49 protein-coding genes (2 of these 49 only partly in view) are annotated in these 57,108 nt (G+C 61.9%); 17 read left to right on the forward strand and 32 right to left on the reverse strand.

Going from position 1 to position 57,108, the window contains the following annotated elements; all coding sequences use genetic code 11:
• Positions 1–336, forward strand: the 3' portion of a protein-coding gene (locus ACTJKS_RS08700; RefSeq protein WP_108181528.1) for an AsmA family protein. It extends 1,740 nt beyond the left edge of the window; 336 of the gene's 2,076 nt are visible here — the last part of the coding sequence; its start codon lies off the left edge, out of view; its stop codon occupies positions 334–336.
• Positions 337–510: 174 nt separating this feature from the next.
• Here ACTJKS_RS08700 and ACTJKS_RS08705 read toward each other — a convergent pair whose 3' ends face one another.
• Together ACTJKS_RS08705 and ACTJKS_RS08710 are read right to left on the reverse strand one after the other, a co-directional pair.
• Positions 511–1,044 (reverse strand): ferritin-like domain-containing protein, encoded by a 534-nt coding sequence (locus tag ACTJKS_RS08705; RefSeq protein ID WP_003221186.1) that lies wholly within the window; start codon positions 1,042–1,044, stop codon positions 511–513.
• 91 nt (positions 1,045–1,135) lie between these two features.
• Entirely contained in the window at positions 1,136–2,095 is a 960-nt protein-coding gene (locus tag ACTJKS_RS08710) for a LysR substrate-binding domain-containing protein (RefSeq protein ID WP_262947766.1), read from the reverse strand.
• 109 nt (positions 2,096–2,204) lie between these two features.
• Between ACTJKS_RS08710 and ACTJKS_RS08715 the strand changes: the two genes are divergently transcribed.
• The 3 genes from ACTJKS_RS08715 to ACTJKS_RS08725 all read left to right on the forward strand — a co-directional run bounded on the left by ACTJKS_RS08715 (position 2,205) and on the right by ACTJKS_RS08725 (position 4,130).
• Complete coding sequence (locus ACTJKS_RS08715) at positions 2,205–2,843, forward strand: FMN-dependent NADH-azoreductase (RefSeq protein ID WP_108181530.1); 639 nt, start codon at positions 2,205–2,207, stop codon at positions 2,841–2,843.
• Positions 2,844–3,149: a DMT family transporter gene (locus tag ACTJKS_RS08720; RefSeq protein ID WP_108181531.1), complete on the forward strand. Its 306-nt coding sequence runs from the start codon at positions 2,844–2,846 to the stop codon at positions 3,147–3,149.
• 90 nt (positions 3,150–3,239) lie between these two features.
• On the forward strand, positions 3,240–4,130 hold the full coding sequence (locus tag ACTJKS_RS08725; protein ID WP_108181532.1) for an esterase/lipase family protein: 891 nt from the start codon (positions 3,240–3,242) through the stop codon (positions 4,128–4,130).
• 108 nt (positions 4,131–4,238) lie between these two features.
• Here the strand turns inward: ACTJKS_RS08725 and ACTJKS_RS08730 are convergent, their stop codons facing one another.
• Complete coding sequence (locus ACTJKS_RS08730) at positions 4,239–5,126, reverse strand: DMT family transporter (protein ID WP_108181533.1); 888 nt, start codon at positions 5,124–5,126, stop codon at positions 4,239–4,241.
• A 96-nt stretch (positions 5,127–5,222) separates the two neighbouring features.
• Between ACTJKS_RS08730 and ACTJKS_RS08735 the strand changes: the two genes are divergently transcribed.
• From ACTJKS_RS08735 to ACTJKS_RS08745, 3 genes are all read left to right on the forward strand, one after another.
• Entirely contained in the window at positions 5,223–6,017 is a 795-nt protein-coding gene (locus ACTJKS_RS08735) for an AraC family transcriptional regulator (protein ID WP_108184359.1), read from the forward strand.
• Between the two features lie 63 nt (positions 6,018–6,080).
• Positions 6,081–6,386: a PsiF family protein gene (locus tag ACTJKS_RS08740; protein WP_003221193.1), complete on the forward strand. Its 306-nt coding sequence runs from the start codon at positions 6,081–6,083 to the stop codon at positions 6,384–6,386.
• A gap of 165 nt (positions 6,387–6,551) precedes the next feature.
• Positions 6,552–7,565, forward strand: a complete 1,014-nt coding sequence (locus tag ACTJKS_RS08745; RefSeq protein WP_108181534.1) for an AI-2E family transporter — start codon at positions 6,552–6,554, stop codon at positions 7,563–7,565.
• 135 nt (positions 7,566–7,700) lie between these two features.
• On the opposite strand, the gene ACTJKS_RS08750 is transcribed toward ACTJKS_RS08745, so the two are convergent.
• Complete coding sequence (locus ACTJKS_RS08750) at positions 7,701–8,975, reverse strand: Hsp70 family protein (RefSeq protein ID WP_027613552.1); 1,275 nt, start codon at positions 8,973–8,975, stop codon at positions 7,701–7,703.
• Positions 8,976–9,266: 291 nt separating this feature from the next.
• Here ACTJKS_RS08750 and ACTJKS_RS08755 point away from each other — a divergent pair, with 291 nt between their 5' ends.
• Together ACTJKS_RS08755 and ACTJKS_RS08760 are read left to right on the forward strand one after the other, a co-directional pair.
• Positions 9,267–10,217, forward strand: a complete 951-nt coding sequence (locus ACTJKS_RS08755) for a DnaJ C-terminal domain-containing protein (protein WP_041065895.1) — start codon at positions 9,267–9,269, stop codon at positions 10,215–10,217.
• Positions 10,218–10,240: 23 nt separating this feature from the next.
• A complete protein-coding gene (locus ACTJKS_RS08760; RefSeq protein ID WP_003221201.1) occupies positions 10,241–10,546 on the forward strand; it encodes a chaperone modulator CbpM in 306 nt (101 codons plus the stop codon).
• Between the two features lie 138 nt (positions 10,547–10,684).
• Here ACTJKS_RS08760 and ACTJKS_RS08765 read toward each other — a convergent pair whose 3' ends face one another.
• The 24 genes from ACTJKS_RS08765 to cbiE all read right to left on the reverse strand — a co-directional run bounded on the left by ACTJKS_RS08765 (position 10,685) and on the right by cbiE (position 36,211).
• Complete coding sequence (locus ACTJKS_RS08765; RefSeq protein WP_262947767.1) at positions 10,685–11,812, reverse strand: sensor histidine kinase; 1,128 nt, start codon at positions 11,810–11,812, stop codon at positions 10,685–10,687.
• Positions 11,813–11,959: 147 nt separating this feature from the next.
• Positions 11,960–13,660: an urease subunit alpha gene (gene ureC / locus ACTJKS_RS08770; RefSeq protein WP_222016818.1), complete on the reverse strand. Its 1,701-nt coding sequence runs from the start codon at positions 13,658–13,660 to the stop codon at positions 11,960–11,962.
• Positions 13,661–13,841: 181 nt separating this feature from the next.
• Positions 13,842–14,150 (reverse strand): urease subunit beta, encoded by a 309-nt coding sequence (locus ACTJKS_RS08775; protein WP_198759478.1) that lies wholly within the window; start codon positions 14,148–14,150, stop codon positions 13,842–13,844.
• A complete protein-coding gene (locus ACTJKS_RS08780) occupies positions 14,147–14,683 on the reverse strand; it encodes a GNAT family N-acetyltransferase (protein ID WP_440828818.1) in 537 nt (178 codons plus the stop codon). Before ACTJKS_RS08780 ends, ACTJKS_RS08775 begins: the two co-directional genes overlap by 4 nt.
• A 6-nt stretch (positions 14,684–14,689) precedes the next feature.
• Entirely contained in the window at positions 14,690–15,223 is a 534-nt protein-coding gene (locus ACTJKS_RS08785; RefSeq protein ID WP_108181539.1) for a GNAT family N-acetyltransferase, read from the reverse strand.
• Between the two features lie 9 nt (positions 15,224–15,232).
• Positions 15,233–15,535 (reverse strand): urease subunit gamma, encoded by a 303-nt coding sequence (locus tag ACTJKS_RS08790; protein ID WP_222016817.1) that lies wholly within the window; start codon positions 15,533–15,535, stop codon positions 15,233–15,235.
• A gap of 149 nt (positions 15,536–15,684) precedes the next feature.
• Entirely contained in the window at positions 15,685–16,524 is an 840-nt protein-coding gene (locus tag ACTJKS_RS08795) for an urease accessory protein UreD (RefSeq protein WP_262947769.1), read from the reverse strand.
• Between the two features lie 30 nt (positions 16,525–16,554).
• Positions 16,555–17,253 (reverse strand): urea ABC transporter ATP-binding subunit UrtE, encoded by a 699-nt coding sequence (gene urtE, locus ACTJKS_RS08800; RefSeq protein WP_239778634.1) that lies wholly within the window; start codon positions 17,251–17,253, stop codon positions 16,555–16,557.
• A 112-nt stretch (positions 17,254–17,365) separates the two neighbouring features.
• A complete protein-coding gene (gene urtD, locus ACTJKS_RS08805; protein WP_103368047.1) occupies positions 17,366–18,235 on the reverse strand; it encodes an urea ABC transporter ATP-binding protein UrtD in 870 nt (289 codons plus the stop codon).
• On the reverse strand, positions 18,232–19,311 hold the full coding sequence (urtC, locus tag ACTJKS_RS08810) for an urea ABC transporter permease subunit UrtC (RefSeq protein ID WP_262947770.1): 1,080 nt from the start codon (positions 19,309–19,311) through the stop codon (positions 18,232–18,234). Before urtC ends, urtD begins: the two co-directional genes overlap by 4 nt.
• Positions 19,311–20,813, reverse strand: a complete 1,503-nt coding sequence (gene urtB / locus ACTJKS_RS08815; RefSeq protein ID WP_198758556.1) for an urea ABC transporter permease subunit UrtB — start codon at positions 20,811–20,813, stop codon at positions 19,311–19,313. The genes urtC and urtB overlap by 1 nt, the downstream gene beginning before the upstream one ends.
• A gap of 238 nt (positions 20,814–21,051) precedes the next feature.
• Entirely contained in the window at positions 21,052–22,317 is a 1,266-nt protein-coding gene (gene urtA / locus ACTJKS_RS08820; RefSeq protein WP_198758555.1) for an urea ABC transporter substrate-binding protein, read from the reverse strand.
• Between the two features lie 315 nt (positions 22,318–22,632).
• Positions 22,633–23,643 (reverse strand): FecCD family ABC transporter permease, encoded by a 1,011-nt coding sequence (locus tag ACTJKS_RS08825; RefSeq protein WP_108181543.1) that lies wholly within the window; start codon positions 23,641–23,643, stop codon positions 22,633–22,635.
• Complete coding sequence (locus ACTJKS_RS08830; protein WP_041068194.1) at positions 23,640–24,587, reverse strand: ABC transporter substrate-binding protein; 948 nt, start codon at positions 24,585–24,587, stop codon at positions 23,640–23,642. The genes ACTJKS_RS08825 and ACTJKS_RS08830 overlap by 4 nt, the downstream gene beginning before the upstream one ends.
• Positions 24,584–25,372 (reverse strand): ABC transporter ATP-binding protein, encoded by a 789-nt coding sequence (locus tag ACTJKS_RS08835; RefSeq protein ID WP_095667662.1) that lies wholly within the window; start codon positions 25,370–25,372, stop codon positions 24,584–24,586. Before ACTJKS_RS08835 ends, ACTJKS_RS08830 begins: the two co-directional genes overlap by 4 nt.
• A 172-nt stretch (positions 25,373–25,544) precedes the next feature.
• Entirely contained in the window at positions 25,545–27,668 is a 2,124-nt protein-coding gene (locus ACTJKS_RS08840; protein ID WP_198758554.1) for a TonB-dependent receptor, read from the reverse strand.
• 150 nt (positions 27,669–27,818) lie between these two features.
• On the reverse strand, positions 27,819–29,198 hold the full coding sequence (locus tag ACTJKS_RS08845) for a PepSY-associated TM helix domain-containing protein (RefSeq protein WP_108181546.1): 1,380 nt from the start codon (positions 29,196–29,198) through the stop codon (positions 27,819–27,821).
• Between the two features lie 115 nt (positions 29,199–29,313).
• Positions 29,314–31,434: a TonB-dependent copper receptor gene (locus ACTJKS_RS08850; RefSeq protein WP_262947772.1), complete on the reverse strand. Its 2,121-nt coding sequence runs from the start codon at positions 31,432–31,434 to the stop codon at positions 29,314–29,316.
• Between the two features lie 85 nt (positions 31,435–31,519).
• Entirely contained in the window at positions 31,520–31,960 is a 441-nt protein-coding gene (locus ACTJKS_RS08855) for a DUF2946 domain-containing protein (protein ID WP_108181548.1), read from the reverse strand.
• 21 nt (positions 31,961–31,981) lie between these two features.
• Positions 31,982–32,458, reverse strand: coding sequence for a copper chaperone PCu(A)C (locus ACTJKS_RS08860; protein WP_108181549.1), 477 nt, complete (start codon positions 32,456–32,458; stop codon positions 31,982–31,984).
• Positions 32,459–32,506: 48 nt separating this feature from the next.
• Positions 32,507–32,905: a DUF2946 domain-containing protein gene (locus tag ACTJKS_RS08865; protein ID WP_108181550.1), complete on the reverse strand. Its 399-nt coding sequence runs from the start codon at positions 32,903–32,905 to the stop codon at positions 32,507–32,509.
• Positions 32,906–33,184: 279 nt separating this feature from the next.
• Complete coding sequence (locus ACTJKS_RS08870; protein WP_108181551.1) at positions 33,185–33,913, reverse strand: cobalt-precorrin-6A reductase; 729 nt, start codon at positions 33,911–33,913, stop codon at positions 33,185–33,187.
• Entirely contained in the window at positions 33,910–35,007 is a 1,098-nt protein-coding gene (locus ACTJKS_RS08875) for a cobalt-precorrin-5B (C(1))-methyltransferase (protein WP_108181552.1), read from the reverse strand. Before ACTJKS_RS08875 ends, ACTJKS_RS08870 begins: the two co-directional genes overlap by 4 nt.
• Positions 35,000–36,211, reverse strand: coding sequence for a precorrin-6y C5,15-methyltransferase (decarboxylating) subunit CbiE (gene cbiE, locus ACTJKS_RS08880; RefSeq protein WP_198758548.1), 1,212 nt, complete (start codon positions 36,209–36,211; stop codon positions 35,000–35,002). Before cbiE ends, ACTJKS_RS08875 begins: the two co-directional genes overlap by 8 nt.
• Before the next feature lie 228 nt (positions 36,212–36,439).
• Here cbiE and ACTJKS_RS08885 point away from each other — a divergent pair, with 228 nt between their 5' ends.
• From ACTJKS_RS08885 to ACTJKS_RS08910, 6 genes are all read left to right on the forward strand, one after another.
• Complete coding sequence (locus tag ACTJKS_RS08885; protein ID WP_198758547.1) at positions 36,440–37,096, forward strand: hypothetical protein; 657 nt, start codon at positions 36,440–36,442, stop codon at positions 37,094–37,096.
• A 147-nt stretch (positions 37,097–37,243) separates the two neighbouring features.
• On the forward strand, positions 37,244–38,542 hold the full coding sequence (gene cobG, locus ACTJKS_RS08890) for a precorrin-3B synthase (protein WP_317453237.1): 1,299 nt from the start codon (positions 37,244–37,246) through the stop codon (positions 38,540–38,542).
• The gene (locus tag ACTJKS_RS08895) at positions 38,535–39,161 is read left to right on the forward strand and encodes a precorrin-8X methylmutase (RefSeq protein ID WP_041068168.1); all 627 of its coding nucleotides are present in this window, start codon (positions 38,535–38,537) and stop codon (positions 39,159–39,161) included. Before cobG ends, ACTJKS_RS08895 begins: the two co-directional genes overlap by 8 nt.
• Positions 39,158–39,892 carry a precorrin-2 C(20)-methyltransferase gene (locus tag ACTJKS_RS08900; RefSeq protein ID WP_371260372.1) on the forward strand — a complete coding sequence of 245 codons (735 nt, stop codon included), beginning with the start codon at positions 39,158–39,160 and terminating at the stop codon, positions 39,890–39,892. The genes ACTJKS_RS08895 and ACTJKS_RS08900 overlap by 4 nt, the downstream gene beginning before the upstream one ends.
• The gene (cobJ, locus tag ACTJKS_RS08905) at positions 39,892–41,592 is read left to right on the forward strand and encodes a precorrin-3B C(17)-methyltransferase (protein WP_262947773.1); all 1,701 of its coding nucleotides are present in this window, start codon (positions 39,892–39,894) and stop codon (positions 41,590–41,592) included. The genes ACTJKS_RS08900 and cobJ overlap by 1 nt, the downstream gene beginning before the upstream one ends.
• A gap of 410 nt (positions 41,593–42,002) precedes the next feature.
• Positions 42,003–49,070 carry a TcdA/TcdB pore-forming domain-containing protein gene (locus ACTJKS_RS08910; RefSeq protein ID WP_262947774.1) on the forward strand — a complete coding sequence of 2,356 codons (7,068 nt, stop codon included), beginning with the start codon at positions 42,003–42,005 and terminating at the stop codon, positions 49,068–49,070.
• A 99-nt stretch (positions 49,071–49,169) separates the two neighbouring features.
• Here the strand turns inward: ACTJKS_RS08910 and ACTJKS_RS08915 are convergent, their stop codons facing one another.
• Positions 49,170–49,766: a MarC family protein gene (locus ACTJKS_RS08915; RefSeq protein WP_003221263.1), complete on the reverse strand. Its 597-nt coding sequence runs from the start codon at positions 49,764–49,766 to the stop codon at positions 49,170–49,172.
• A gap of 239 nt (positions 49,767–50,005) precedes the next feature.
• Between ACTJKS_RS08915 and ACTJKS_RS08920 the strand changes: the two genes are divergently transcribed.
• The gene (locus ACTJKS_RS08920) at positions 50,006–50,788 is read left to right on the forward strand and encodes a hypothetical protein (protein WP_108181559.1); all 783 of its coding nucleotides are present in this window, start codon (positions 50,006–50,008) and stop codon (positions 50,786–50,788) included.
• Between the two features lie 69 nt (positions 50,789–50,857).
• On the forward strand, positions 50,858–51,538 hold the full coding sequence (locus tag ACTJKS_RS08925; RefSeq protein ID WP_142579689.1) for a hypothetical protein: 681 nt from the start codon (positions 50,858–50,860) through the stop codon (positions 51,536–51,538).
• 50 nt (positions 51,539–51,588) lie between these two features.
• Here ACTJKS_RS08925 and ACTJKS_RS08930 read toward each other — a convergent pair whose 3' ends face one another.
• From ACTJKS_RS08930 to purH, 3 genes are all read right to left on the reverse strand, one after another.
• Positions 51,589–54,363 (reverse strand): hybrid sensor histidine kinase/response regulator, encoded by a 2,775-nt coding sequence (locus tag ACTJKS_RS08930; RefSeq protein ID WP_108181561.1) that lies wholly within the window; start codon positions 54,361–54,363, stop codon positions 51,589–51,591.
• Positions 54,364–54,462: 99 nt separating this feature from the next.
• On the reverse strand, positions 54,463–55,758 hold the full coding sequence (gene purD, locus ACTJKS_RS08935; RefSeq protein ID WP_108181562.1) for a phosphoribosylamine--glycine ligase: 1,296 nt from the start codon (positions 55,756–55,758) through the stop codon (positions 54,463–54,465).
• Positions 55,759–55,911: 153 nt separating this feature from the next.
• Positions 55,912–57,108, reverse strand: partial view of a bifunctional phosphoribosylaminoimidazolecarboxamide formyltransferase/IMP cyclohydrolase gene (gene purH / locus ACTJKS_RS08940; protein WP_108181563.1) — the 3' portion only. Its footprint extends 411 nt past the window's final position; only the last 1,197 of its 1,608 coding nucleotides appear in the window; the start codon falls outside the window, past its right edge; the stop codon is at positions 55,912–55,914.

Below are 57,108 nucleotides of genomic sequence, written 5' to 3' on the forward strand. Positions count from 1 at the left end.
ACCGAGAACGCGATCATCTACATCGACGGCACGGCGAACATGGCCACCGAGCAACTGGACCTGACCGTGACCCCGGAATCCAAGGGCTGGCGTCTGATTTCGCTGCGTTCACCGCTGTACGTGCGCGGCAAGTTCATCAAGCCGGACGCCGGGGTCAAGGCTGTACCGTTGATGCTGCGCGGGGCGGGAATGGTTGCACTGGGCGTGATCGCTGCACCAGCGGCGGGGCTGCTGGCGCTGGTGGCGCCGAGTGGCGGGGAGCCGAATCAGTGTGCGCCTCTGCTTGAGCAGATGAAGGCGGGCAAGGCGCCCGTGACCGTCAAGCCAACCAAGTAAGGCAAGAGCAAAAGATCGCAGCCTGCGGCAGCTCCTACAGTGGAATGTAGGAGCTGCCGCAGTCTGCGATCTTTTTGTTTCTGTAGCGTCCCCTTCGCGAGCAGGCTCGCTCCCACATTTGAAATGGATTCCAGTGTGGGAGCGAGCTTGCTCGCGAAGGTGGTTTTGAAAGGCTTACAGGTCTTTCAGAATGTCGGCCATGTCATCGGCGTGCTCTTCTTCCTGCGCGAGGATGTCTTCGAAGATGCGCCGAGTCGTCGGGTCTTTTTCGCCGATGTACTGAATGATCTCGCGGTAGCTGTCGATGGCGATCCGCTCGGCCACCAGGTCCTCATAGACCATTTCCTTCAAGGTGTTCCCGGCCACGTATTGGGCGTGGGACATTTTCGACAGCAGGTCCGGATTGAACTCCGGCTCGCCGCCCAGTTGCACGATGCGCTCGGCCAGACGGTCGGCGTGTTGTGCTTCCTGGGTGGCGTGTTCGAGAAATTCGTCAGCGGCCACATTGGCTTTCAGACCGTTGGCCATGAAGTAGTGGCGCTTGTAGCGCAGCACGCAGACCAGTTCGGTGGCCAGCGATTCGTTGAGCAGGCGCAGCACCTCTTCACGGTTGGCACTGTAGCTTTCGGTTACCGCGCCGTTCTCGACGTGTTGCCGCGCACGTTCGCGCAGGGTTTTGACATCCGACAAGTGCAGGTCATCGCTCATTTCGATCTCCAGGAGGCTAATCCAATGGGCGCCACGCTCTACAGGCGTGATCGCTTACCCTGGTTGTGAGTCCTGCGCGATGCAAAAAGTTTTACGAGATTTGCGCCGTCCCCCCTGTAGGCGCTGCCGAAGGCTGCGATCTTGGCGTCAGTCCGGACAACGCGGCCTCCTCCTGCAACCAGGCAAAAAACGCCCGCACCGGCGGATGGCGCTCCCGTCCCGGCACACACAGCGCGCTGTAGCCGGCACCCTCAACCTGCACCTGCCCCTTGTACGGCACCAGTAAACCGCTGGCGACGCTCTGCGAGACCAGAATATTGCTCGCAAGGACCAAGCCTTGCCCGGCAATTGCCGCTTGCAAGGCGTAGTGCTCTTCGTCGTATTCGCGCATTGCGGGATGCTGGTTCAGCCAGTTCTCACCTGCGCGGGCGCACCACGCTTCCCAGCCGTGGGCATACAGCTTCGAGTTGTGCCAGCGCACGCTGATCAGCGCCGGCGTGCGCCGGGCGGCCAGCGCCACCTGCTCCGGTGAGCCGTACACGCCGAACGCCTCATCGAACAGGCACAAGCCGTAAAGATTGGGGTAGTCGTCAAGGCTGTAGCGCAGCACCAGATCGACGCTGGCGTCCTGATGCAAGTCGATGACTTCGCAGTGGGTATCGAGGCGCACGTTGATGTTCGGGTGCTGCGCATAAAAGCGCCCGAGGCGCGGTACCAGCCATAGCGCGGCGAAGGCGGCCGTGGTCGACAGCGTCAGGCTGCTGCCGCTGCGTTGCGGGCGCAGGGTATCGACGCTTTGCGCCACTTCCAGCAGCGCGCCGTGCAGGCTGCGAAACAGCCGCTCGCCACCTTCGGTCAGGCGCACCTGACGCGGCAAACGTTCGAACAGGGCGACGCCGAGCCAGTCTTCCAGCGTACGGATCTGATGAGAGATTGCCGTGGGCGTGACCGACAGCTCTTCGGCGGCGGCCTTGAAACTCAGCAGGCGCGAAGCGGATTCGAAGGCGCGCAGAGCGGTCAGCGGCAACGAGGCGAACATTGAAAACTCCATGGATGAAATGAATTCATCCCGACTGATTTTTGCTCATTTGAACGGACGCGGTCACGCCCTTCAAGCTGCAAGCCACAAGCCGTTTGATTCTAGTCCGGAGCAAATACAGATGAGCAAAATTCTTGCAATACATGCCAGCCCACGGGGTGACCGTTCGCATTCACGGCGCCTCGCGGAAAGCTTTCTCAGCGCCTGGCGATTGCGCCATCCGCAGGCGCAGATCACCCGCCGTGAAGTCGGGCGCGCGCTGATCCCGCCAGTCAACGAAGCGTTTGTCGCTGCCGCGTTTCATCCTGAGCCCGAGGCGCGTCCACTGTCGATGCAGGCCGATCTGGCGCTCAGCGATCAATTGGTCAGCGAGTTGTTCGAGCATGACCTGCTGCTGATTTCCACGCCGATGTACAACTTCAGCGTGCCCAGCGGCCTCAAGGCCTGGGTCGATCAGATCGTGCGCCTGGGCCTGACGTTCGACCACACCCTCGACAACGGCGTGGCCCAGTACACCCCGCTGCTGCTGGGCAAGAAAGCGTTGATTGTCACCAGTCGCGGCGGATTCGGTTTCGGCCCCGGCGGTGAACTGGAAGCACTGAACCACGCCGATCCGTGGTTGCGCACCGCGCTGGGCTTTATCGGTATCAACGACGTCACGGTGGTCGCGGCCGAGGGCGAGGAGTCGGCCGAGCGCACCTTCGCCGTGTCAGTGGCCGAGGCCGAGCAGCGTTTGCTCGACCTCGCCCGGACGTTCTAAGTGGCCTGGCTGTTCCTGCTGATCGCCGCCGGGTTCGAAGTCACGTTTGCCATGGGCATGAAGTACGCCGAAGGCTTCACCCGGTTGTGGCCGTCGCTGATCACGGTGCTCGCGGCGATTGGCGGGGTTTACTTCCTGACGCTGGCCCTGCGCGAGTTGCCGGTGAGCATTGCCTACCCGATCTGGACGGCGATCGGCTCGCTGGGCACGGTGTTTCTCGGCTTTGCCCTGCTCGGCGAGAGCCTGACTCTGGTCAAACTGCTGTCGGTGGGGCTGATTGTGGCGGGGGTGGTGGGCCTGAAGTAGGCTGAGGGTGCCGTTGTCATCATCAAGGAGGAGGCTTGGCGGATGTTTTGCACGTCAGGCCTCCACTCACGACCACAAGGATGTTTGCCCATGTCACAAAGTACGGCGACACGTTATCCACTGGTGCTGGTGCCGGGCATGCTCGGGTTTATCCGGCTGCTGCTGTATCCGTACTGGTACGGGATCATCAAGGCGTTGCGCCGTGGCGGGGCGACGGTGATTGCGGTACAGGTGTCGCCGCTCAACTCCACCGAGGTGCGCGGCGAGCAACTGCTGGCGCGGATTGACGAGATTCTGCGCGAGACCGGCGCCGCCAGGGTCAATCTGTTCGGTCACAGCCAGGGTTCGTTGACCGCCCGTTATGCCGCCGCCAAACGGCCGGATCTGGTCGCCTCGGTAACGTCGGTGGCCGGGCCCAATCACGGTTCGGAACTGGCCGACTATCTGCAGCAACACTACCCGGCGAACACCGCCAAGGGCCGTCTGCTCGAAGCGCTGCTGCGTGTTGTCGGCTGGCTGATGGCATTGCTGGAAACCGGTTATCACGGGCCGAAACTGCCGGTGGATATCCACGCCTCGCACCAATCGCTGACCCGCGAGGGCGTGGCGCTGTTCAATCAGCGTTATCCACAGGGCCTGCCCGAGACCTGGGGCGGTCACGGGCCGGAAGAGGTCAACGGCGTGCGCTATTACTCGTGGTCGGGCACATTGCAGCCGGGCAAGACTGACCGCGGTGGCAACCTGTTCGACGGCACCAACCGCAGCTGCCGGTTGTTCGCGAAAACCTTCGTGCGTGAGCCGGGGCAGTGTGACGGGATGGTCGGGCGCTACAGCTCGCACCTCGGCACGGTGATTGGCGACGACTATCCGCTGGATCACTTCGATATCGTCAACCAGTCGCTGGGGCTGGTGGGCAAGGGCGCAGATCCGGTGCGGTTGTTTGTCGAGCATGCGGCGCGGTTGAAGGCTGCCGGCTTGTAAAAGCCAAGACAAGATCAAAAGATCGCAGCCTGCGGCAGCTCCTACAAGGTTTCAGCGTTCATCCACGCGATCACCTGTAGGAGCTGCCGCAGGCTGCGATCTTTTCCATCAGGCAACGCTGAGTTTGCGGCCTAGAACGGTGGTCCAGCGCTCCGACAGAATCACCCCACCCAACGTCAACACCCCACCCACCAGGTGATACATCGCCAACTGCTCCTTCAACACCACCGCCGCAATCAGCGCGGTAATCAACGGCAACAAGTTAAAGAACAAGGTCGTGCGGCTCGGCCCAAGACGCTGCACCGCCTGCATCCACGCCAGCGGCGCGAGCATCGAGGCCAGCAGGCACGCGTACAGCACCAGCGGAATGTTCTGCGCGGTGAAGCCGGTTTTCGGCGAGGCGGCGTACAGCGGAAACAGCACCACAATCGCCACCAGAACCTGCAGGTACAGCAATACCAGCGGCGGCAGGCGCAGCTGCCATTTTTTTAGCAGGGTGCTGTAGATCGCGTAGGCCAGGGTGGCGATCAGCATCATCGCGTCACCCAGGTTCACTCCATGTTGCAGCAGCGCGCCGAGGCTGCCGGACGATACCACCACCAGCACGCCGGCGAACGACAGCACCGCGCCGAACAATGCCCCAGCGGTCAGGCGCTGGCCGAGGCTGATGATGGCCATGGCCAGCGACATCAGCGGCATCAGCGACAAAATGATGCCCATGTTGGTCGCCGTGGTCAGGGTCGCGGCGAAGTAGGCCAGGCTTTGATAGACCGCCATCCCGAGCACGCCGAGGATGAAGATCTTGCCCAGATTCGGGCGGATCTGCGGCCAGTGTGCGATCACCGCTTTGAGCATGAACGGGGTGAACAGCAGGCCGGCGAGCAGCCAGCGGTAGAAACCGATCTCGGCGGGGAAGATCGCCCCGACCGCCAGTTTGTTGATCACGGTATTGCCGGCCCAGATGAAAATCGCCAGCAGGGGAAACGCGTATTGCATGAGTTAAAACCAGAACGTTGATGAACCGTGATTATCCCCTGTCTGGATGCAGCCCTATACTGCGAACCGGACAACCTGCCTCTGCAACCGGACAGCATGAACAGTAAACACATCGATCTGCTGGATTTCAGCGAACTGCCGTCAGCGGTGTACTTCCGCTACGCCGACTTCAACACCCATGAATACGCCGCGCCGCACCGCCATCCGTGGGGCACGCTGGAGTACGCGGCCCACGGCGTGCTGCACATGGACGTCGACGGCAGCCGCTTCATGTCGCCGCCGCAGTACGCGGTGTGGGTGCCGCCGCAGGTCGAGCACAGTTTTTACAGCCATCAACCGGTCAACTACCGCGCGGTGTGCCTCGATCCGAAGGTTTGCGCCGATCTGCCGCCGCGCGCCTGCACGCTGGCAATCAGCGACATCCTCAAGGCGATTCTCAAGGACTTCGCCGCCCGCGACGTGAAGATCCCCGAACTCGACGCCGACCAGCGTCTGGCCCAGGTGCTGGTCGATCAACTGCAACAGGCGCCGGTACATGAGTGCTATCTGCCGTACGCGAGCCATCCCGGGTTGCTGGCGATTCTCGATGCATTACAGGCCGATCCCGGCAATAACCAGCCGCTGGCGCACTGGGCGGCGCAGGTACACGTCAGCGAGCGCACGTTGGCCCGGCAGTTCGTGCGCGAGTTGGGCATGAGTTTCGGCGAATGGCGTCAGCGCCTGCGTTACCTGGCTGCCATCGAGGCACTGGAAAGCACGAAGAGCGTGCAGGAGATCGCCTTCGATCTGGGTTACAGCAGTGGCTCGGCCTTCATCGCCATGTTTGCCCGTCAGGCCGGCTGTACCCCGGAACAGTATCGGCGCAGCCACCTGGAAGGCAGGAAGGTGTAACAAGATTTGGCTACACTTCAGCGGAGGCCGCATCCATCGATGCGGCGACAAGGAGAAAACTCCATGAAGATGTTGCGTGTGCCTTTGTTGATGATCGGTCTGCTCCTGTGTTCCCAGGGTTTCGCCGCCACGGCGCAACAGAACAAAATGACCACCTGCAATGCCGACGCTACCGCCAAGAGCCTCAAGGGCGACGAGCGCAAGACTTTCATGAGCACCTGCCTCAAGGCTGCACCGGCCGCCAATGACGCCAAAGTGCTGACCCCGCAGCAGGAAAAAATGAAGACCTGCAACGCCGACGCGAAAACCAAGGCCCTGACCGGTGATGCGCGCAAGACCTTCATGAGTGATTGCCTGAAGAAAAAATAAGATCAAAAGATCGCAGCCTGCGGCAGCTCCTACATGAGACCGCGANTAGGAGCTGCCGCAGGCTGCGATCTTTTCGGCGCGACCAGGATGCGGGGCATCTACTCGCTTCGGCGCCGGATCGCTGGCAGACTGCCAATCCTTTTACGCCGTTCGTTTTGAGGCTGTATGCCAACGTTTTCTGAGCGTCATGTTGTGTTTTGGGTCAGTTGCATCATTATTTTTGGCGGTTTGCTGCTGGCATTGCCGCTGCGCTTGTTGCCCAGCCTGCTGGCCGGTTTGCTGGTGTTCGAGTTGGTCAACATGCTCACCCCGCAACTGCAACGATTGATCGAAGGCCGGCGCGCGCGCTGGCTGGCGGTGGCGCTGCTGGGCACCCTGGTGGTCAGCGTGCTGGCGCTGATCTTTGCCGGTGCTATCAGTTTCCTGCTGCACGAAGCGGAAAACCCGGGCGCCTCGCTCGACAAATTCATGGGCGTGGTTGATCGCGCGCGCGGGCAACTGCCGCCGTTTCTCGATGCCTATCTGCCGGCCAGTGCTGCGGAGTTCCGCGTGGCGATTGGTGAGTGGGCGAGCAAACACCTGGCTGACCTGCAACTGGTGGGCAAGGACGCGGCGCACATGTTTGTCACCCTGTTGATCGGCATGGTCCTCGGCGCAATCATTGCCCTGCAGCGGATACCGGATGTGACCAAGCGCAAGCCGCTGGCCGCCGCCCTGTTTGATCGCCTGCACCTGCTGGTGCAAGCCTTCCGCAACATTGTCTTCGCGCAGATCAAGATTTCCCTGCTGAACACCTTCTTCACCGCGATCTTCCTCGCGGTGATCCTGCCGCTGTTCGGCATCAAGCTGCCACTGACCAAGACCCTGATCGTCCTGACCTTCCTGCTCGGCCTGCTGCCGGTGATCGGCAACCTGATGTCGAACACGCTGATCACCATCGTCGGCCTGTCGCTGTCGATCTGGGTGGCGGTGGCGGCGCTGGGTTACCTGATTTTTATCCACAAGCTCGAATACTTCCTCAACGCGCGCATTGTCGGCGGGCAGATCAGTGCCAAGTCGTGGGAGTTGCTGCTGGCGATGCTGGTGTTCGAAGCCGCGTTCGGCCTGCCGGGGGTGGTGGCGGGTCCGATTTATTACGCGTATCTGAAGAGTGAGTTGAAGCTGGGCGGGATGGTTTGATTCAGAATTTGTAGTGTTTGAGCTGGCCTCTTCGCGAGCAGGCTCGCTCCCACATTTTGAGCGCATTCCTTCAGTTGAAATGCGATCCACTGTGGGAGCGAGCCTGCTCGCGAATGGCGCACTGCCGATTCCGGATCAGGCCGTCGCGCCGTAACGCTTCATCGCCTCGATCGCCAGACCGCTGCCAATGCTGCCAAAGATATTGCCTTCCACATGTCGCGCGTTCGGCAGCATCGCCGAGACGCTGTTGCGCAGCGCCGGAATGCCGCTTGAACCGCCGGTGAAGAACACCGTATCGACCTGCGCCACCGAGACGTTGGCATCGTTCAACAGCTGCGTAACGCTGCCGCGCACGCGTTCAAGCAAGGCGTCGATCGACGATTCGAACAGGGCGCGGCTCAGTTCCACGCTCAGGCCCGGCTCGATGCGGTCCAGCGGCACGTGGCGGCTGTCGGCGTGGGTCAGCTGGATCTTGGTTTCTTCGACTTCCATCGCCAGCCAGTGCCCGGCGCGCTGTTCGATCAGCTTGAACAGGCGATCAATGCCGCCAGTGTCCTCGATGTCGTAGCGCATGCTGCCCAGCGCCAGGGTGGACTTTTGCGAGTACACCGAGTTGATGGTGTGCCAGGTCGCCAGGTTCATGTGGTGGCTGGTCGGCATGTAGGCGCCGCTCTTCATCCGGCTGCCGTAGCCGAACAGCGGCATCAGGCCTTGCAGGCTCAGTTGTTTGTCGAAATCGGTCCCGCCGATGTGCACGCCGCCGGTGGCGAGGATGTCGTCGTGACGGTTGTCCATGCCACGACGCTCGGGCGACAGGCGCACCAGCGAGAAGTCGGAGGTACCCCCGCCGATGTCGACGATCAGCACCAGCTCTTCTTTTTCGATGGTCGACTCGTAGTCGAAGGCGGCGGCAATCGGTTCGTACTGGAACGACACGTCCTTGAAACCAAGCTTGCGTGCCACTTCGACCAAGGTGTCTTCGGCTTCCTGGTCAGCCAGCGGGTCGTCATCGACGAAAAACACCGGGCGGCCCAGCACCACTTGTTCGAACTCGCGACCGGCGGCCGTTTCGGCACGGCTCTTGAGCTGGCCGATGAACAGCCCCAGCAGATCCTTGAACGGCATCGCCGTGCCGAGCACGCTGGTGTCGTGCTTGATCAGCTTGGAACCCAGCAGGCTCTTGAGCGAGCGCATCAGCCGGCCTTCGTAGCCTTCCAGGTATTCGTGCAGGGCCAGGCGACCGTACACCGGGCGGCGCTCTTCGATGTTGAAGAAGACCACCGACGGCAGGGTGATCTTGTCGTCTTCCAGCGCGATCATCGTTTCCATGCCGGGGCGCAGCCAGCCGACGGTGGAGTTGGAGGTGCCGAAGTCGATACCGCAGGCACGGGCTGGAGAGGCGTTGTTCATGTCTTTCGGGTTCCGGTCAAAAAACGGCCGCGCAGTGTATGTCAGTGCGCGGCAGATTCGAAGGCCGGTCATCTGCTATTTCACGACTAAGCTTCTTGAAAGTCGCAGCTTCGCCCCAAACTTGCTGGCATTGGCCGGCAGACATACCGGCGGTCGCAAGAACCGTCGTCCACTGCCGATAAACTTCTGCTGCGCCACCCGGTCACAAAGTTGAGATCGGTCAACCCGGCACGTGCGAATGAGCGCATGCTGGTCTCGGCGCGAAATCGATAACGGATGGTGATTCCTTCGATGGACTTCAAAGACTATTACAAGATACTCGGCGTGGAGCCGACAGCGGACGACAAGGCAATCAAGGCTGCCTATCGCAAGCTGGCGCGCAAATACCACCCCGATGTCAGCAAGGAAAAAGACGCCGAGGCCAAGTTCAAGGACGCCTCGGAAGCCTATGAAGCGCTGAAGAGCGCCGACAAGCGCGCCGAGTACGACGACCTGCGCCGTTATGGCCAGCATGGTCAGCCGTTCCAGGGCCCGCCGGGCTGGCAGAGCCGTGGTGGCTTTGGCGGCGGCGGTGGTGACACCGGCGACTTCTCGGACTTCTTCAGTTCGATCTTCGGCAATCGCGGCGCCGGTTTCGGTGGCGGCGAAGGTCGGCAGCAACGCAGTGCAGGGCGGCGGGGACAAGACGTGGAAATGGAACTGCCGATCTTCCTTGAGGAGACGCTGTCGAACGAGTCGAAGAAGGTCAGCTTTCAGGTCCCGCAGTACAACGCCAACGGTCAGCACGTCAGCAACACCAGCAAAAGCCTGAACGTGAAGATCCCGGCGGGCGTGACCGACGGCGAGCGCATCCGCCTCAAGGGGCAGGGCGCGCCGGGCATCGGTGGCGGCGCCAATGGCGATCTGTACCTGACCATTCGCTTTGCGCCGCACCCGAAATTCGATGTCGAAGGCGAAAACCTGATCATCACCTTGCCATTGGCACCGTGGGAGCTGGCGTTGGGCACCGAGGTGGCCGTGCCGACCCTGACCGGCAAGATCAACCTCAAGGTTCCGGCCGGCAGCCAGAACGGCCAGCGCATGCGCGCCAAGGGCCATGGTCTGAAAAACAAGGCCGGTGAGCGCGGTTATCTGTTCGTGCAGCTCAAGGCCGTGATGCCGAAAACCTCCGACGACGAGGTCAAGGCACTGTGGCAGGAACTGGCGAAGAAAGCCGCGTTCAACCCACGCGAGAACTTCTGAACCCGACGACGGAGTAGCCCATCATGAGCAGCCCCCTGATCGTTCAACTGGACATGGCAGAATTCTGTGAGGCGGCCGATCTGTCGGACGTCTACGTGATCGAAATCGTCGAGCACGGCATCCTCGAACCTCAGGGCGCGCAGCCCCGGGAATGGCGGTTCACCGACTACGAGCTGAGCCTGGCCAAACGCGCCGCGAAGTTGCGGCGCGAGCTGGAGCTGGAGTGGGAGGGCGTCGCCCTGGCCCTGAATCTGCTGGAGGAGGTGCATGAGTTGCGGGCGGAGAACCGGATGCTCAGGCAGCGCTTGGGGCGGCTGGTGGTCGAATAGGTTTTCGGTAGTATTGGCCGGCCTCATCGCTGGCAAGCCAGCTCCCACAAGGAACTATGTCGTACACAAAGTTTGTATTCGACGCCGGATCTGTGGGAGCTGGCTTGCCAGCGATGAATTCACCGCAGATTTCCCTGCTTAAACCTTTCTTGGCAACACCACACTGAACAGCGTCCCGTCAGCCTCGCTCGAGCTGACGTCGATTGTCCCGCCATGGGCGCTCACCACTTCCTTGACGATGAACAAGCCCAACCCGAGGCTGGTCGACGGCTGCCCGAGTTCTTCGTCGGCGCTGCGCACCAGCGGGTCGAAAATCGTGCCGATCGCCTCTTCGGAAATCGGTGTGCCGTAGTTGTGCACCGTCAGGCACACGTTGTCGCCCTCGCCACGCAGATCAAGGGTCACGTCGCGCTGGCTGGTGCCGTGCTGCAAGGCGTTGCCGATCAGGTTTTGCAGGAGTTGGTCGATTCGCCCGGCGTCCCACACCCCACGGGTGTCGCCGTGCACCGTGAGCTTCGGATCGGATAGCGGATTACCGGCGCAGGCTTCGGCAATCGCCGCCCGCGCCGCAACGGCCAGGTCCATCGCTGCCGGTTCGATCGGCAGGCTACGGCCGAGGCGACTGCGCACCAGCTCCAGCAGGTCGCTGACCATCGCCGCCATGTGCCGCGCACCGCGCTTGATGTGCAAGGCACAGGCCAGCGCATCGCCCTCGAGGCTGGATTTGCGCAGCAGCAGTTCGGTGGACATGCTCACCGCCTGCAGCGGCGCGCGCAGGTCATGGCCGAGGATGGCGAGGAAAATATCGCGCGAGCGGTTGACCTGCTCGGCGTAGGCAGCGGTGGATTCGGCGAGGGCTTCGTCGATGGCTTCGTTGAAACGGATCATGTCCTGGAAATAGGTCATGTCCGGCGATTCAAGGCTGTTGACCCACAAGCGGATCACGCAGGCACGCAAATGGCGGAATTCACTGGTCATCTGCACCAGGTCAAAACCGACGGTGTGGCGCAGTTCGCCATGGCTGGCGCCGGCCTCGTCCAGGCTCGGGGTCTTTTCCGGGCCCTCGCCCTTGGCTTTGGCAGCCTGTTCGGCGGGGCTCTGTGGCTTGCTCATGTCACGGGCGGCGGCCCGCAGAATCTCGCTGGCGTGATCGCGCAGCGCAGTGGAATCCAGATGGTCGGCCGCCGGCGTGATGGTCGCGGCGAACTGCTCCCATTCATCGACGATAGGCTCGATGTTGGCCAAGATGAACTCGGAAAGACGCATGGGCAGTTCCTGAAAAAAGGCGGAGCGCATCGAATATTAGCCCCTTTGGCGGGAAATACACGACCGTTTGCACATAGGTTTTCCTGCCCCATGAAAAAGGCCCCCGGCCGGTGCGCAAGATGCGGGTCGGGGGCCTTTTGCCGTGTGTCAGAACAGGAAGTAACGCTGAGCCATCGGCAAGGTTTCCGCCGGTTCACACCACAGCAGCACACCGTCGGCCTTGACCTGATAGGTCTGCGGATCGACGTCGATGTTCGGCAGGTAATCGTTGTGGATCAGGTCGGTTTTCTGCACATCGCGGCAGCCTTTGACCACGGCGATTTTCTTCTTCAGGCCCAATGCCTCGGGCAGCCCGGCCTCCTGTGCGGCCTGGCTGATGAAGGTCAGGCTGGTGGCGTGCAGCGAGCCGCCGTAGCTGGCGAACATCGGGCGGTAGTGCACCGGTTGCGGGGTTGGGATCGACGCGTTGGCGTCGCCCATCAGGCTCGCAGCGATGGCGCCGCCCTTGAGGATCAGCGTCGGTTTTACGCCGAAGAACGCCGGGCGCCAGAGCACCAGATCGGCCCATTTGCCGACCTCCACCGAGCCCACCTCATGGCTGATACCGTGGGTGATCGCCGGGTTGATCGTGTATTTGGCGATGTAGCGCTTGGCGCGGAAGTTGTCGTTGCCTTCGCCGTCCTGGGGCAGCGGGCCGCGCTGCTTTTTCATCTTGTCGGCGGTCTGCCAGGTGCGCGTGATGACTTCGCCGACACGGCCCATGGCCTGGCTGTCGGAGCTGATCATCGAGAACGCACCGAGGTCGTGGAGGATGTCTTCGGCGGCAATCGTCTCGCGGCGGATACGGCTTTCGGCGAACGCCACGTCCTCGGCAATGCTCGGGTCGAGGTGGTGGCAGACCATCAGCATGTCGAGGTGTTCGTCGATGGTGTTGCGGGTGAACGGCCGGGTCGGGTTGGTCGAGCTCGGTAGCACGTTAGGGAAACCGCAGGCCTTGATGATGTCCGGCGCGTGGCCGCCACCGGCACCTTCGGTGTGATAGGTGTGGATGGTGCGGCCCTTGAACGCGCCCAAGGTGGTTTCGACGAAGCCGGACTCGTTGAGGGTGTCGGTGTGGATCGCCACTTGTACGTCGTACTGGTCGGCGACGCTCAAGCAATTGTCGATGCTCGCCGGGGTGGTGCCCCAGTCTTCGTGCAGTTTGAGGCCGATGGCCCCGGCCTTGACCTGCTCGATCAACGGCTCCGGCAGGCTGGCGTTGCCCTTGCCGGTGAGGCCGATGTTCATCGGGAACGCGTCGGCGGCCTGGAGCATCCGCGCCAGGTGCCACGGGCCGGAGGTGCAGGTGGTGGCGTTGGTACCGGTCGCCGGCCCCGTGCCGCCGCCGATCATGGTGGTGACGCCGCTCATCAGCGCTTCTTCGATCTGCTGCGGGCAGATGAAGTGGATGTGCGTGTCGATGCCGCCGGCAGTGAGGATCATGCCTTCACCGGCGATCACCTCGGTGCTGGCGCCGATGGCGATGGTCACGTTCGGTTGTACGTCCGGGTTACCGGCCTTGCCGATAGCAGCGATGCGCCCGTCCTTGAGGCCGACGTCGGCTTTGACGATGCCCCAGTGGTCGATGATCAACGCATTGGTGATCAGCGTGTCGACCACTTCGGCAGCGAGCAACTGGCTCTGGCCCTGGCCGTCACGGATGACTTTGCCGCCGCCGAACTTCACTTCTTCGCCGTAGGTGGTGAAGTCTTTTTCGACTTCGATCCACAACTCGGTGTCCGCCAGGCGCACCTTGTCGCCGACGGTGGGACCGAACATGTCGGCGTAGGCTTGCCGGGAAATCTTCATTTCAATTCCTTGCAAAAATTTATTGTGGCGAGGGGATTCATCCCCGATCGGGTGCGAAGCACCCGCCATTCAGCAAAAGTGATTTTGTGGTGGGGCCGGTGGCGGTTGGCGACCGCTGCGCGGTCGATCGGGGATGAATCCCCTCACCACAGATAAACCCCTCACCACAGGTGAATCTGCTTCAGTCGAGATCACCCATGACCCGCCCGGCAAAGCCGAACACCCGCCGGTGCCCGGTGTACTCCACCAGCTCGACCTCGCGGCTTTGCCCCGGCTCGAAGCGCACGGCGGTGCCGGCGGGGATGTTCAGGCGCATGCCACGGCTGGCGGCGCGGTCGAAGGTCAGCGCGTCATTGGTTTCGAAAAAGTGATAGTGCGAACCGACCTGAATCGGCCGGTCACCGCTGTTGGCGACTTTCAGGCTGAGCGTGCGGCGGCCGACATTCAGTTCGATGTCGCCGGGCTGGATCTGGTACTGGCCGGGAATCATGGCCGGGCTCCTTGCAGAATCTTGTAGTAGAGGGCAGTCGGGCGATAGGTACCGTGCGGGTCGCAGGCGTAATCGGGAATTTCACCGGCACGGGTGTAACCCAGGGCCTTGTAGAACTCTTCGGCGGGCGAGCCGGCCTCGGTGTCGAGGTAGAGCATGCCGCGCTTGTGCTTGGCCGCTTCGAGTTCCAGCGCGTTCATCAATTGCTGACCGAGGCCACGCCGCCGCGCCTGTTCGCGCACCAGCAGTTTTTGCACTTCAGCGCGATTGAGGCTGTTGGCTTTCTGGCACAGACCCAACTGCACGCTGGCCTGCACCTCTTCATCCTTGACCACCACCCAGAGCAACACGCTGCCCTTGTTCACGTGTTGCTGCACTTCATCGAAGTAGGCGCGAGCCTGCGCGGCATCAAGGTCGGCCATGAAGCCGACGCTGGCGCCATAACCCACGGCGTCGAGCAGCAGATCAATCAGGCCCTGACGATAGTGCGCAAAACTTTCCGCATTGACGCGTCGCAGTTGGGCGGGGTTCATCGCGTGTCACTCCTTGTTGGCGAGCGGCGGCTGCGCGCCAGGGTTGAGGATCAGTTGCATGAAGGTCAGGTCGAGCCAGCGGCCGAACTTGGTGCCGACTTGCGGCATCTGTCCGGTGATGCTGAAACCGGCGCGTTCATGCAGACGAATGGAAGCGGCATTGCCACTTTCGATGGCGGCGACCATCACATGCTTGTCGCAGGCTTTGGCCCGCTCGATCAGCACGCTCATCAATTGCGGGCCAAGGCCATTGCCGCGCTGGTCGCTGCGCACGTAGACCGAGTGCTCGACGGTGTGACGGAAACCGTCGAACGGCCGCCAGTCGCCAAAGGAAGCGTAGCCGAGCACCACGTTGTCGGCGTCGACGATCACCAGAATCGGGTAGGCCTGGGCCTGACGGGCGCTGAACCACGCCTGGCGGTTGCCGAGGTCGACCGCCGATTCGTTCCAGATCGCCGTGGTGTTGAGCACCGCGTCGTTGTAGATGTCACGGATCGCCGGCAGGTCGGCGTGCAGGGCATCGCGAATGGTGTAGGTCATGGCGAGTCCTCAAACGATCGGTTGGTGGACGGTGACCAGTTTGGTGCCGTCGGGGAACGTCGCTTCGACCTGGATCTCCGGGATCATTTCCGGAATACCTTCCATCACTTGCTCGCGGCCCAACAGGGTGGTGCCGTAGTGCATCAGCTCGGCCACGGTCTGGCCGTCTCGGGCGCCTTCGAGCAGCGCGGCGGAGATGTAGGCCATGGCTTCCGGGTAGTTGAGCTTCAAACCACGGGCCAGTCGGCGCTCGGCGACGAGGCCGGCGGTGAAGATCAGCAACTTGTCTTTTTCGCGTGGGGTCAGGTCCATTTGTTTTTCAAATCTCGGCAGAAGAAAGTTAAGTCGTACGCTCTGTAGGAGCTGCCGAAGGCTGCGATCTTTTGATCTTGATTTTTTACAGCAAGATCAAAAGATCGCAGCCTTCGGCAGCTCCTACAGAGGAATACGGGGAGTGCATTTCAGGTGTTCCAGATTCGTGGTGGCTGGGCCTCGCGGCCGAGCAGGGCCGGGCGCAGCAGGCGCCACAGGTCGATCAGCCAGGCGCGGGCCAGCAGTGCCTCGCTCGCCAGGCAGCGGGCAACCAACAGCCCCGGCAACTGGGTCAAATCCCCGCGCACGGCATGCGTCAGCGAACGACAGCGCTCCAGCAGCTCGGCGTCGATTTCACCGGTGACCAACAGCGTGGCGAACACCGGATGGCCATCCAGGCCGATCGGCGAATCCAGCAAACCGTCACCGCCAGTAATCCTCTGACGTTCGTGCCAGAGCAATCGCCCGTCACGACGGATATCCAGATGCGCTTGAAAGTGTCCGAGGTCGAAGCGCTCGCGACTGGCCGGTCGGCCCAGCGCCACCACGTCCCAGTAGAACAGCCGCGCATCGCCTTCAAGTTCGATCGAGGTGGTGAGTTCGGCCTGGGCGGCGCTGTAGACGATGGTTTCCTGCGGCAGCCACTCCAGCGTCGCACCTGCGGCCACTTTCAAATCGAGTTGCTGATACGCCGGCCCTGCCGCGCGATACCACTTGGCGGCGCCGGGGCTGGTGATCTGCGCCCAGGCGTCTGCTTCGACGCGGGCGCTGATGTTCAGCCGGTCACCGCCGGCGATCCCGCCCGGCGGGTGGACGATGATGTGCTGGCAGACCTCGGGGCCTTCGGCATACAGGTGCTTTTGCACGCGCAGCGGGCCGAGATGCCGGCGCTGAACCGGGCGTGTGCAGTCGCCGAAGCGGGCGTAGGCCAGTTCCAGCTCGGCGTGCCAGCTCGGGGTAAACAGGGCAGTGGAAAGCGGTAAGTTCATGGTTTGTGATTATCGTTAGGAAGCTACAGATTAAATTGTTACCAGACCTCGTACACCCTCGGCCTCCATATTTTCGCCGCGACCCTGTTGCACGATCTCGCCCCGGGACATCACCAGGTACTGATCGGCCAGCTCCGCAGCGAAATCGTAGAACTGCTCCACCAGCAAAATGGCCATGTCGCCTCGGGCCGCGAGCTTTTTGATCACCGCGCCGATCTCCTTGATCACCGAGGGCTGGATGCCTTCGGTGGGTTCGTCGAGGATCAGCAAACGCGGACGACTGGCCAGGGCGCGACCGATAGCGAGCTGCTGTTGCTGGCCGCCGGACAGGTCGCCGCCTCGGCGCTGCTTCATTTGTAGCAGCACCGGGAACAATTCGTAGATGAAACTTGGGACTTCCTTCGCTTCACTGCCGGGAAACCGCGACAAACCCATCAGCAGATTCTCTTCCACCGTGAGCCGGCCGAAGATTTCCCGGCCCTGTGGCACATAGGCGATCCCGGCGTGCACGCGCTGGTGCGGCTTGAGCGTGGTGATCGGTTTGCCCTCCCAATTCACCACGCCTTCCTTGGCCGGCAACAGGCCCATCAGGCATTTGAGCAGGGTGGTCTTGCCCACGCCGTTGCGCCCGAGCAGGCAGGTGACTTCGCCGACGTTCACGTCAAAGCTCAGGCCGCGCAGGATGTGGCTACCGCCGTAGTACTGATGCAGCTTGTCGACTTGCAGCATTCTCAAAATCTCCTCAAATCCCTGTGTAGGAGCTGCCGAAGGCTGCGATCTTTTGATCTTGTTTTTAAGATCAAGATNGCAGCCTTCGGCAGCTCCTACAGGGGATGGATCATCAGCGGCCGAGATAGACCTCGATCACCCGCTCGTTTTCCTGCACCTGTTCCAGCGACCCTTCCGCCAGCACGCTGCCCTGATGCAGCACCGTCACATGGTCGGCAATCGAGCCGACGAAGCCCATGTCATGCTCCACCACCATCAGCGAATGCTTGCCGGCCAGCGACTTGAACAGCTCGGCGGTGAATTCGGTTTCGGCATCGGTCATGCCCGCCACCGGCTCGTCGAGCAGCAGCAGTTGCGGGTCCTGCATCAGCAACATGCCGATTTCCAGAAACTGTTTCTGCCCGTGGGACAGCAAGCCCGCCGGGCGATTGACCGAGGTGGTCAGGCGAATGGTTTCCAGCACTTCGCTGATGCGCTCGCGCTGCTCGCCACTCAGGCGCGCGCGCAAACTGGCCCACACCGACTTGTCGGTTTTCTGCGCCAGTTCCAAGTTTTCGAATACGCTCAGCGCTTCGAACACCGTCGGTTTCTGGAACTTGCGCCCGATCCCGGCCTGGGCGATCTGCACTTCGCTCATTTGCGTCAGATCCAGGGTTTCGCCGAACCAGGCCTTGCCGTGGCTGGGGCGGGTCTTGCCGGTGATTACGTCCATCAGCGTGGTCTTGCCCGCGCCGTTGGGGCCGATGATGCAGCGCAACTCGCCGACGCCGATGTACAGGTTCAGATTGTTCAGGGCGCGAAAACCGTCGAAGCTGACGCTGATGTCTTCCAGGGTCAGGATCGTGCCGTGGCGGGTGTCGAGGCCCGGGCCGACGCGTTGGCCGAGGCCGATCGAGTCGCGGCTGGTGCCCTCATCCTTGTTCGGTTCTACGGGGAAAAACGCCGGTTCGAGCATGAATTCAGCACTCGCAGTGACTCTCATTGTTCACCTCGTTTCTTCAGCAGGCCGATCACGCCTTTGGGCAAATACAACGTCACGACGATGAACAGCGCGCCGAGGAAGAACAGCCAGTATTCAGGGAAAGCCACGGTGAACCAACTCTTCATGCCGTTGACCACCCCGGCGCCGAGCAGCGGTCCGATCAAGGTTCCGCGTCCGCCGAGGGCGACCCACACCGCCGCTTCGATCGAATTGGTCGGCGACATTTCGCTGGGGTTGATGATCCCCACTTGCGGTACGTACAACGCCCCGGCCAGACCGCACAGCACCGCGCTCAAGACCCAGACAAACAGCTTGAAACCGCGCGGGTCGTAGCCGCAGAACATCAGGCGGTTTTCTGCATCGCGCAGCGCGGTCAGCACCCGGCCGAACTTGCTCTGCGCCAGACGCCAGCCGATGAACAGACTCGCCACCAGCAACAGTACGGTCGCCAGAAACAGCACCGCGCGGGTACCCGGTTCAGTGATGCCGAAGCCGAGAATCGTGCGGAAGTTGGTGAAGCCGTTGTTACCGCCGAAGCCGGTCTCGTTGCGGAAAAACAGGAGCATCCCGGCGAAGGTCAGGGCCTGGGTCATGATCGAGAAATACACGCCCTTGATCCGCGAGCGGAAGGCAAAGAAACCGAACACCAGCGCCAGCAGACCTGGCGCCAGCACCACCAGACACATCGACCAGATAAAACTGCTGGTGCCGCTCCAGTACCACGGCAATTCGGTCCACGACAGAAAGGTCATGAACGCCGGCAAGCCGTCACCGGCGGCCTGGCGCATCAGGTACATGCCCATCGCATAACCGCCGAGGGCGAAGAACAGCCCGTGGCCCAGCGACAGCAGCCCGGCGTAACCCCAGACCAGATCCAGCGCCAGAGCAACGATGGCGTAGCAGAGGATTTTGCCGACCAGCGTCAGGGTGTAGGCCGAGACGTGCAGCGCGCTGTCCGCCGGCAACAGCGAGAGCAACGGCAGGGCGATCAACAGCGCGAGGATCACCGCGCCGATGGCAAGCGTGAGTTTCGAGCCGGCCTTTTGCGTGGCCGTGACAAGTAGAGGCTGGTTCATCAGTCGATCACCCGTCCTTTCAGTGCGAAGAGGCCTTGCGGACGTTTCTGGATGAACAGAATGATCAGCGCGAGGATCAGGATCTTGCCGAGTACCGCACCGATCTGCGGTTCGAGAATCTTGTTGGCGATGCCCAGCCCGAACGCCGCCAGTACGCTGCCGGCGAGTTGGCCGACACCGCCCAGCACCACCACCAGGAACGAGTCGATGATGTAGCTCTGGCCGAGGTCCGGGCCGACGTTGCCGATCTGGCTCAGCGCCACGCCACCGAGGCCGGCGATGCCCGAACCGAGGCCGAAGGCGAGCATGTCGACGCGCCCGGTGGGCACGCCGCAGCAGGCGGCCATGTTGCGGTTCTGCGTGACCGCGCGGACATTGAGGCCGAGGCGGGTCTTGTTCAGCAGCAGCCAGGTCAGCGCCACCACGAACAAGGCGAAGGCGATGATCACGATGCGGTTGTACGGCAGGACAAGATTCGGCAGCACCTGAATGCCGCCGGACAGCCACGCCGGATTCGCCACCTCAACGTTCTGTGCACCGAACAGCAGGCGCACCAACTGGATCAGCATCAGGCTGATGCCCCAAGTGGCGAGCAGGGTTTCCAGCGGTCGGCCATAGAGGTGTCGAATCACCGTGCGCTCCAGCGCCATGCCGATTGCTGCGGTGACGAAGAACGCCACCGGCAACGCAATCAGCGGATAGAACTCGATCGCCTGTGGCGCGTAGCGCTGGAACAGCAACTGCACCACGTAGGTCGAGTAGGCGCCGAGCATCAGCATCTCGCCGTGGGCCATGTTGATCACCCCGAGCAGGCCGAAGGTGATCGCGAGGCCGAGGGCCGCGAGCAGCAGAATCGAGCCGAGGGACATGCCGCTGAACGCCTGACCCAATACTTCACCGATCAGCAGTTTGCGCTTGACCTGCGCCAGGCTGGTTTCGGCGGCGGTACGCACACCGGCATCGCTTTCGACGCCAGGTTCGAGCAGTCCTTCGAGGCGGGTGCGGGCCAGCGGATCGCCGGTTTCGCCGAGCAGGCGTACGGCGGCCAGACGCACCGCCGGGTCGCTGTCCACCAGTTGCAGGTTGGCCAGCGCCAGGCTCAGGGCGGCGTGGACGTTCTCTTCTTTTTCGCCAGCCAGTTGCTGGTCGAGGAATTTCAGCTGCGCGGGTTTCGCGCTTTTCTGCAATTGCTGCGCGGCAGACAGACGGGTTTTGGCGTCGGCGGCGAGCAATTGGTGGCTGGCCAAAGCGGTGTCGATCAGACCCCGCAGGCGGTTGTTCAGGCGCAGGGTTTTGGTTTGGCCGTCGAGGGTCAATTCGCCTTGCTGCAGGGCGTTGATCAGCTCGACACGCGCCGGCTCGGGCTGCGCGGCCCAGGCTTCCAGCAGTTTGGCTTGCTGCACGGGATTGGCGGCGACGAAGTCTTCGGCGTCGTTGGCGTGGCCGGCCATCGGCACCAACAGTGCGAGGGCGAGGATGAAGCGGTAAAGGGTAGTCGGCATAAAGAGTCGCCTTGCGCGGACTAATTGTGGGCGCAGTCTTTGTGGCGAGGGGATTCATCCCCGATGGGTTGCGAAGCAGCCCCAAATCCAGCGGTCGCGGTGTATCAGATTGATCGCGTCGACTGATTTCGCGACTGCTTCGCAGCCGGTCGGGGATGAATCCCCTCACCACAAAATATTGTTCCCACAGAGGGATTGTGTCGGGCCGAAAATGCTCATCAGCCCGACACCCAATGGCTCAGTTGCTCTTCACCGCATAGTCCGGTTTCTTGTCGTTGCCATCGATAAACGGACTCCACGGCTGCGCACGGATCGGGCCTTCGGTCTGCCACACGACGTTGAACTGACCATCGTTCTGGATCTCGCCGATCATCACCGGCTTATGCAGGTGGTGGTTGGTCTTGTCCATGGTCAGGGTGTAACCGGACGGCGCGGCGAAGGTCTGGCCGGCCAGTGCTTCGCGGACTTTGTCGACGTCGGTGGACTTGGCTTTCTCCGCCGCCTGCGCCCACATGTGGATGCCGACGTAAGTGGCTTCCATCGGGTCGTTGGTCACCGCTTTGTCGGCGCCCGGCAGGTTGTGTTTCTTGGCGTAGGCCTTCCAGTCAGCGACGAACTTCTTGTTCACCGGGTTCTCCACGGACTCGAAGTAGTTCCACGCCGCGAGGTTGCCCACCAGCGGTTTGGTGTCGATGCCGCGCAGTTCTTCTTCACCCACGGAGAACGCCACCACCGGTACGTCGGTCGCCTTCAGGCCCTGGTTGGCCAGCTCTTTGTAGAACGGCACGTTGGAGTCGCCGTTGACCGTGGAAATCACCGCAGTCTTGCCGCCGGCGGAGAATTTCTTGATGTTGGCGACGATGGTTTGATAGTCGCTGTGACCGAACGGGGTGTAGACCTCTTCGATGTCCTTGTCGGCCACGCCTTTGGAGTGCAGGAACGAGCGCAAAATCTTGTTGGTGGTGCGCGGGTAGACGTAGTCGGTGCCGAGCAGGAAGAAGCGCTTGGCGCTGCCGCCTTCTTCGCTCATCAGGTATTCCACTGCCGGGATCGCTTGCTGGTTCGGCGCGGCGCCGGTGTAGAACACGTTCGGCGACATCTCTTCACCTTCGTATTGCACTGGGTAGAACAGCAGGCCGTTGAGTTCTTCGAACACCGGTAACACCGATTTGCGCGACACCGAGGTCCAGCAACCGAATACCACCGCGACCTTGTCCTGGGTCAGCAACTGCCGGCCCTTTTCGGCGAACAGCGGCCAGTTCGACGCCGGGTCGACCACCACCGGTTCGAGCAACTTGCCGTTGACTCCGCCCTTGGCGTTGATCTCGTCGATGGTCATCAGCGCCATGTCTTTGAGCGATGTTTCGGAGATCGCCATGGTCCCGGACAACGAATGCAGAATCCCGACCTTGATGGTCTCGGCAGCCTGGACAGTCCAGGTCATGCCCATCGCGGCAATGGATGCCGTGAGAGTGAAAGCCTTGATCAAACTGCGACGCTTCATTGTGCGATCTCCATGAACGTTAAAGTTTTTTATGGTTGGCAGATGCAGACGACTGAAGGGTGTTTTGCAAGGGCTGTGCCCGGTCGGGATCGGGCAGGAAAATGTCGGTTTAGAGCGGTCGCGCGTGGGTGGGGTGCACCATGAAGGGACGCGGAGAGAGCGTTGGTGCAGGCGGCCGCGCCAGATTGGGGCGCCCACAATTCCTGTAGGAGCTGCCGAAGGCTGCGATCTTTTGACTTTGTTTTTTTAAAATCAAAAGCAAGATCAGAAGATCGCAGCCTGCGGCAGCTCCTACAGTTTTTGATCGGGCTTGTGTCAGCGGCGGCGCATCAGGCCGATGAAGAACAGGCCGCCGATGGCCGCGGTGGCAACGCCGATGGGCAGGTCTTCCGGCGCGATCAGGGTTCGCGCGGCCACATCGACCCACACCAGAAACAGGCTGCCGAGCAGTACGCAGGCCGGCAGCAGACGGCGATGTTCGGCACCCACCAGACGCCGGGCAATGTGCGGCACCATCAGCCCGACAAAGCCGATCGAGCCACTGATCGACACCAGCACTCCGGTCATCAACGAGGCGATCACAAACACCCGCAAACGCACCGCCCGGGCATTCAGGCCGAGGGTCACGGCGGTCTGCTCGCCAGCCATCAGTGCATTCAACGGGCGGGCCATGCCCAGCAGCAGACCGAGGCCGAGCAACACGCTCAGCGCGGGTATCGCCAGCAGCTCCCAACGCGCTAGGCCAAGGCCGCCGAGCATCCAGAACATCACCGCCGAGCTGGCGCGATGGTCGCCCATGAACAACAGCAGGTTGGCGATCGCCATCATCACGAACGACACCGCCACGCCGCACAGCAGCAAGCGGTCGCTGTCGAGTCGACCCTGCCGATTGGCGATGCCCAATACCAGAAACATGCTCAGCAATGCACCCATGAAGGCGGCAATCGGCAAGGTCAGCAGGCCAACGATTTCACCAATGTGCAGCACCACGATCACTGCGCCGAGGGTCGCGCCAGAGGTGACGCCGAGCAGGTGCGGATCGGCCAGTGGATTACGCGTCACCGCCTGCAGCACCGCGCCGATCAACGCGAGCCCGGCACCGACCAACGCCCCGAGCAGCATGCGCGGCACGCGGATCAGCCAGACGATGTGCTCCTGCCCGGCGCTCCAGCTCATCTCGCCGAAACCGAAGGCCTTGTGCAGCAGAATCCGCCACACCACCTCCACCGGCACCCGCGCCGGGCCAAAGCCGAGCGAGACCACGCACGACACCAGCAACACGGCGCCGAGGGCGATCAGCAACAAGGCGTAGCGACGGTCGATCATTCGCCGTGGAACCCCTTGGCCAGGGTTTCCACCGCCAGCACGTTATCGATCCCCGGCGTGGCCTGCACGTAAGGGATGACAATGAAGCGCTGGTTCTTGATCGCATCGACCGATTGCAGCGCCGGGTTCTTCAGCAGAAATTCGATCTTCTGCTCGGCAGTGATTTCGCTGTAGTCGACGATCACGATCACCTGCGGATTGCGTTCGACCACGGTCTCCCAGTTGACCCGGGTCCAGCTCGCGTCGACGTCATCGAGAATGTTGCGCCCACCCGCCGCATCGATCAGCGCCTGCGGCATGCCGAGTCGGCCGGAGGTCATGGCGCGGTCTTCGCCACTGTCGTAGAGGAACACACGCGGCTTGTCGGCGGGCAGGTCTTTACGGATCTCGGCGACCTGATTCTGCATGTCGGCGATCAGTGCGTTGGCGCGATCCTGTACGTCGAAAATCTTCCCGAGGTTGCGCAGGTCGTTGTAGGTGTCATCCAGCGTCGCCGCCGGACGCTTCATCACGAAGGCGCAGGACTCGGTCAGCTCATACACGTTGATGCCCAGTGGTTGCAGGGTCTGCGGGGTGAGATCACCGCCGACGCGCATGCCGTAATCCCAGCCGGCGAAGAAAAAGTCGACGTTGGCGTTGAGCAGGGTTTCCACCGACGGATATTTCGCGGCCAGCTCCGGCAAGCCGTCGAGCAGCGACTGCATCTGGGGCGTCACCGACTTCCAGCCGCTGACGCCGCTGTAGCCGGCCATGCGCGGTTTGAGGCCGAGGGCGAGCATCATCTGAGTCATGTTGATGTCGTGGCTGACCGCGTGCTTCGGCGCCTCGTTGAAGGTCACTTCGCGGTTGCAGCTATGGACGGTCAGCGGGTATTTGGTGGCTTCGGCCAAGGCCTGGGCACTGCACAATAGAAGAGCGACGCAAAGCAGGGAACGCACAGTCATGGTCGGGTTATCCAGGTGATTCGCGGGTAGCCGTGGAGGGGGTGGGAGTCGATCAACGCCTCGACGCCGAACACGTCGCGCAGCAACTCGGTGGTCAGTACTTCTGGCGGCGTGCCGCTGGCGACGATCCGGCCGTGATTGATCACGTACAGCCGGTCGCAGAACGCGGCGGCCAGGTTCAGGTCGTGGATGCTGGCGAGGGTGCCGATCTGCAGACGTTTGACCAGTTGCAGCAGTTCGAGCTGATAACGCGGGTCGAGGTGGTTGGTCGGCTCGTCGAGGATCAACAGTTGCGGTTGCTGGGTCAGGGCGCGGGCAAGGATCACCCGCTGCTTCTCACCGCCGGACAGGGTGGCGAACGCGTGGTCTTCGAAGCCGTCGAGGCCGACGGATTTGAGCGCTTGCGTCGCCAGATTGCGATCTTCCAGCGTGTCGCCATCGAACAGGCCTTTGTGCGGCGTGCGGCCCATGGCGACCACTTCTTCGACGGTCAGGCCAAAGGCATCGGGGAATTCCTGCAGAACCACGGCGATGCGTTTCGCGCACCAGCGCGAGGATTGCTTCCATACGTTGTGATGATCGAGTCTGACCTCACCGCTTTCCGGCTGACTGAAGCGATAAGCGCAGCGCAGCAGGCTGGTCTTGCCGCTGCCGTTGGGGCCGATCAGCCCGACAAACTCACCGGCGGCCACCTGCAACGAGGCATCACGCAGCTGGAACTGGTGATGGCAGTGGCCGTGGCCCAGGGGTGTCCAGGCAAGGTTGGCGAGATTTAGCGAGGTCATCAAATTCCTGAATTCATTACATCATTTGTGGTGAGGGGATTTATCCCCGATGGACCGCGCAGCGGTCCCAAAACCTGTAATCACGATTTGTCAGAAGACTGTATTCATCGGATTGCGACGGCTTCGCCGCCGATCGGGGATAAATCCCCTCACCACAGGAATGTTTGAGCTTTTAAAAGGTGTAATCAGCGGTGACGAAGAACGACCTCGGCTCGCCGAGGATCCATTGCTGGCCGTCATTGTATTGGCTTTGTGCGTACCGGCGGTCAAACAGATTGTTCAGCTGCAGGCCGAGCGTGGTGTTGCGCAAGGCTTGCCACGAAAGCGTCGCATCGACCACGGTGTAACTGGGCAGCTCGTTGCGGTTGGCCATGTCGGCGTAGCGCGCGTCGACATAACGCACGCCGGCGCCAGCCTTCAGATCATCGCTGAGGTTTTTATTGAGCCACAGATTGGCGGTTCGACGCGGTACATCCACCGGGCGATTGCCGTTGTACGACAGCGTCTGTCCGTTGAGCACTTCGGAGAAGTCATCGTACTTGGCCTTGACGATGGCGGCGTTGGCCTGCAGTTGCCAGGCGTGCGGCAGTTGCAGGTCGAGGCTGGCTTCAAGACCGTTGGACGATTGCTGACCGACTTGCTGCTTGAGCGTCGGGTTGCCCGGATCGTCGGTCAGCAGCTTCTTTTTGACGATGCGATAGGCCGCCAGGGTGAACTCGCCGCGTTGATCCCAGAACAACTGCTTCATGCCGACCTCGGTCTGGCGTGCCGTGGACAGGTCGTATTGCTGCTGACTCGGGCTCAGGGATATCAGGCCGCCAATGCCGTCGGTGCTGGTCGCGACCTGAGCGTAAAACGAAGTCTCGGGCGTCAGGGCAAACACCAGTCCAGCCTTCCAGTTATTGCCGGTCAGGGTCTTGTCGCTCTGGCTGTCGTCGACCAGGTTGTTGCGATCCACCTGTACATAGTCACGGCGCACGCCGGTCACCAGCGACCAGCGCTCGCTGAGTTGCGTGCGGTTTTCCGCAAACACTGACATCTGTCTGGTGGTGCTGTCGAACTGGTCGCGGTACGGGTTGGCGCTTTCGAAATAGCCCGGTTGCGGGTGATACAGATCCAGCGCCTGACCGTTCGGCAGCACATCGTTGAACGGCGAGTTGCTGTTGAGCTGGAAACGGATGCGGTTGTAATCGACGCCAGTCACGGTCTGGCTGTCGAGGCCGAACAGCGAGTGTTTGAAGGTGAAGGTCTGGCGGTCACCGACCTGTTCCTGTTGGTGGCCGATGCCGAAGTAGCCGCTGCGGCTGAGCTGTTGCGTGGCGGTGTCGAAGTTGTAGTTCTCGGCGTTCTGCCAGCGGCGCCGGGCCTTGAGGTAGTACAGCTCGTTGCTGGCACTGACCGCGTCGTTGATCTGCCAATCGGTGGTCAGGCGCGTCCACTGATCGTTGTAGTGCTGCTGGTCGTCGCGCACGTTGTAGTTCTTGTAGCGCAGACTGTCGCGCAATTGGCCGTTGATCAACGGCGTGCCGAAGTCGTTCTGCGGGCGCTGATCGCCGTAGTCGTGGGCGAGGGTGAAGGCCAGGTCGTCGGTGGCCTGCCAGCGCAGCGCGGCACTGATGAAGTCGCCGGAGGAATCACCGCGATCGACCCAGCCGTTGCTGCGCAGACGATTGAGATTGAGGCGATAGCTCAGGGTGTCGCTCAGCGAGCCGCCGCTGTCGAACGCCTGCTGTTGGCTGTCGTAGGAGCCGTAGCCGAGGCGCAAGTGGTTTTCGATGTCGCCCTCGAACGGTTTCTTCGGAATCACGTTGACCACCGCCCCGGTCGCGCCCTCGCCGTACAGCACCGAGGCCGGGCCGCGCAGCACGTCGACGCGCTGCACCGACCAGGTGTCGACCGGAAAGGTCACGGTGCCCATGCCGGTGTACATACGGTTGCCGTCATACAACTGCATCACTGAACTCTGTCCGGTAAAACCGCGTGCCTGCAACGAGGTGCCGCCATCGCCCGGGGTGCCGGTGCGGCTGATGCCGGTGCTGCGCGACACGGCGTCCTGCACGCTGCGATCGCCACGGGCGCGAACCTGCTCGCCGCTGAGGCTTTCGACGCTGGCCGGGGTTTCCAGGGCCGTCAGGTTCAGGCGCGAACCGGCGGAGGTCGGCGTGGTCAGGCTGACATTTTCTTCGTCAAGCGCAGGCGCGGTGATGGTGCCCGCGGGCAGCGTCAACGGCTGGCTGTCGGCGTTGGCGTTGTTCAGGGCGAACAGGCAGAGGCTGGACAAGAGGTACTTGTTCATCGGGGCGGTGAATCACTTCTTCAAAAGAAAGCCCGCAACTTTTGATCGCGGGCAGAGCGGCACACTTGCGTTATACAGTAACACTAAAATCTGCCGGAGTTTAAACCCCGGCAGTTTAAAGATCTGTCTGAAACGCGCATCTCGCCTGCTTCACGTTGAAGTTGAGGCAGATTCAGCTTGGCGGCCCAGACGCGACAACAGCAGGCGATCCAGCAGCCAGACCAGCACCAGCGAAGCGCCCACCAGCGGAAAGATCACGGCCAGAGCGAGCATGATCGCCACGCCGGTTTTCCATTTCGGCAGGTCATGGCGCAGCGGCGGCACGCCGAACTTGCCCTGCGGACGGCGCTTCCACCAGATCACCACACCGCTGACGGCGCTGAGCAGAATCATCAGGCAGATCAGCAGCACGACGATCTGGTTGAAGGTGCCGAACATCTTGCCCTCATGCAGCATCACACCGATTTCCGTGGCCCGTGCCACCGCGCCGTACTGCTCGAAACGCACATCGGCGAGGACCTTGCCGGTGTACTGATCGACATGCAGGGTCGCATCGTTACGCGGGTCGTCGGCGAACACGGCAATGGTGAATACCCCGGTCGCGGTGGTCGGCAGAGTGATGCTGTAGCCGGGTTCGACCTTGCGCTCAATGGCGATGTTCTGCACGTCTTGCAGGGTGATCGCGGGTGCGGCGGGACCGTGTTGCATGCCGCCGTGGGCCATGTGCTCGGCATGGTCACCGGACATCGGCATCGGCGTGTTTTCCATTGCCCATGGCACGGTCTGGCGCGCGGCGTTGTTGAGGCTGCCGGCCTCGACATCGGAGGTCGGCACGTTGTTCCACATCGCGGCCGGGAACACGTTCCAGACTTGGGCGTATTGCTTGCCCCAGAAGCCGGTCCAGGTCATGCCGCTGAGCAGCATCACCAGCAACAGTGCGGCGCCCCAGAATCCGGTGACGGCGTGCAGATCACGCCACAACACCCGACCGCGACTGTTCAGGCGTGGCCACAGAATTCCGGCGGCCTGCCCGCGCGGCCACCACAGGAACACTCCGGACACCACCAACACCACACCCCAACCGGCGGCGAGTTCGATCAAGCGGTCACCGAGCGTGCCGATCATCAATTCGCCGTGAATGGCGCGGGCGACGGCTTGCAGATTTTTCTTTGCATCCTGCTCGCCGAGGATGTCGCCGTGATACGGATCGATGAATACGTTGAGTTCATGACCTTCGTTCTTCACGACAAATTGCGCACTGCGTTCGGCGTTGGCCGGCGGTAGATATTGGGTGATTTGGCCCTGTGGATAAGCGCTCTTGACCCGTTGCAGCAGGTCATCGGCCGGCACCGTGTGATGCCCGGCCGGAACCTTGAGCAGGCTGCTGTACATCAGTGAGTCGAGTTGCGGTTTGAACAGGTAAACGATGCCCGTCAGGGCCAGCATCACCATGAACGGCGCGACGAATAATCCGGCATAGAAATGCCAGCGCCAGGCCAGGTTGTAGAAATTCGGTTTGGGCTTTTGCATCACGTTTGCTCCGCTTGGCGAATCGTTTTTAGATCAAAAGATCGCAGCCTTCGGCAGCTCCTACAGGATCTACGCGCTCCCATGCAGGAGGCTGCGATCTTTTGATTTTTTCTTGTCAGAAACTCATGTCGACCTTGGTCCAGAGCGTGCGCCCCGGCTCGTTAATCGCTTGCGGGTCGTTGGCCGGGTAGCCGAAACCGGCGTTGCCCGCCAGGTTCAGGTGCTCGGCGTAAGCCTTGCCGAACAGGTTGTCGACGCCGGTGCTGACCTTCCAGTTCTTGTTGATCCGGTAGGCGCCGTTGAGCGAGAACACGCCAAAGCCGCCGCTCTTGTCGTAGTCCTTGCCGACCACGTTGCCTTTGTTCTGGTCGATGCGGTTTTGCGCCGCGACCACGCGCCACAGCGCCCCGGCGCTCCAGTGGTCTTCGCTGTAGGTCAGGCCGAAGCGGGCATCCAGTGGCGGCATTTGCGGCAGGGCCTTGCCATCGCTGCTGTTCTTGCCCCAGGCGTACGCCAGGGTCGCGTCGGCTTTCCAGTTATCGGTGAGTTTGTAGGCGGCGCCGAGTTCGCCACCCATGATCCGTGCGTCGATGTTTTCCGCGCGCGAAGTGCTCATGCCCATCATCGTTGGCGTGTAGTCGAACAAGATGTAGTCGCGCACCACACCGACGTAGCCCGAGGCCCAGGCTTCGAGTTCGGCGGTCTTGTAGTTCACGCCAAAGTCGAACTGGGTGGTCTTCTCCGGCTTGATCGAGTCGAACGCATTCAGCGAACCGGCCGGGCCGGACTTCGGTGAAAACAGCTCCCAGTAATCCGGAAAGCGCTGCGCGTGACCGAGGCCGGCGTACAGCGTGGCCGGTGTGTCGGCCAGGTCATGCTCGTAGCGCACGAAACCGCTGGGCAGGGTGTCGGCGCGGGTCTCGTCGGCGGTCGGGTTTGGCCGGCTCATCATTCCCGAACCAATGCGCTGCCGGTAATCCTTGGCCGAAGCACGGTCAACCCGGGCGCCGGTAATCAGCCGATCGCGGTCGGCGGCGTACCAGGTCATTTCGCTGAACACGCCGTAGTTATGGAAATCGGCGTCCTTGGTGTAGGGCTGATCCTTGTAGGTGTCGATGCCCATGCCGCTGCGCTGGCGGTGTTCGTTGGTCTGCGCATCGAGGCCGGTGATCAGCTGGATGTCGGCCCAGCGCCAGGTCGCCTTGATCCGCGCGCCGAGGGTCCGACGGTCGACGTTGGAGGCCATGGGCCCGGCCATCATCCCGGTGCCGGACGGTGTGCGCAGGGTGTAGTTGTCCATCACGTGGTCGGCGTAGTTGTAGTAGACCTGTGCTTCGAGTTTCTCCAGCACGTCGGTGATGTTGGATTTTTCGAAGCGCAGGCCGAGGCTTTCGCGCAGGAACTGCGAACCGTCCATGCCGCGTCCGGCGTAGCGCGCTTCGCCATCGCCCTTGCCGGCGGTCAGCTCGATCAGGGTGTCGGCGTCCGGGGTCCAGCCGACGGCGATGTCACCGTTCCACTTGTCGTAGCGCGAGGCAACGATGTCGTTGTTGCCGTCGCGGTAGTCGTCGGAGTGCGCGGTGTTGCCGATCACCCGCACGTAGCCCAATGGCCCGCCGGCAGCAGCATCGACGACCTTGTCGAAGCGTCCGTTGGAGCCGGCCAGCACGCTGGCATTCACCCGCGTGCCGAGTTCGCCGAAGCTCTCCGGCTCACGGTCGAAGAGGATCGTGCCCGCCGATGCGCCCGGGCCCCAGAGTACGGTTTGCGGGCCTTTGATCACCGTGAGCTTGTCGTAGGTTTCCGGCGAGATGTAGGAGGTCGGTGCGTCCATGCGCCCCGGGCAGGCGCCGAGCAGCATGCTGCCGTTGGTGAGAATGTTCAGCCGCGAACCGAACATGCCGCGCAGCACCGGGTCGCCATTGGTGCCGCCGTTGCGCACCAGGGCGAAGCCGGGAATGGTCTTCAGGTAATCGCCGCCGTCGCTGGCCGGCACCGGTTGGCGCGGGTCCTTGGGGTTGGTGACGATGGTCAGCGGCGAGTTCGGGGCGATGGCCGTGATCACCGTCGGGCTCAATTCTTCGTTGTGCCCGGCGTGGTCATCGGCCAGCACCAGCGGCGACAGCAGGACGCCGCAAAGGACGGCGGTAGCGTGCGAGAAACGAATCCGCGATTCGTTCAAGGCGAAAGACGCTTGAGCAGTGCTCAAACGTGGAACAGCAGAAAACCTGGACATGACAATTTCCATCAAACAGTCGTAAACGACACGGCCGGCAGCCTGAAGCTGTCTTCTCAACCGTGTGCAATCAAAGGTGCGGTGTTTACGCTGTGACGGGCGGGGCGCGGGTGCGGGCGCCAGGGAAGAAGGTCTGCCGGGCATGGCCCAGACGCGGGGAGGATGGGACGAAGGTGTTGACGTGGGCGATGCTGAACGTGGCGAACGTGCCGCCACCGGTCAGCGCCGGGCAATTGAACAGCAGGCTGCAATAACCACACTTTTCCCACAGGGCGTGGTGCGAGGATTGCGGCGGACAGTGTTCGGCAGCCGGTTGTGCGCCGTGCGCGGCGTGATCCATACCCGGCATGGCCATGTCCATGCTCATCGGCATGGAACTCGAGGCGTGCTGATCCATCGGCATCGACTGAGAAATCAGCGGGCCGATGAAGATCATCAACATGGCGAACAGGGCGATCCAGCTACCGCGGGTCAGAGCCTGACTCTGGCGATGCTTGCTGGACGCCCCGGCGCGTTGCGGGCGCACGGGCGTGGTCAGCCGGATCGGTTACTGGGCGTGATCGTGTGCCTTGGTTTCCGGTGGTTTCTTCTGCACCGCGACTTCGACGGTCACGTTGCCGGCCTTCTCGAAATGCAGGGTCAGCGGGAAGCGTTTGCCGTCGCTGAGCAGGCTGCGGTCTTTCGGGTTGAGCAGCATCACGTGATAGGCCATCGGCGCGAACGTCACTTTGCCGCCGGCCGGGATCACCACGTTGGGCACTTGCTGCATTTTCATCAGATCGCCCTGCATCACGTGCTCGTGCAACTGAGCCTCGTCAGTGATCGGCGAGTCGACGCTGAGCAGACGGTCGTCGGTCTTGCCGGGATTACTGATCACAAAATAAGCGGCGACGGTTGGCGCGTTGGGCGGCAACTCCTGCGACCACGGGTGAGCGATTTCCAGCTCGCCGGCCTTGTATTCGTGGGCATGGGCGAAGCACGCCGGCAGCAACAGCGCAGCGATGACGAAGAGTTTGTTCAACATGGCAGTTCTCCAGAACGATTTGATACGCAGGTCAATTGCGAGAACAAATCAAACCAGAGGCGAGGCGCGGGGATTAAGGCTCGGCCATTGCTGGCGCGGTGTCGGTGTTTGCAACGAGGGCGGCGCCACGCTGCGATTGCTTTCGAAGCGGGCAAAATACAGCTGCGGCGCATGCCCCGGCAACGCCACCAGCGGCGCTGAACCCGAGCAGCACCAGCAATGCTGCATGTTGGAATGGCTGTCGTTGGACGGGGCTTTCTGCTCTGGGGCGCCGATGTTGATCGCCACCATCTTCGTCCCGCTGCCGGTGCAGAAACTGCTCCACAGCAATTGTTCGGCCGGTGAATTGGCCGCCTGCGCCAGCGCCCCGGTCATCGGCATGGCGAGCATGTTGAACAGCACTGCAAAGCAGGCGATCCAGGCAAATGCGAGCCGGTGTCGGTTCATGGGACAGATCCGTTGGGTGGGCGATCAGGCGCGGGCTATTTAGCCTGATCAGGGCCGATAAGTAAAAAAGCGTCGTGCGGTTTGGTGTCGCAGATCAATGGAAATGAGTGTAGCGGTGGAAATGTGCAACGCCAGACTCATCCGCCGATCCTGTAGGAGCTGACGAGTGGAACGAGGCTGCGAACTTTTGATCTGCTTTTTAACGTTCAGGATACGAGCTGTCAGGTCGCACGCCTTCGCGAGCAAGCCCGCGAAGGCGTATTCGGGATCTGCAACTGGCTAAAGCCGGGTGAAGGCGGCAAGGGCAGCGAGGACTTCTTCCGTCGTCAGAAACTCCCGATCAACCCCCGGCAACATCGGCCGCTTCAACACCAGCACCGGCACGCGCAACTCCCGCGCCACTTCCAGTTTCGGCTCGGTCGCGGTGCTGCCGCTGTTCTTGCTGATCAGGACATCGATCTGCCGGCGTTCGAACAGTGCGCGTTCTTCCTCAAGCAAAAACGGCCCACGGGCGCCGATCACTTCGCAGCGTTCGTTGCCGGGGTAGACGTCGAGGGCGCGCAGGGTCCAGAACTGGTTGGAGGGGATTTCATCGAGGTGTTGCAGCGGTTCGCGGCCGAGGGTGAACAGCGGGCGGCGGAATGGTTTGAGGGCTGCGGTCAGTTCGGCCCAGTCGCTGACTTCGCGCCAGTCATCGCCCGGTTGCGGCTGCCATGCGGGGCGGCGCAAGGCCCAGCAAGGGATGCCGGTCAGTTGCGCGGCGCGCGCGGCGTTGTGGCTGATTTGCGCGGCGTAGGGGTGGGTCGCGTCGAGCAGCAGGTCGATGCCTTCGTCGCGAATGAACTGCGCGAGCCCTTCGGCCCCGCCGTAGCCGCCGACACGTACCTGGCAGGTCAGGTCGGTCGGTACCCGGCCGACGCCGGCCAGGCTGTAGATGTGTTCTGGCCCCAACGTACGGGCGATGGCCAGGGCTTCGGTGACGCCGCCCAGCAACAGAATGCGCTTCATGCAAAACCTCCGGCGTGGCCGACAATGCCGCCCTGGCGATCAATCGCAAACACTTCGACCTGAACCTGCGCCGGCACCACGCTGCGGGCGAAAGTCAGCGCGTGGCGACAGACTTCATCGCCAAGGGCCACGCCTGCCGCACTGGCCATCGCCAAGGCCTGCTGACTGGTGTTCGCTTCACGAATACTTTGCTGCAACGCCTGATCGGCGCCAATCGCCGCCGCCCATTCGGCCAGTTGCGGCAGGTCGATGCTGGAATGGCGCGAGTGCAGATCCATGTGCCCGGCCGCCAGTTTGCTGATCTTGCCGAAGCCGCCGCACAGGCTGAGTTTATCCACAGGCACTTTGCGCAGATGCTTGAGCACCGCGCCGACAAAGTCGCCCATTTCGATCAAGGCGATTTCGGGCAGGTCGTAGACCCGGCGCATGGTGTCTTCGCTGGCGTTGCCGGTGCACGCAGCGATGTGCAGGTAACCATTGGTTTTGGCGACGTCGATGCCCTGATGGATCGAGGCAATGTACGCCGCACAGGAAAACGGCCGAACGATACCGCTGGTGCCGAGAATCGACAGCCCGCCGAGAATGCCCAGCCGTGGATTCATGGTTTTCAGCGCCAGCGCTTCGCCGCCCTCGACATTGACCGTGACCTCGAAGCCGCCGCCATAACCGCTTTCGGCGGCGAGCAGGCTCAAGTGATCGCTGATCATCTTGCGCGGCACCGGGTTGATTGCCGGCTCACCGACGCCGAGCACCAGCCCCGGCCGGGTCACGGTGCCGACACCTGCGCCCGCGACGAAGCGAATTCCCGGGTCGGCCAGCAGCCGCACGTGCGAATAGAGCAGCGCACCGTGGGTCACGTCGGGGTCGTCGCCGGCGTCCTTGATCGTTCCGGCCTCGGCGCCGTCGGCGGTCAAGCGGCAAAACTCCAGGCGCATCTGCACCTGCTTGCCCTTGGGCAGGACGATCTGCACCGCGTCCGCCGAGGTACCGTCGAGCAGCAGGCGCGCGGCGGCAAGGCTGGTGGCGGTGGCGCAGCTGCCAGTGGTCAGGCCGCTACGCAGCGGCGCGGGTTGTTCGGCGGTTTCGTCACGCATCGAGAGGTTTGACCAGATCGAGCAAGGTGATCGGCAGCGCCTGCCGCCACGTGTCGAACTCACCGAGCGGTTGCGCCTGGGCAACGTGGATTCGGGTCAGTTCGCCGCCATGGCGTTCGCGCCAGTTCATCAAGGTGACTTCGCTTTGCAGGGTCACGGCGTTGGCCACCAGTCGACCACCGGGTTTGAGTTGATCCCAGCAGGTTGCAAACACGCCCTCACGGGTCACGCCGCCGCCGATGAAGATCGCGTCGGGGCGCTCCAGCCCGGCGAGCGCCTGCGGTGCGCGGCCCCGCACCAATTGCAGACCGGGTACGCCCAACGCGTCGCGGTTGTGTTCGATCAAGGCCTGTCGGCCTTCGTCCGCCTCGATGGCAATGGCACGGCAGCTGGGGTGCGCGCGCATCCATTCGATGCCGATCGAGCCGCAACCGCCGCCAACATCCCACAGCAGTTCGCCGGGGATCGGCGCAAGGCGGGCGAGGGTGATGGCGCGGACATCGCGCTTGGTCAGTTGCCCATCGTGCTGGAATGCCGAGTCGGGCAGTCCGGCCAGACGCGACAGGCGCGGTGCGTGCGCATCGGCCAGGCATTCGATGGCGATCACATTCAGATCGGCAATCGCCGGGGCGCTCCAGTCATTGGCAGTGCTGTCGATGCGCCGCTCGGCGTCGCCGCCCAGGTGCTCCAGAACACTCAGGCGACTGCCGCCAAATCCGCGCTCGCGCAGCAGCGCCGCGACCGCCGCCGGACTTTGCCGGTCATTGCTCAGCAGCAACAGGCGTACGCCGCTGAACAGCTGCGCATTGAGTGCCGCCAAAGGTCGCGCGACCAGCGACAGTGTCACTACATCCTGCAACGGCCAGCCGAGCCGGGCGGCGGCCAGCGAACAGGAAGAGGGTGCCGGCAGGATCAGCATCTCGGCACTCGGCACCTGCCGCGCAAGACTGGCGCCGACGCCATAGAACATCGGATCACCGCTGGCCAGCACGCACACCGCCTCGCCGCGCTGCTCCAGTACCGGCGCGAGGGAAAACGGGCTTGGCCACAACGCGCGTTCACCGCGTATGCATACCGGCAGCAAGTCCAGTTGCCGCTGGCCGCCGATGATCCGCGAGGCGCCCATCAGGGCCCGCCGGGCATTTTTGCCCAGGCCCTTGAAGCCGTCTTCACCGATTCCCACAACCGTCAGCCAGGGTGTCATGCCGTTCCTTAAATCCAGGGTAGATCTTCAAGGGCGGCATGATAACGCGGCGGCCGGCATCTGACGCGGGTCTGTCGTCGCGGGGGCCGAAAGCCGCGCGGAAACGTGTTGTTGAGCAATATTGGTTTTTTCAACTGCTGTTTTTGTTAGTTTGCTTCAGGTCAGTTTTTTAATAAGTCTGGCGCAATAGATCGATAAATAATCAATGCCAAGTTGGCAGGAGATGATATGGATATCAGTTCCAATACACGTTTAAGTCAGAATAACGCAGTGGCCGTTAACAATATGTTATTCACCGGCCTGGAAGGTCGGGCCGAGGCCGATAACAACTTTGTGAAGCACTGCGTTTATCTCGCGCAGATCAAGGCGGACGGCGTTTATAACAGCAGTACTCAGCCTGCGCAGTGGTTCGATCATTTTGCCGGCATTCTCTGGTCGTTTGGCTGGAGTCTTGAGGAACAGCCAGTGGTGCTGGTCCAGACGGCGTTTTCCGGGAGTGTGCAGGAGGCATGGCGGCGATTGACTGCGCCGTTGCTCGCGCGTTCGCAACTGACCCAGGTTGAAGCGGGACTTGCAGCGCTGGAAAAAGATGCGGCATTGTTGAAGCAGTTTTCCGCGCTGAGTGGCAAAACCTTCAACTCGCACATTTTGCCGGTCAGTCAGAACACCCGTGACGAGCTGGTGGTGGTCATCAGCCATATCCGCTTTATCAAGTTGGTACTCAATACCAACTATCTGTTCTGGCAGGTTCATCAACCCATGTCACAACTGGACATTCGCGCCAGAAAGCTGCTGATCAAGCGCCGGGCCATGGAAGCCAACCGGGCAAGTGTGGAGCAAGCCATTCGCGAGAATGCGTCCAGGTTTGAGGAATACCAACTCTGAAGCAGCGCCTGACAGCGGGAATTGCAGCCTGGGTGCAATTTCCGACCGGCAGGCATTTTCATGCGCTCGGGCAAAGCAGGCATAATGGCGACCTTTCGCCCACCACAGCGCTGCCAGCCAGCCGGTCATCCCTTGAACGAACGCCCTCTGTCCACCGCTCTGCGCCCCTCGGCTTGTCCGGGGTTGCTGCGTATCGTCCAGGCGCTGGACGGCGGCATCTGCCGGATCAAGCTCAATGGCGGCTCGATCACTGCCGATCAGGCCGACGCGGTGGCCAATGCCGCCGAGTGTTTCGCCCGTGGGGAAATCGAGGCGACCAACCGCGCCAATCTGCAGATTCGCGGCATCGGTGAGCAGTCAGCGGTATTGATCGACAGCTTGCTGGCCGCCGGCCTCGGGCCGCAAACCGCAGCGGGTGACGATGTACGCAACCTGATGCTCAGCCCGAGCGCCGGTATCGATCGGTGGTTGCTATTCGATACCCGGCCTCTGGCCGAACAGATTCTGCTGACATTGCAGACGCATCCGCGCTTTCCCGAATTAAGTGCCAAGTTTGCCGTGCAACTGGACGGCGGTGAGGCGCTGGCGATGCTCGAACATCCGCATGATCTGTGGTTGTCGGCGTTTGAGTGTGACGGTGAAGTCTTGTTGGCGTTCGGTCTGGCTGGCTGCCCGACCGATCGGGCGGCCGGTGCCGTGACCGTGGAAAATGGCCATGCGCTGGTGGTCGCGGTGCTGGAGTTGTTCCTCGAGCGGGCTCGGCCGGAGCAGACGCGCATGCGCCATTTGCTTGATGAATGGCCGATGCAGGCCTTCCTCGAACAGTTGCGCGAGCGCGTGGCGATCAAAGCCGTCGTTGCCCGACAGCGCACGCCGCTGGCGGAGGCTCTGCACATCGGTGTTCACCCGCAAAACGTTGCCGGCCGGGTGTATGTCGGCGCGGTGCCGGCGCTCGGTCGTCTCGACCCGGTCATGCTGCGTGGCGCCGCCCGGCTGGCCCGCGATTACGGTGATGGCAGCCTGCGTTTCACCCCGTGGCAAAGCCTGTTGCTGCCGAACGTGAAGCCCTCCGACGCGGCGCAAGTCTTGCAAAAATTGACGCAATTGCACTGGCTGTCCGATGCCAGTGAGCCGCTGTCCAGGCTGATTGCCTGCACCGGTTCCAGCGGTTGCGGCAAAGGCCTGGCCGATACCAAACACGACGCCCGATGGCTGGCGACGCTGTTGCCACAGGCGCAGAACGTGCACCTGTCCGGCTGCCCGCGCTCTTGCGCGGCGGCCCACCGCGCACCCGCCACCTTGCTGGCGATCAGCCCCGGTCATTACGACCTCTATTTTCGCGATGCAGCGCTGCCGGGTTTCGGCACGCTGCACGCACGCAACCTTACTATTGAAGCGGCCGCGATCCTGCTCGACGCCCGCTCACGGAGCCCCCTTGATGCTTGATTACATCCGCGACGGTCAGGAGATCTATCGCAACTCCTTCGCGATCATTCGCAGCGAGGCCAATCTGGCACGCATCCCGGCCGATCTGGAAAAACTCGCGGTGCGGGTGATCCACGCCTGCGGCATGGTCGAGGCCATCGACGGTCTGCAATTCTCCGAGGGCGCCGGCAAGGCCGGGCGCGATGCGTTGGCGGCCGGTGCGCCGATCCTGTGCGATGCGCGGATGGTTTCCGAAGGCGTGACCCGTGCGCGTTTGCCGGCGAACAACCCAGTGATCTGCACCCTGCGCGACGACAGCGTGCCGGAGCTGGCCCGTGAGCTGGGCAACACCCGTTCGGCGGCGGCGCTGGAGTTGTGGCGACCGCACCTGGAAGGCAGCGTGGTGGTGATCGGCAACGCGCCGACCGCACTGTTCTATCTGCTGGAAATGCTGGATGCCGGCGCACCTAAACCGGCGCTGATCCTCGGCTTCCCGGTGGGCTTCGTCGGCGCCGCCGAATCGAAAGCGGCGCTGGCGGCTGACAGTCGCGGTGTACCGTTCGTGATCATGCAAGGCCGGCTCGGCGGCAGCGCCATGGCCGCCGCCGCAGTCAATGCCCTCGCCACGGAGGTCGAATGATGCAGGCAACAGGACGTCTGATCGGCCTCGGCGTGGGCCCCGGTGATCCGGAACTGATTACCGTCAAAGCCCTGCGTCTGCTGCGCGAGTCACCAGTGGTGGCGTACTTCGTCGCCAAGGGCAAGAAAGGCAATGCGTTCGGCATCATCGAAGCGCACCTGCAGGACGCGCAGAATCTGCTGCCGCTGGTGTACCCGGTGACCACCGAAGTGCTGCCGGCGCCGCTGTCCTACGAGCAAGTGATCAGTGATTTCTACGACGCTGCCGCCGAAGAAGTCGCGGCGCATCTGGACGCCGGGCGCGACGTTGCAGTGATCTGCGAAGGCGATCCGTTCTTCTACGGCTCCTACATGTATCTGCATGACCGGTTGTCCACCCGCTATGAAGCCGAAGTGGTGCCGGGCGTGTGCTCGATGCTTGGCGGCGCCTCGGTACTCGGCGCGCCGCTGGTGTATCGCAACCAGAGCCTGTCGGTGCTCTCCGGTGTACTGCCGCACGAGGATCTGAAGCGCCGTCTGGCCGACGCCGATGCGGCGGTGATCATGAAACTGGGGCGCAACTTTCCCAAAGTTCGTGCGGTACTCGAAGAACTCGGTCTGGCCGAGCGGGCGCTGTATGTGGAGCGCGCAACCATGGCCAATCAGAAGATCGTGCCGCTGGATCAGGTCGAGCCGATGTCCTCGCCGTACTTCTCGCTGATCATCGTACCGGGTGAACGGTGGCAAGGTTGATGACACTGTCCACTCCGGCCATTGTCATCCTCGGACAGAGCGCGCTGGCCACCGCGCGACGTATCCAGCAGGTGTATCCGACGGCGCAGATCCACGGCCTCGCCGGACGCGTCGAAGGCGCCGACCGCCGCTATCAGGAATTCGGCGCAACCCTGCGTGAGCTGTACCAGCAAGACACGCCGATCATTGCCCTGTGCGCGGCCGGCATTGTCATTCGCACCCTGGCGCCGTTGTTGCTGGAAAAAGGTGCTGAACCGGCGGTACTCGCCGTTGCCGAAGACGGCAGCGCCGTGGTGCCGCTGCTCGGTGGCCTCGGCGGGGTGAATGTCATGGCCCGGGAAATCGCTGGCGCATTGCAGGTCGCAGCGGCGATCACCACCAGTGGCGAATTGCGCTTCGGCACTTGCCTGCTCAATCCACCCAGCGGCTATGTGCTGGCGGATCTGGAACTGGGCAAGCGTTTCGTTTCCGACCTGCTGGCCGGGCACAGCGTGCGCATCGAAGGTGCGGCGCCGTGGCTGGATCAGGCGCAGTTGCCGCAAGACCCGCAGGCGCAGCGCTCGATTCATGTCGACAGTGCCGAGCGTGTCGCGAGCGCCAACGAGTTGCTGATCTATCCGCGCAGCGTCGCGGTGGCGGTGAGTGCGCAGCTGGAGAACCTGCCGAACGCTGTGCGCGCCGCGTTGCAGCAGGCCGGGGTTGCGCAGCAGGCGCTGGCCTGTCTGCTGGCGGCTGACACTGAAATGGCGTCGGCCAGACTGCGTGAAGCCGCCCTCGAACTGGGGGTGCCGCTGCGCTTTGTCGCGGCGCACAACGACCTCGACGTGTTGGCGCGTCAGGCACTGCCGCAGGCCACGATCAGCCGTGCCAACGGCTTGGCGATTGCGCGCGCCGAACAGCCGCTGGACGTCGCGCAGATCGGTCGTCAGCGTGGGCGCCTGGCGGTGATCGGCCTCGGCCCCGGCGCTGCCGAGCTGATGGTGCCAGCGGTCAAGGCGGAACTGGCGCGGGCCACCGATGTGCTCGGTTACGAAACCTATGTGCGCATGGCCGGCCCGTTTCGCGCTGATCAGGTGCAGCACTGCACCGACAATCGCGAAGAAATGCAGCGCGCCCGCCACGCCTTTCGGCTGGCGGCCGAGGGCCGTTCGGTGATCGTCGTTTCGTCCGGCGACCCCGGCGTGTTCGCCATGGCCGCAGCGGTGCTTGAAGCCTTGCACGAGTCGACCGATCCGTCCTGGCACAGCGTCGAGCTGGAAATCCTGCCGGGAGTGTCCGCCTCGCTCGCCACGGCTGCGCAAGCGGGTGCGCCGCTGGGTCATGATTTCTGCGTGATGTCGCTGTCGGACAACCTCAAGCCGTGGTCGATCATAGAGAAGCGTCTGGATCTGGCGGCCGCCGCCGATCTGGCCCTGGCCTTCTACAATCCGATCTCCCGGGCGCGTCCGTGGCAACTGGGCCGTGCACTGGAAATCGTTGCGCAACATCGGACTGCGGCGACGCCGGTGGTGTTGGGGCGCGACATCGGTCGGCCGGGGCAGTCGCTGCGGGTCACCACACTGGGGCAACTGACCCCGGATCAGGTGGACATGCGCACCATGGTGCTGATTGGTTCTTCGACCACGTGCACCTTCCCCAAGGCCGAAGGTGGCGAGTGGGTCTACACGCCGCGCTGGTACGGCGAAAAGCCGCAGTCATGAGCGCAGGCGAGGGGGCATGCTCCCTCGCCGTGCCGGACATGGCGGGTAGATTGTTTCCGGATTTGCCGATGTCATATCTTTCAGCAGGGCGTGTGTGATTTGCTCCACTGCCGCGTGGGCTCTTTCTTATGACTTACATTTTGTCGGACTTATCCTGAATCTTGATTGGCCGCAGTAAAAGTCGATGCGCAGTTTTGCCGCCGATTTTCGCAGTTCTTTTAATTTATTGATCAGGCTTGTCGCAATAACTTGTTGCGGTTACATGCGTTATCAGTTGTTTTTCAGTCGCCTGTTTTGACATGTATTGAAAGTTCTGAAGTTTGAGTGTGAATTTGCCATTCGTTAACTTCGCTGCCATTCAAGTGCCTGGGTGCACTCATGATGTCGGTCAGAATAACGGAGGAACTTTCATGCGCAATCAAAGATTTAAAGATGCCAGTGGTTATGTCAGTTTTATCAATCTGTTCAAACAGGCTGATCTCGAGCAGGCCCTGTTGGTACACCGGGACAGTGACGTTTATCCGTCAGTGTGGCGCTATTACTTTGCATGTATCGGTTTGCTCAATTCCCCGCGACTGATTGAACCCCTGACATTGCTCAAGCATTCCCTGGCGCAGTTGATCGGCGAGCCGCGTGTGCGCCGTGACACTCTTGGCCAGTCTGAGCCGCCGAAAAACTCTTTATCGGGTATTTACAACAATATCCAGGCGTTTGAGACCCGTCTGCGAAACAGCGAGATTTACGCGAAGACCGCCGCCACTCCGGTTGTAAAAAATCTGCATTTTGTCTGGCTGGGCGGTGGTCTTGGCGCGATCCAGCGAGACTACCTCGACCTGTGGAAGCAGGTATTGAGCGGGCAGGGGTACAGCCTCCATCTCTGGTATGACAGTGACGCGCTACTGGCCTGGCAAACCAATCAGTTGATCGTCGAGGCCGCCAAGGCTGACGCCATGCAACATGGCGGTAGCGAGAGTATTACCGACAGCAGACTGGGGACGCTGTACGAAGAACGGGTCATCGTCCTCAAGCAGCAGATGTTCATGCACATCAACGAGGCGCTGGAACGAGGGGAATCGGCGGATGACGCACGGGTCGATTTGTTGTCCCGCGCTTACGGCCATGATGCGGAACAACTTGAAGCCTTGATCGAGCAGAACCGGCGCAGTCTGCTCGATCTGGCAGGCGATGATTTGCAGTTGCGTGACTTGCGTGACCTCGAAGCACCGCTGCGACTGCAAGCCATCTATGAGCGCGAGACCCGGTTGCGCGGTAATCTGGCCGCCGCCTCCGACGTGGTGCGGGCCGAGGTCTTGTACGAGGAGGGCGGTCGCTACGTCGATGTCGATAATCTGCCGCCCCTGGTCAAAACCATGGGCGGGGTCGACATCAGTGCGTTCGGCGGCGACGCGCGCCTTGGCGTTCTGCAACTGCTGCTCGATCACAATCCGCACTGGATGCCGGGACGCCAGGCATTGCGCGACCGGTACACCGATTATCTGGGCCGGATTCCCGACGAACACCGCGCCGCGCTGGAGGCTTTTGCCCGGCAGCAACCGGCACTGCACGAGGTGTTCCAGGCGCCGGCCGAGCTGCTTGTGCGCCCGCAGGACCTGCGCGCTGTTGCCGTGCAAAACACGTTGAGCAACTCGTTTCTGATGGCTCATGCGCAATCGCCGATGCTCAACAGCGTGATCGAGCGGTTCCGGTTCAACTATCAGGCCATTGACCAGACGGCCCGCCTCGCCGCCAAGCGAGGCGTCGCATTGAGCGATTTTGACGGCATGACAGAGCTGGCACGGGAAGTACTCGAGCAGGCATTTGGCCCTCTGGCCGAACTGTCGATGACCGAGGACGTGGCGGCCAACTTTTTGATGCTGGCCATCGCGGGCTACTTCAGTGACGGCATTCGCCCGCAGAGCGAGGGGACGATTTATCTGACCGGACCCGCCGCGATGCGCGATGGCATGGCCGATTACGCACGGCGCAATTTCGTCCCGCGCGAGGAGGAAACCTTGCGTGTGGAAGCGGCTATCGAGCCATTGTGGATGGTCAACGACAAGACCGAGGAAGAGCAGGACCACTCCTGGAAAGACAACGCCGTTGATGTCGAGCAGTGGGTGCTCGACGAGCAGCAGCGCTGGCACGAAGGACAGTACAGCGCGCGCTACCGCGGCGATGTAAAAGCATTGCTGACCCAGCAGAGCATAGCGTTCGAGGAGGGCTGGCCGGTTATCGAGGGCCGGCCAGTGCTGTTGACGCAGGTGCTGCAACGGATGATCGACAGACTTGGTGAACCGTTCGTGGTCGCGATGCGCGACGGACATAACGGCCCATTATGGTTTCCCGACGGACCGGGGCTCAGCTTCGCTGATCGCCAGGCCATCAAAGCCCAGCCCGTCACTTTGCAGGCTCCGGCGTCGCTCAGCGATGCGCGGATTAAGGGGCTGGCGCTGGATGAGCTGCTAAGCGGCATTGCCGAGGGTTCGCTGCCGTTCTTTCAGATCAGTCCGTTGCAACGGGTGGTGTTGGGACAGATGCTCGGCGCACGCTCACTGGATAACTCAAGTCTCACGCAACTTGCCTCCGAGCTGGATAATCTGGCCAACAGCGTTGCCGAGGTAGGGGCGTCGGTGCGTTATGCGGCCATTGAACGCCATCTGTATCAGCAGCGAGCCCCGCAATTCATGGCCGGTCTCGCCAGTCATGTCGAGCAGCCGATGATGTCGTCAGACAGTGCGTTGACGCTGAAGCGAGCCGCGCTGTCGCAGGCGCACACGCTGTTTCAATGGGGGCGTCATGTTGCCCATATTCAGACCGTCGCCACCCGCGAGCATCGCGAGCAGGTGATCCTGCGGCTGGGTCAGGTGCTGGGGCAAATCGAGGCCAGTGACGTCAAACTGGTGCCGCAGGATCTGTTGCTCGAAGGGCCGGGCGATCCCGGTGGCCGCTGTTACCCGCTGGCGCTGATCATGAGTGCTGCTCTGGAGCAGGGCGTTGTCGCGTCGCGACGATTGCGCGAGCGGTTCTTTCTGGCCACTGCCGAGCCGCAGCAGCATGATTCAATGGTGTTTCTGGAGGCGCTCGAAGAGTTGCGCGGCGTGCAATTGCACGACATCGGCAAGCCGTTGGGGCGGGTCGATCTGCAACAGCTCGGCACCACGCTGCAAGCGTTCGCCAGCCCGCGCACGCTGATGCTCAACTCGGACAACCACGCCATGCTGGTGGCGAAAACCTTCAAGGGTGGGCACGCCACCTATCACTTTTATGATCCCAATTTCGGCGTGTTCGAGTTCAGCCAGCCGGATCAGTTGCAGCTGGCACTGACTGACCTTTTCCAGAAACAGGGCATGGCGAAATACTATGCGGCCTATGGCGACAACGCGCGTCCGACCTTTGATCTGATCGAGCTGCAGGGGCAAAAGATATCGGCCCTGAATCTGTCCGGCGGATTTAGCGTCGGGCAATTGCTGGAGTCCGACAATGTGCTGCCGGAGCAGGCACAGCGGCCAATCCGCCGGCGCCTGAACAGTGCCCGCGGCCATTCGCTGGTCAGCAATCCGCACCTGGGGCGCAGCCTGCGCGAACTGGACAGTCACTGGTGGGGACAGCAGATTGCCCAGGCGACCGACGCTTTACAGGACTTGCACGCTTCAGCAAAACCGTTGGTGCCGTTGTTCGAAACCCTGGAGATGACGCCCGCCGGCGAGTACCGGATCAACCTGATCGATCCCGCGCAATCCGAGCATGTGGTGCAGGTCGTCAGCAGCGATCATCGCCTGCTGCGCATCAGAAATTATCTGTCGGAGCAGTTTTCGGCACTGGGCACCCGAGCCACGCCGCAGATGGTTGAGGTCGGTGCCGTTCACACCCTCAATACCGGCTTCACGATCCAGGCACTGATGAACGTCTTGCGTGGACGAGAGGGGGATGGCCGCACCTTGACCACCGCCGTCAGGTTGCATGCTTACGTCAATTACGCGCAATTGCTGCACGGCAATGTCACCGACGTCGCCGGTCTGATCAGTCTGATCAAGACCGCACTCAATGAGGAGAAAGTCATTGCCCGTACCTGTGCGCCAGTGGTGGGCGAGGCGCTGGGACATGTCGCCAACGATGGCGTGGGCGCGGTGCTGGGGCTGGCCAATGTCGGTTTCGACATCTATCAATTGGCGACGGCAGACAACGAGATCGAGCGCGCGCAGTTCGGCACTCAGTTGGCCTTCGACGCCACCAGTCTGGCGTTGACCGCTGGTGGTCTGGGAGCCGCCACGGCGGGTGCGGCGACTGCTGCCGCTGTGCTCGGCGGCGCCGGGGTGGTGCTGGGCGGATTAGCTGTGGGTGTGGCGGCACTGGCTCAGGGGTTCGCCAGGATCGCCGGGCAGGCGCAGGAGGTGGGGCTGTTTTTCGATGCTCTGGAGCGGGCCTGTCGCGGTGTCGGTTATCGTTATGACGACGGGCTTGGGGCGTGGGTCGCTCACCCCTCGCTGGTGGTCCAGAGCCTGGACTTCAATCGCGCGATGATGGTGCTCGACAGCCCGAAGGTGTATCGGCTGCGCGACCATTTCGGGGTGCCGGGTATCAATCCGGATGATCAGCAAGCACTCGATCTGCGGCGTGAGCTGGGGCTGCCAGGCTACATCCGCTTCGATCCGCCGAGCACGCAACTGGTCGTCCTGCCATGCACGCCGACCACCTACTACGGTTACGAATACAAGGCGCTGCCGTTCTCGACGCTGCGTCACGACACCGGTTTCGATACGGCCCGCAAGCTGGAGAAAAAGGATGCGGCAGGCCAGTGGCAGTTCCTGTTTTCGTTCTACTCTTTTCCCACGCACTACATCATCAACCGTCTGATACCGTCGTATCGCTCAACCGTGATCGAGGTGCGGCTGGATGCCCGCGAACGTGCGCTGGCAGTCCCCATGACGCCGCCGGTCTGGCACGACAAGTTGTCGTATCGCATCGAAGGAGCGGGCGGCGCCTGTTCACTGATTCTCAATCGTGGGGTCGATGTCCAGTTGCAGTCTCCCAGCCTGCAGCTGTGTCGCTGGAAGCTGGTCGCCACCTGGGCCAGCGAAAGGGATGTGCGGATTGACGCCGCCGGGATTCTTGCTGTGGGCGGTGTGAAGGTGACGTTCACCGGCAGAGGACGGCATGACGTCACGCTGCAACTGACCGGGCGACAAACGTTCAAGGTCAACCGCGGTGACGCACGACTGGACATTCTCGAGCAGGACGCGCCAGCCGGGGAGCATGAGCAGTCGCTGCTTACGCATTACCAGAGGCTGGCCCGGGAGCATCGGCTGGTGATGCCTTACACGCCGGTTCATCACTTTCCGATTCCTTTCGAGCCCGAGGGACAACCGCGCTATACCACGGCCTGGTACGACGCTGCCAAGGATCGTTTTCTGTACATTCGCAGTGAAGAGGTACTGGCGGCCGATGAAATGCTGCTGGGCTCCGTGGTCGACGATTCTGCGTTTTTCTATGAGACGCACAACTACGATATCTGGCAGGTCGATGCCGTCAGCGGTTTACTCAAATGCCGCTACCGCCTGCTGGTGATGAAGGGGCAGAGCAGCGTGCGGCGTATCGATGTCGATGCCCAAGGGGTGATTCACATCGAGCAACAATGTCAGGGGGCCGATCAGCAATTCACGCAGTTCAATTACCTGATCCGTGAGGGCCAGCTGCAGCTGGTTGCGGTGACCCGAGAGATGGACCGTGACCTGGGCCAGCGAGTGTTCGCCAATCCGACCCTGACACATTGGTCGGCGGTGCTGGGTCACTATTTCCCGTTATCGCCGGTGCCCGAACGCGCAGGCGTCACCACCGTCGACTGGCAACCGGCCGCCTACGTGTCGGTGTGCTGGAAGTTCAATCCGGACAAGCGCGATCTGGCCTGGATTCGCAGCCGTGACCTGTTGTGCATTCATCCGTTTGCCTCTGGGCGTCACCGCGGTTGGGCCGATTCGATCAAGCATCTAGATGATCTGGTGCTGCTGCCGGTCAACGACGAGCACACGCTGTTTTTCATCTACGACCGGCTGGCACAAAAACTGTGCAGGGTGCAACGCAGCGCGCCCGCAGGCAGCGAGCGCTGGCCAGCGCAATGGACGCATCAATGGCTTCAGCCTGACGGACTGAATGACGTGGTGCCGGTACAGGACGGGTATCTGGCCCTGACCGATGACGGCTTGTTCTTCAATCTGACCGCCGAGGGTGAAGTTCAGCTGGGTGGCTTGAGTGAGCGCTGGCTCAAAGGACGGGCCCAGTGGTGGCAAGCATTGGAAGCGCTGGCAGCAAAGTACCCGGTCGACAGTTTTGCCATTCTGGGTGTGCGCAACGCCAGCGGTGATCGCAACCTGTGTGCCTGGTACGTGGATAACCGCGTGCTGCTGTGCGACCCGGGGCACGACCGGGAAGTGCGCCTGCTCGGCGTGACCCCGGACAATCGGGCGGTCTGGCTGTTCGACGTCGGCAGCGGTGAGATCTTGAGTCAGCAGTTCTTTGACAGTCGACAGCTCGCAGCAGCATTCGGCGTTGGCGCGCAGTTACTGGCGGGCGAGCTGTTGCCGGCACCGCAGGCCGAGTGGGACGACTGGCGGTTCAGCACCGTGAGCAATGATGGCTCCGGTCTGCGCGGGACGTCAGCCGATGGCGTGTCTCTCGAGCTGCGATATCAGGAACCTGAACGAATCATTGGCGTCGATCATCAGTGGGCAAGCGAACACGCAGAGCATTTGTCAGAGGCTCTGCAGGCATTGCTGGAGACTGCCGAGCATGCTCCCTACATCGCCGTGAAGTCCGACGCGGGCAAACTGCAATGGTTCGACGTGGCGAATGCCCGATTGATCCGGATCGCGGGCCAGAACCTGCCGCACGATTGCGAATTGCTCGGTACGCGCCATCGGCATGTGCTGTTGCACGAGCGCGCGGCACATTGCGTGTTCGTCTACCCCGATCACCAGAGCATTGGCCCTTTCGAATATATGCGGCGCGAGGCCGAGGTGTTGGTGGTCGAGGGCCAGAAACAGGTCGACGACCTCTTGCCACTGATCGCTGATGACGTGAGTTGTCTGGTATTGCGCGTGGGGCAGGGCGGTGTGACGTATCACCTGTCGAGGGCCAGCTGGTTGCGGCTGGAATCGGTCATCGTCGATTGTCGACCGCCACTGGGCGAGGCTCCGGTGATTCCCGGCAAGCTGGTCTGGGCGCTGGAAGCTCCGCAAAAGCTGCAACTGTCGTTTGTCGACGATCACTTGCTGATCGTCGACCCGGATCGCCAGCACAGCCTGATCCTGAGGGATGTGTGCTCGACGGATCCGGCGATGCGCGGCGATGTCTTCCTCGGCTTCGAGGGCAAGCGTTCCTATGCGGTATCGAGTCTGGTGCAGAGGTTGCGTGAAGTCACTGAGGCCGATGATGCCGACGGCAGTGCAACGCTTGCGCAGTTGCTGGGAGCCGTGCCGGCCTGACGTGGAGGGGAAACTGACCAGGCCTGCGCAGATTACTGCGCGGGCCTTTTTACTGATTCTGTCTCGTCCTGAATAAGGTTTACACCGGCTGACTTCACCTCAGGAAACCAGATAGCCCTTCACCCCGGTAAAGATGATCTGCGCCGCCAGCGCGCAAACAAACAGGCCCATTAACCGACTGACGATCTGCAAGCCTTGGTCGCCGAGAATCCGCTCGATGTGATTGGACAGGTACAGCACCACGCCGACGGTGAAGCTGGCAAGGGTGATACTCATGATTGCGGTCAGTTTGTCGTCCCAGTGCGGTTGGCTCACGCCCATCACCAGCAGGGCGCCGATGGTGCCCGGGCCGACGGTCAGCGGGATGGTCAGCGGAACGATCGTCACGTCCTGCTGCACGTTGTCACTCTGCACGACCGGCTTGCCCTGGGCCATGCCCAACGCCGAGATGAACAACACGCTGCCGGCACCGATGCGGAATGCGTCCGCCGTGATCCCGAACACATCGAAAATCACCCGCCCGAACAGGTACAGCAAGACGCTAGACACCAGCGTGGCAATCGCCACTTTCCAGGCCAGGCGCCGCTGCTCCTTGCGCGAGTAGCCACGGGTGAGGCTGATGAAGCAGGACAACACGAAGAATGGGCTGTAGAGCACCAGCATCTTCAGGTAAACGCTGAATAACACGTGGAGCATGGTATTGGCTCGCGGCGGCAGATGGACAGAGCGGAGTCTATCAGCCGGTTTAATTTTTGGGGGGGTGGCGTAAACAAATATCCCCGGAGTAACTAAATAAGTTGTAGTTTTTAAGTGTGTGTTTTTTTTGGTCTTATTATTAGCAAGTTACATGTTCTGGTTTGTGGTTTTTTATTGTTCTGTTTATTGTTCTATCGCGGGTTCAAGGGGAGCTCGTTTTTATTAATAGGGATTTGATAATGAATATTCATGATGTTGAAGATTGCGCCGTTGCTGAGTGTGTCCACCGCTTGCAGAGTTATGAACTGGACGGCGCAGCTATTCGTCCTCGCGGTCTTTCGCTGCCGGCAATCGAAGAGCCGGGCAAGGGTTCCATCGTCGGTGAAGGCATTCTGTCCTTTACCGGAAACTTGAGTGAACAGAATCGCGAAGATGTGCAACACGCGTTCCTGTTCGCCACGCTGGTCGCCAACAAGAAGTATCCGTACGAATATCAGGGCAAGGAATGGTACTACCTGTTTCTGCAAGTGATGACCGATGCCGGCTGGCTGCCAACGAGCAAGTACTACAACGACATGAACATCGGCGGTAATACCGTACGGATGGATCAACTGGTGCTGGAGATCCTCGGCAGCGTCGTGGCCGGGCTTGCTGTACCGGGCTCGGCTTCGGTGTTGATGCTGAAAGTCGCAGGCGACGCCATCACCGCCCTGAAAAAGCGTGAAACCGCGCTGACGCTGTACGAGCGCAACATGCTTGAACATGGTGTCGGCGGTATGGCGGCGGGCACGTGTACCGAAATCAATGGCGAAGTCACCATGGCCCTGGGGACTGTGCGTTTCATCCGCAAAAACACGGCCAAACAAGTGTTGTTCATGGATTGGGATTCGCGTGAAGTGAAACTCTATCGGGGCGATTCGGTATTCCGCAAAGTGCCTTCGATCGTCGAACAGACCCGCGATACCATCCGCGTCAGACTGGGTTTGAACGCAAAAACCAAGATCGAAGATTACGAGATCTGACTGAGTGTTATTGATAGGGCGGCCGTTATCGGTCCGCCCTTTTTCCATTGAGGGTTGATAATGACTCGGTTGTATAAGTTGTTGGCAGTGGGGCATGCTGTTCTGGCGTTGCCGGAATCCGGGCACAGCACGGATTATGATGATCTCGTCCAATCAAGTCTGTTGGCGCAACTGGTCGCCAATAAAAAAATCGAAGACGCGAAAGTTGAAAGTTGGTACGACGCTTACATCGCTGTGCTGGATGACTTCTGGGTGCGAAGCGTGAAGTTGCGCGAGGATTTCTCTGTCGCTCAGGCAGGTACGGGTTCGGCGCTGGAGTGGGCCACGACAGTGCTGACCAATAACGCTGGCAACGATCCGGCACTTGGCGGGCTGATGGCATATGCGGCGCGAATCACTGACGGTGTTTCGGCAGGGCAGACGTTGCCCGAGCCGCCTGGCGAAGCGCTCATGCAGACGCCGAGGCCTGCGCTTCAGGTGGTGCGCCTGCTGACCATTGCAGCGCAGAGTCCGACATCGATCAGCAGCCTTTATCTTGAGTTCAAGACGCGACAGACGCTGGCTGCCAATCCGTGGTCGCAGCGTTTCGCGAGCGCTGAAGTCGAAGGTCCGGTGTGTGTGCGTTATGCGCGAGCGACGCTGTCACAAACGCTCTACGCACTATCGCGTCAGGCCGTGGCGCGAAAGCTTGGAGATCGACTGGCGCAGAACGTGGCGCCATTGGCTGAGGCAATCGATCTCGGTGTCTGAGGCGGATTGCCCGGGGGCTGCAAGCGCTTTCGGGCGATGAACGGCAATCGTCAGAAAGTCGAGGCCGTACGGTTCTGCTGATCACGCTGGGCCACCCAGTGTTCGATCAGCTCGCGCAGTTGCGACAACTCCACCGGTTTGGCCATGTGCCCGTCCATCCCGGCCTGGCGCGCGCGTTCCTTGTGCTCGGCGAGGATGTGCGCGGTCAGCGCGACAATCGGTGTGCGGGTACGCTGATTGCTGACTTCCCACGCGCGCAATTGCTGGGTCGCCGAGAAACCGTCGAGGATCGGCATTTCGCAGTCCATCAGCACCAGGTCGTAACGCTGAGCCTTCATCGCCTGCAGGGCTTCTTCGCCGTTGCTGGCAGTGTCCGGTTGCAGGTTGAGTTTGCCGAGCATGCCGCGAATCACTTTGGTCGAAATCGTGTTGTCTTCGGCGACGAGAATGCGGAAATCGCTCGGCACCTTGGCGGCGGTCGCGGGGGTGACCACTTGCGGCTGGAACACCACCTGCCCCTTGTTGCGCTGGTTCAATTCGTCGGCCAGCGTGGTCTTGAGCGTGTAGCCGGCCACCGGTTTGGCGAGGATGCGTTTGATCCCGGAGTTGCGCGCGATGATCTTGCTCGGCGCGTTACTGATGCCGGTGAGCATGATCAGCAGAATATCGTGGTTCAGACTCGGGTCTTCCTTGATCTTGGCCGCCAGTTGCATGCCGGTCATGCCGGGCATGTTCTGGTCCAGCAGCACCACATCAAAGTAGTCACGCAGATGCGCCTTGGTGCGCAGCAGCGCCAAGGCTTCCTTGCCCGAGGGCACCGCGCTGACGTTCAGGCCCCAGGCGCTGCATTGCTGCACCAGCACCTTGCGGCAGGTGTCGTTGTCGTCCACCACCAGTACGCGCGCACCTTGCAGCGGGCCGTCGAGGTCGGAGGTCGGGTGTTCGAGACGGTCAGGGTCCAGTGGCAGGGTCAGCCACAAGGTACTGCCCTGATTGGCGCCGCTCTTGATCCCGAACTCACCGTGCATCAGGCGGATCAGTTGCCGGGCGATCACCAGCCCAAGGTTGCCACCCAAACGATTGGCCGAGAGGAAGTGTTTGCTGTGCAGCTCGGCATGCAGCAGCGCCTCACGCTCTTCTGCCTCCATCGGCTGGCCACTGTCCTGCACGGCGATGCGCAGGCGCGGCTTGACGCTGCGCTCGTCGAGGGCGACGACGATCAGCACTTCGCCTTCGTCGGTTTTTTTCAGGGCGTTTTCCAGCAGGCTCAGCAGGGTCTGGCGCAAGCGGGTCGGGTCGCCGCTGATCACGCGCGGTACCTGTGGCTGGATGAAACTGATCAGCTCGACGTTCTGCTGTTCGGCCTTGGCCCGATAGATGCTCAGGCAGTCGTCGATCAAAGCATTGAGGTCGAACTGCACATCGTCCAGTTCGATCTGCCCGGATTCGAGCTTGGAGATGTCGAGGATCTCGTTGATCAATGTCAGCAGTTCGTTGCCGGCACTGTGGATGGTTTGCACGTAATCGCGTTGCTTGACCGACAGTGGCGTACCCAGCAGCAGTTCGGTCATGCCCAGCACGCCGTTCATCGGGGTGCGGATTTCGTGGCTGATCTTGGCGAGGAACTCGGCCTTGGCGTTGATCTCGGCGTTGCTGGCGGCGAGGTCGCGGCTGATGCTGAAACGGCTTTCGGTGATGCTGCGCTGGCGTTCACCCAAGGCGATGCTCATCAGCAGGCCACTGATGCAGATGAAGCCCATCAGGGTCATGATCAGGCCCTGCGGCGCTACCAGGGTCAGCCCCAGCAGTGCCGGGAGGATGATCAGCGTGCCGATGTTGAACACCACCATCCCGGCCACGAACAGCCGCGCCGGACGGTAGCCCTTCTGCCAGTGATAGAAACCGACCAGCAACATGCTCAGGCCGGCCAGCGCCACCAGCGCGTAGGTGATGATGTTCAGCGGCAGGGTGTTGACGAATAACAGCAGCAGGCTGCAGATCACGATGAACAGAATGTCGCCCAGCAACAGCTTGTTCAGCGGGTGCGGTCCCAGCGGGGCGAAGAAGCGCAGGGCAAACATCAACCCGGCGGGGGCGGTCAGCAGCAGCGCCAGATAAGCGCCCGGCGTCTGGATCGCGTGCCAGTTCGGCAGCCACGGGCCGGCGAGGTTGAGCAGCAGCAACAGACTCAGGCCCAGCAGGCCTTCGCAGATCGCCAGCCACAGGCTGCTGCGCGAGCGCGAGTAGGCATAGCGCACGAGGTTGTGCAGCAGCAACATGCCGAGGCAACCGAACAGCAAGCCGAAAATCAGCGTCTGGTTCTGATTGGCGGCACTCATCACCGCCGATTGCAGGGTGATGTGCGGGCGCAGCTGATGGTCGGAGACCATGCGCAGATAGATGTCGAGTGGCTTGTCGCTTTGCGGCAGCGGTAGCAGGAAGTCGCTGCTGGGCAGTGGTCGCTCGGCCTGCGGCTGGTGGGTGCCGGAGAGGCGTTGCTCGATCAGCTTATCGCCGTCCAGCACGTACAGACTGAGACTGGACAGGTCGGGCGCAAAGATACGCAGCACTTGCTCGTGCTTGCCCGGCGCCAGTTTGAAGCGCAGCCAGAGTGCGCCATCGGGCTCGGCCGCCGTGAGGCGATCAAGTTCGATGGGACTGAATTGATTGGTGTAGCGAGCCGAGCGGATATCGCTCAGTTGCAGATTGCCCTGATCGTCAAGCAATACCGACCAGCCACTGCCTTGCGCGGCCAGCGCCGGAAGCATGCAGAGCAAGGTCAGCAGCGTGACGGTGAAGCTTATGGCAATCCTGAGCCAGCGCACGGCGAAATCCCTTCGTAGGTTGATGCCAGAATATAACGATGCGCAGCGGCGGAACAGCCCGGCGAGGGACTGCATCCCGCGCCGGACCTGAAGGACAGCTTATTCCTGGGTTTCGCCACGTTCACGGGCAATGGCGCGGTAGCCAATGTCCTTGCGGTAGAAGCAACCTTCCCAGTCGATGGCGGCGGCCAGCTTGTAGGCTTGCTGCTGCGCTTCGCTGACGCTGGCGCCCATGGCGGTGGCGCAGAGTACGCGACCACCGGCCGTCACCACGTTGCCATCCTTGAGCGCCGTACCGGCGTGGAAGACTTTGCCTTCCAGGCTTGCGGCTGCGTCCAGACCGTTGATTGCTGCACCCTTGGCGTATTCGCCCGGGTAACCGCCGGCGGCCAGCACGATGCCGACGCTTGGACGTGGATCCCACTGCGCTTCAACCTTGTCCAGTGCCTGCGCCAGCGCGGCTTCGACCAGCAGCACCAGGCTCGACTGCAGGCGCAGCATCACCGGTTGGGTCTCCGGGTCACCGAAGCGGCAGTTGAACTCGATGACTTTCGGGTTGCCGGCCTTGTCGATCATCAGACCGGCGTACAGGAAACCGGTGTAGACGTTGCCTTCTTCGGCCATGCCGCGCACGGTCGGCCAGATCACCTGGTCCATCACGCGCTGGTGCACATCGGCGGTGACCACCGGGGCCGGGGAGTAGGCACCCATGCCGCCAGTATTCGGGCCGCTGTCGCCGTCGCCAACACGTTTGTGATCCTGGCTGGTGGCCATCGGCAGGACATTCTTGCCGTCGACCATGACGATGAACGAGGCTTCTTCGCCGTCGAGGAATTCTTCGATCACCACGCGCGAACCGGCGTCGCCGAACGCATTGCCGGCGAGCATGTCGCGCACGGCGTCTTCGGCTTCGGCCAGGGTCATGGCCACGATCACGCCTTTACCGGCGGCCAGGCCATCGGCCTTGATCACGATCGGTGCGCCTTTTTCCCGCAGATAAGCCAGGGCTGGATCGATCTCGGTGAAATTCTGGTAGTCGGCGGTCGGAATCTTGTGCCGGGCCAGGAAATCCTTGGTGAAGGCTTTCGAGCCTTCCAGCTGCGCAGCACCGGCGGTTGGACCGAAGCAGTCCAGGCCACGGGAGCGGAACAGATCGACCACGCCTGCCACCAGCGGCACTTCCGGGCCGACGATGGTCAGGGAAACGTTTTTCTCGGCGAAGTCGGCCAGTTGCTCAAGGGCCAGCACATCGATGGCGACGTTCTCGCACTTGGCTTCAATCGCGGTACCGGCGTTGCCCGGCGCGACGAAAACCTTCTGTACGCGCGGATCCTGAGCCACTTTCCAGGCCAGGGCGTGTTCACGGCCACCGCTGCCAATGATCAAAACATTCATTTCAAAAACCTCAAATTCTGTGGGGCGCTACCAAACCTCTGTGGACTGAACCTGTAGGAGCTGCCGAAGGCTGCGATCTTTTGCTCTTGGCCTTCAACATCAAGACCAAAAGATCGCAGCCTGCGGCAGCTCCTACACAGAGGGAGCGGTGTATCAGTGACGGAAGTGGCGCATGCCCGTAAAGACCATGGCGATGCCAGCTTCATCAGCAGCAGCAATCACCTCAGCATCACGCATCGAGCCGCCAGGCTGGATCACTGCCGTGATGCCCACCTTGGCCGCGTTGTCCAGACCGTCGCGGAACGGGAAGAACGCATCCGAGGCCATCACCGAACCCGCCACTTGCAGACCGGCGTGCTCAGCCTTGATCGCGGCGATACGCGCGGAGTTTACGCGGCTCATCTGGCCAGCGCCGACACCGATGGTCTGACGGTTCTTGGCGTAGACGATGGCGTTGGACTTGACGTACTTGGCGACTTTCCAGGCGAAGATCAGGTCGTGGATTTCCTGTTCGGTCGGGGCGCGCTTGGTTACCACTTTCAGGTCGTCGGCGCCGATCATGCCGATGTCGCGGCTCTGCACCAGCAGGCCACCGTTGACGCGCTTGTAGTCCCAGGCCGGAGCGCGATCCGCCGACCACTCGCCGCAGGCCAGCAGACGCACGTTGGCTTTGGCGGCGACGATGGCGCGGGCTTCTGCGCTGACGCTTGGAGCAATGATCACTTCCACGAACTGACGCTCGACGATCGCCTTGGCGGTCTCGGCATCCAACTCACGGTTGAAGGCGATGATGCCGCCGAAGGCCGACTCGGTGTCGGTGGCGTAGGCCAGTTCGTAGGCCTGACGGATACCGCCCTCGGCGTCCGGGCTCACGGCCACGCCGCACGGGTTGGCGTGCTTGACGATCACGCAGGCCGGCTTGACGAAGCTCTTCACGCATTCCAGCGCGGCGTCGGTGTCGGCCACGTTGTTGTACGACAGCTCTTTGCCTTGCAGTTGGGTCGCGGTGGCGATACCGACTTCGGCAGGCTTGGCTTCCACGTAGAACGCCGCGCTCTGGTGCGGGTTCTCGCCGTAGCGCATTTCCTGGGCCTTGATGAACTGGCTGTTGAAGGTGCGCGGGAACTCGCTGCGGCCTTCGGTGCTCAGGGTTTCGGCAGCCTGATTCACGGTGCCCATGTAGTTGGCGATCATGCCGTCGTAGGCGGCGGTGTGTTCAAAGGCCTTGAGCATCAGGTCGAAACGCTGAGCGTAGGTCAGGCCGCCGGCCTTGAGGTTATGCAAGACGTTGGCGTAATCGCTGGCATTCACCACGATCGCCACGTCTTTATGGTTTTTCGCCGCCGAACG

Source organism: Pseudomonas sp. 22189 (assembly GCF_052045635.1).
In the GTDB taxonomy this organism is placed as follows: Bacteria; Pseudomonadota; Gammaproteobacteria; order Pseudomonadales; family Pseudomonadaceae; genus Aquipseudomonas; species Aquipseudomonas parakoreensis.

What these genes read in the sequence shown, in the direction of transcription:
- urtC (WP_262947770.1), bottom strand. Translation starts at nt 19,311, where the DNA reads ATGAACCAGCCTCTACTTGTCACGGCCACGCAAAAGGCCGGCTCGAAA.
- ACTJKS_RS08765 (WP_262947767.1), bottom strand. Translation starts at nt 11,812, where the DNA reads ATGCGTCTTTCCGAGTTCATCTTGGCCAACATCGAGCCTATCGTCGAT.
- ACTJKS_RS08715 (WP_108181530.1), top strand. Translation starts at nt 2,205, where the DNA reads ATGAGCAAAATTCTTGCAATACATGCCAGCCCACGGGGTGACCGTTCG.
- ACTJKS_RS08875 (WP_108181552.1), bottom strand. Translation starts at nt 35,007, where the DNA reads ATGCGTGACGAAACCGCCGAACAACCCGCGCCGCTGCGTAGCGGCCTG.
- ACTJKS_RS08860 (WP_108181549.1), bottom strand. Translation starts at nt 32,458, where the DNA reads ATGTTGAACAAACTCTTCGTCATCGCTGCGCTGTTGCTGCCGGCGTGC.
- ACTJKS_RS08830 (WP_041068194.1), bottom strand. Translation starts at nt 24,587, where the DNA reads ATGACTGTGCGTTCCCTGCTTTGCGTCGCTCTTCTATTGTGCAGTGCC.
- ureC (WP_222016818.1), bottom strand. Translation starts at nt 13,660, where the DNA reads ATGAAGATTTCCCGGCAAGCCTACGCCGACATGTTCGGTCCCACCGTC.
- ACTJKS_RS08885 (WP_198758547.1), top strand. Translation starts at nt 36,440, where the DNA reads ATGGATATCAGTTCCAATACACGTTTAAGTCAGAATAACGCAGTGGCC.
- ACTJKS_RS08900 (WP_371260372.1), top strand. Translation starts at nt 39,158, where the DNA reads ATGATGCAGGCAACAGGACGTCTGATCGGCCTCGGCGTGGGCCCCGGT.
- cobJ (WP_262947773.1), top strand. Translation starts at nt 39,892, where the DNA reads ATGACACTGTCCACTCCGGCCATTGTCATCCTCGGACAGAGCGCGCTG.
- ACTJKS_RS08790 (WP_222016817.1), bottom strand. Translation starts at nt 15,535, where the DNA reads ATGGACCTGACCCCACGCGAAAAAGACAAGTTGCTGATCTTCACCGCC.
- ACTJKS_RS08835 (WP_095667662.1), bottom strand. Translation starts at nt 25,372, where the DNA reads ATGACCTCGCTAAATCTCGCCAACCTTGCCTGGACACCCCTGGGCCAC.
- ACTJKS_RS08785 (WP_108181539.1), bottom strand. Translation starts at nt 15,223, where the DNA reads ATGACCTACACCATTCGCGATGCCCTGCACGCCGACCTGCCGGCGATC.
- ACTJKS_RS08870 (WP_108181551.1), bottom strand. Translation starts at nt 33,913, where the DNA reads ATGAAGCGCATTCTGTTGCTGGGCGGCGTCACCGAAGCCCTGGCCATC.
- ACTJKS_RS08780 (WP_440828818.1), bottom strand. Translation starts at nt 14,683, where the DNA reads ATGAACCCCGCCCAACTGCGACGCGTCAATGCGGAAAGTTTTGCGCAC.
- ACTJKS_RS08845 (WP_108181546.1), bottom strand. Translation starts at nt 29,198, where the DNA reads ATGCAAAAGCCCAAACCGAATTTCTACAACCTGGCCTGGCGCTGGCAT.
- ACTJKS_RS08775 (WP_198759478.1), bottom strand. Translation starts at nt 14,150, where the DNA reads ATGATTCCCGGCCAGTACCAGATCCAGCCCGGCGACATCGAACTGAAT.
- ACTJKS_RS08745 (WP_108181534.1), top strand. Translation starts at nt 6,552, where the DNA reads ATGCCAACGTTTTCTGAGCGTCATGTTGTGTTTTGGGTCAGTTGCATC.
- ACTJKS_RS08750 (WP_027613552.1), bottom strand. Translation starts at nt 8,975, where the DNA reads ATGAACAACGCCTCTCCAGCCCGTGCCTGCGGTATCGACTTCGGCACC.
- ACTJKS_RS08850 (WP_262947772.1), bottom strand. Translation starts at nt 31,434, where the DNA reads ATGTCCAGGTTTTCTGCTGTTCCACGTTTGAGCACTGCTCAAGCGTCT.
- ACTJKS_RS08840 (WP_198758554.1), bottom strand. Translation starts at nt 27,668, where the DNA reads ATGAACAAGTACCTCTTGTCCAGCCTCTGCCTGTTCGCCCTGAACAAC.
- urtA (WP_198758555.1), bottom strand. Translation starts at nt 22,317, where the DNA reads ATGAAGCGTCGCAGTTTGATCAAGGCTTTCACTCTCACGGCATCCATT.
- ACTJKS_RS08825 (WP_108181543.1), bottom strand. Translation starts at nt 23,643, where the DNA reads ATGATCGACCGTCGCTACGCCTTGTTGCTGATCGCCCTCGGCGCCGTG.
- ACTJKS_RS08915 (WP_003221263.1), bottom strand. Translation starts at nt 49,766, where the DNA reads ATGCTCCACGTGTTATTCAGCGTTTACCTGAAGATGCTGGTGCTCTAC.
- ACTJKS_RS08910 (WP_262947774.1), top strand. Translation starts at nt 42,003, where the DNA reads ATGCGCAATCAAAGATTTAAAGATGCCAGTGGTTATGTCAGTTTTATC.
- ACTJKS_RS08725 (WP_108181532.1), top strand. Translation starts at nt 3,240, where the DNA reads ATGTCACAAAGTACGGCGACACGTTATCCACTGGTGCTGGTGCCGGGC.
- ACTJKS_RS08920 (WP_108181559.1), top strand. Translation starts at nt 50,006, where the DNA reads ATGAATATTCATGATGTTGAAGATTGCGCCGTTGCTGAGTGTGTCCAC.
- ACTJKS_RS08755 (WP_041065895.1), top strand. Translation starts at nt 9,267, where the DNA reads ATGGACTTCAAAGACTATTACAAGATACTCGGCGTGGAGCCGACAGCG.
- purD (WP_108181562.1), bottom strand. Translation starts at nt 55,758, where the DNA reads ATGAATGTTTTGATCATTGGCAGCGGTGGCCGTGAACACGCCCTGGCC.
- urtD (WP_103368047.1), bottom strand. Translation starts at nt 18,235, where the DNA reads ATGAGAGTCACTGCGAGTGCTGAATTCATGCTCGAACCGGCGTTTTTC.
- urtB (WP_198758556.1), bottom strand. Translation starts at nt 20,813, where the DNA reads ATGCCGACTACCCTTTACCGCTTCATCCTCGCCCTCGCACTGTTGGTG.
- urtE (WP_239778634.1), bottom strand. Translation starts at nt 17,253, where the DNA reads ATGCTGCAAGTCGACAAGCTGCATCAGTACTACGGCGGTAGCCACATC.
- ACTJKS_RS08760 (WP_003221201.1), top strand. Translation starts at nt 10,241, where the DNA reads ATGAGCAGCCCCCTGATCGTTCAACTGGACATGGCAGAATTCTGTGAG.
- ACTJKS_RS08710 (WP_262947766.1), bottom strand. Translation starts at nt 2,095, where the DNA reads ATGGAGTTTTCAATGTTCGCCTCGTTGCCGCTGACCGCTCTGCGCGCC.
- cbiE (WP_198758548.1), bottom strand. Translation starts at nt 36,211, where the DNA reads ATGACACCCTGGCTGACGGTTGTGGGAATCGGTGAAGACGGCTTCAAG.
- ACTJKS_RS08740 (WP_003221193.1), top strand. Translation starts at nt 6,081, where the DNA reads ATGAAGATGTTGCGTGTGCCTTTGTTGATGATCGGTCTGCTCCTGTGT.
- ACTJKS_RS08895 (WP_041068168.1), top strand. Translation starts at nt 38,535, where the DNA reads ATGCTTGATTACATCCGCGACGGTCAGGAGATCTATCGCAACTCCTTC.
- ACTJKS_RS08730 (WP_108181533.1), bottom strand. Translation starts at nt 5,126, where the DNA reads ATGCAATACGCGTTTCCCCTGCTGGCGATTTTCATCTGGGCCGGCAAT.
- ACTJKS_RS08735 (WP_108184359.1), top strand. Translation starts at nt 5,223, where the DNA reads ATGAACAGTAAACACATCGATCTGCTGGATTTCAGCGAACTGCCGTCA.
- ACTJKS_RS08865 (WP_108181550.1), bottom strand. Translation starts at nt 32,905, where the DNA reads ATGAACCGACACCGGCTCGCATTTGCCTGGATCGCCTGCTTTGCAGTG.
- ACTJKS_RS08795 (WP_262947769.1), bottom strand. Translation starts at nt 16,524, where the DNA reads ATGAACTTACCGCTTTCCACTGCCCTGTTTACCCCGAGCTGGCACGCC.
- ACTJKS_RS08705 (WP_003221186.1), bottom strand. Translation starts at nt 1,044, where the DNA reads ATGAGCGATGACCTGCACTTGTCGGATGTCAAAACCCTGCGCGAACGT.